This window comes from Paeniglutamicibacter antarcticus, from assembly GCF_039544305.1.
Lineage (GTDB): Bacteria > Actinomycetota > Actinomycetes > Actinomycetales > Micrococcaceae > Paeniglutamicibacter > Paeniglutamicibacter antarcticus_C.
Genome location: NZ_BAABLK010000028.1, coordinates 173015 through 230685, shown reverse-complemented (window position 1 = coordinate 230685; position 57671 = coordinate 173015). Strand labels below are relative to the sequence as shown.

The 57671-nt window shown below is 63.5% G+C and carries 47 protein-coding genes and 1 pseudogene (2 of these 48 running past the window's edge); 19 read left to right on the top strand and 29 right to left on the bottom strand.

All coding sequences use genetic code 11. The annotated features are described in order from the left end of the window. From ABEA12_RS10010 to ABEA12_RS09990, 5 genes are all read left to right on the top strand, one after another. Positions 1 to 379, top strand: the 3' portion of a protein-coding gene (locus ABEA12_RS10010; protein WP_210101116.1) for a thiolase family protein. Its footprint begins 860 nt before the window's first position; only the last 379 of its 1239 coding nucleotides appear in the window; the start codon falls outside the window, past its left edge; it ends in the stop codon at positions 377 to 379. 4 nt (positions 380 to 383) lie between these two features. Next, a complete protein-coding gene (locus tag ABEA12_RS10005; protein WP_210101117.1) occupies positions 384 to 2513 on the top strand; it encodes a 3-hydroxyacyl-CoA dehydrogenase NAD-binding domain-containing protein in 2130 nt (709 codons plus the stop codon). Positions 2514 to 2628: 115 nt separating this feature from the next. Next, on the top strand, positions 2629 to 3060 hold the full coding sequence (locus ABEA12_RS10000) for a QcrA and Rieske domain-containing protein (protein ID WP_210101118.1): 432 nt from the start codon (positions 2629 to 2631) through the stop codon (positions 3058 to 3060). A 97-nt stretch (positions 3061 to 3157) separates the two neighbouring features. Continuing rightward, on the top strand, positions 3158 to 3637 hold the full coding sequence (locus ABEA12_RS09995) for a QcrA and Rieske domain-containing protein (RefSeq protein ID WP_210101119.1): 480 nt from the start codon (positions 3158 to 3160) through the stop codon (positions 3635 to 3637). Positions 3638 to 4001: 364 nt separating this feature from the next. Then, on the top strand, positions 4002 to 4391 hold the full coding sequence (locus ABEA12_RS09990; protein WP_210101120.1) for a cysteine hydrolase family protein: 390 nt from the start codon (positions 4002 to 4004) through the stop codon (positions 4389 to 4391). 7 nt (positions 4392 to 4398) lie between these two features. Here the strand turns inward: ABEA12_RS09990 and ABEA12_RS09985 are convergent, their stop codons facing one another. Beyond that, positions 4399 to 5061, bottom strand: a complete 663-nt coding sequence (locus ABEA12_RS09985; RefSeq protein WP_210101121.1) for a hypothetical protein — start codon at positions 5059 to 5061, stop codon at positions 4399 to 4401. 139 nt (positions 5062 to 5200) lie between these two features. Beyond that, positions 5201 to 6184: an aldo/keto reductase gene (locus ABEA12_RS09980; protein ID WP_345467920.1), complete on the bottom strand. Its 984-nt coding sequence runs from the start codon at positions 6182 to 6184 to the stop codon at positions 5201 to 5203. A 183-nt stretch (positions 6185 to 6367) separates the two neighbouring features. On the opposite strand from ABEA12_RS09980, the gene argG reads away from it, so the two are divergent. The 3 genes and pseudogenes from argG to ABEA12_RS09965 all read left to right on the top strand — a co-directional run bounded on the left by argG (position 6368) and on the right by ABEA12_RS09965 (position 8960). After that, complete coding sequence (gene argG / locus ABEA12_RS09975) at positions 6368 to 7795, top strand: argininosuccinate synthase (RefSeq protein WP_210101122.1); 1428 nt, start codon at positions 6368 to 6370, stop codon at positions 7793 to 7795. A gap of 158 nt (positions 7796 to 7953) precedes the next feature. Continuing rightward, positions 7954 to 8481 (top strand): annotated as a pseudogene (locus ABEA12_RS09970) (maleylpyruvate isomerase family mycothiol-dependent enzyme); the annotation flags it as partial. Continuing rightward, positions 8478 to 8960 carry a hypothetical protein gene (locus tag ABEA12_RS09965; RefSeq protein WP_210101123.1) on the top strand — a complete coding sequence of 161 codons (483 nt, stop codon included), beginning with the start codon at positions 8478 to 8480 and terminating at the stop codon, positions 8958 to 8960. The pseudogene ABEA12_RS09970 and the gene ABEA12_RS09965, both read left to right, overlap by 4 nt. 108 nt (positions 8961 to 9068) lie before the next feature. Here ABEA12_RS09965 and ABEA12_RS09960 read toward each other — a convergent pair whose 3' ends face one another. The 7 genes from ABEA12_RS09960 to dxs form a co-directional block, all read right to left on the bottom strand. Then, the gene (locus ABEA12_RS09960; protein ID WP_345467915.1) at positions 9069 to 9260 is read right to left on the bottom strand and encodes a hypothetical protein; all 192 of its coding nucleotides are present in this window, start codon (positions 9258 to 9260) and stop codon (positions 9069 to 9071) included. Positions 9261 to 10066: 806 nt separating this feature from the next. Beyond that, on the bottom strand, positions 10067 to 10417 hold the full coding sequence (locus tag ABEA12_RS09955; RefSeq protein ID WP_345467912.1) for a hypothetical protein: 351 nt from the start codon (positions 10415 to 10417) through the stop codon (positions 10067 to 10069). A gap of 318 nt (positions 10418 to 10735) precedes the next feature. Beyond that, complete coding sequence (locus ABEA12_RS09950; RefSeq protein ID WP_345467909.1) at positions 10736 to 11176, bottom strand: GNAT family N-acetyltransferase; 441 nt, start codon at positions 11174 to 11176, stop codon at positions 10736 to 10738. A gap of 113 nt (positions 11177 to 11289) precedes the next feature. Then, positions 11290 to 12444 (bottom strand): baeRF3 domain-containing protein, encoded by a 1155-nt coding sequence (locus ABEA12_RS09945; protein ID WP_210101125.1) that lies wholly within the window; start codon positions 12442 to 12444, stop codon positions 11290 to 11292. A 200-nt stretch (positions 12445 to 12644) separates the two neighbouring features. Continuing rightward, a complete protein-coding gene (locus tag ABEA12_RS09940) occupies positions 12645 to 13217 on the bottom strand; it encodes a hypothetical protein (protein ID WP_210101126.1) in 573 nt (190 codons plus the stop codon). A gap of 13 nt (positions 13218 to 13230) precedes the next feature. Then, the gene (locus tag ABEA12_RS09935; RefSeq protein WP_345467904.1) at positions 13231 to 13830 is read right to left on the bottom strand and encodes a DUF402 domain-containing protein; all 600 of its coding nucleotides are present in this window, start codon (positions 13828 to 13830) and stop codon (positions 13231 to 13233) included. Beyond that, entirely contained in the window at positions 13827 to 15794 is a 1968-nt protein-coding gene (gene dxs, locus ABEA12_RS09930; RefSeq protein ID WP_210101127.1) for a 1-deoxy-D-xylulose-5-phosphate synthase, read from the bottom strand. The genes ABEA12_RS09935 and dxs overlap by 4 nt, the downstream gene beginning before the upstream one ends. A 163-nt stretch (positions 15795 to 15957) precedes the next feature. Between dxs and ABEA12_RS09925 the strand changes: the two genes are divergently transcribed. Further along, positions 15958 to 16431, top strand: coding sequence for an arsenate-mycothiol transferase ArsC (locus tag ABEA12_RS09925; protein WP_210101128.1), 474 nt, complete (start codon positions 15958 to 15960; stop codon positions 16429 to 16431). An 873-nt stretch (positions 16432 to 17304) separates the two neighbouring features. On the opposite strand, the gene ABEA12_RS09920 is transcribed toward ABEA12_RS09925, so the two are convergent. The 4 genes from ABEA12_RS09920 to ABEA12_RS09905 form a co-directional block, all read right to left on the bottom strand. Next, entirely contained in the window at positions 17305 to 17460 is a 156-nt protein-coding gene (locus ABEA12_RS09920) for a hypothetical protein (protein WP_210101129.1), read from the bottom strand. A 153-nt stretch (positions 17461 to 17613) separates the two neighbouring features. Next, the gene (gene acnA / locus ABEA12_RS09915) at positions 17614 to 20319 is read right to left on the bottom strand and encodes an aconitate hydratase AcnA (protein WP_210101130.1); all 2706 of its coding nucleotides are present in this window, start codon (positions 20317 to 20319) and stop codon (positions 17614 to 17616) included. Positions 20320 to 20500: 181 nt separating this feature from the next. Then, the gene (locus tag ABEA12_RS09910; protein WP_210101131.1) at positions 20501 to 21853 is read right to left on the bottom strand and encodes a class I SAM-dependent RNA methyltransferase; all 1353 of its coding nucleotides are present in this window, start codon (positions 21851 to 21853) and stop codon (positions 20501 to 20503) included. Further along, positions 21850 to 23898, bottom strand: coding sequence for an APC family permease (locus ABEA12_RS09905; RefSeq protein ID WP_345467895.1), 2049 nt, complete (start codon positions 23896 to 23898; stop codon positions 21850 to 21852). The genes ABEA12_RS09910 and ABEA12_RS09905 overlap by 4 nt, the downstream gene beginning before the upstream one ends. Positions 23899 to 24059: 161 nt before the next feature. Here ABEA12_RS09905 and ABEA12_RS09900 point away from each other — a divergent pair, with 161 nt between their 5' ends. Together ABEA12_RS09900 and ABEA12_RS09895 are read left to right on the top strand one after the other, a co-directional pair. Next, a complete protein-coding gene (locus tag ABEA12_RS09900; protein WP_210101132.1) occupies positions 24060 to 24734 on the top strand; it encodes a potassium channel family protein in 675 nt (224 codons plus the stop codon). Between the two features lie 9 nt (positions 24735 to 24743). After that, positions 24744 to 25418 carry a potassium channel family protein gene (locus tag ABEA12_RS09895; RefSeq protein WP_210101133.1) on the top strand — a complete coding sequence of 225 codons (675 nt, stop codon included), beginning with the start codon at positions 24744 to 24746 and terminating at the stop codon, positions 25416 to 25418. 16 nt (positions 25419 to 25434) lie between these two features. Here the strand turns inward: ABEA12_RS09895 and ABEA12_RS09890 are convergent, their stop codons facing one another. From ABEA12_RS09890 to dut, 4 genes are all read right to left on the bottom strand, one after another. Beyond that, positions 25435 to 26148 (bottom strand): DUF3159 domain-containing protein, encoded by a 714-nt coding sequence (locus ABEA12_RS09890; protein ID WP_210101134.1) that lies wholly within the window; start codon positions 26146 to 26148, stop codon positions 25435 to 25437. Positions 26149 to 26210: 62 nt separating this feature from the next. Beyond that, complete coding sequence (locus ABEA12_RS09885; RefSeq protein ID WP_210101135.1) at positions 26211 to 26630, bottom strand: hypothetical protein; 420 nt, start codon at positions 26628 to 26630, stop codon at positions 26211 to 26213. Positions 26631 to 26636: 6 nt separating this feature from the next. Continuing rightward, on the bottom strand, positions 26637 to 27449 hold the full coding sequence (locus tag ABEA12_RS09880) for a DUF3710 domain-containing protein (RefSeq protein WP_210101136.1): 813 nt from the start codon (positions 27447 to 27449) through the stop codon (positions 26637 to 26639). Positions 27450 to 27505: 56 nt separating this feature from the next. Beyond that, positions 27506 to 27976 carry a dUTP diphosphatase gene (gene dut / locus ABEA12_RS09875; RefSeq protein WP_210101137.1) on the bottom strand — a complete coding sequence of 157 codons (471 nt, stop codon included), beginning with the start codon at positions 27974 to 27976 and terminating at the stop codon, positions 27506 to 27508. Positions 27977 to 28112: 136 nt separating this feature from the next. Between dut and ABEA12_RS09870 the strand changes: the two genes are divergently transcribed. Continuing rightward, the gene (locus tag ABEA12_RS09870; RefSeq protein ID WP_210101138.1) at positions 28113 to 28664 is read left to right on the top strand and encodes a DUF3093 domain-containing protein; all 552 of its coding nucleotides are present in this window, start codon (positions 28113 to 28115) and stop codon (positions 28662 to 28664) included. Between the two features lie 153 nt (positions 28665 to 28817). Here ABEA12_RS09870 and ABEA12_RS09865 read toward each other — a convergent pair whose 3' ends face one another. Next, positions 28818 to 29120 (bottom strand): DUF4193 domain-containing protein, encoded by a 303-nt coding sequence (locus tag ABEA12_RS09865; protein ID WP_210101139.1) that lies wholly within the window; start codon positions 29118 to 29120, stop codon positions 28818 to 28820. Between the two features lie 332 nt (positions 29121 to 29452). On the opposite strand from ABEA12_RS09865, the gene sepH reads away from it, so the two are divergent. Further along, positions 29453 to 30538 carry a septation protein SepH gene (sepH, locus tag ABEA12_RS09860; RefSeq protein ID WP_210101140.1) on the top strand — a complete coding sequence of 362 codons (1086 nt, stop codon included), beginning with the start codon at positions 29453 to 29455 and terminating at the stop codon, positions 30536 to 30538. Positions 30539 to 30626: 88 nt separating this feature from the next. Here sepH and ABEA12_RS09855 read toward each other — a convergent pair whose 3' ends face one another. The 3 genes from ABEA12_RS09855 to ABEA12_RS09845 are packed head-to-tail and all read right to left on the bottom strand — an operon-like array spanning position 30627 to position 35247. Then, a complete protein-coding gene (locus ABEA12_RS09855) occupies positions 30627 to 31811 on the bottom strand; it encodes an alkaline phosphatase family protein (RefSeq protein WP_210101141.1) in 1185 nt (394 codons plus the stop codon). 24 nt (positions 31812 to 31835) lie between these two features. Then, positions 31836 to 32513 (bottom strand): DUF5998 family protein, encoded by a 678-nt coding sequence (locus tag ABEA12_RS09850; RefSeq protein ID WP_210101142.1) that lies wholly within the window; start codon positions 32511 to 32513, stop codon positions 31836 to 31838. Positions 32514 to 32544: 31 nt separating this feature from the next. Beyond that, positions 32545 to 35247 carry a bifunctional acetate--CoA ligase family protein/GNAT family N-acetyltransferase gene (locus ABEA12_RS09845; protein WP_210101143.1) on the bottom strand — a complete coding sequence of 901 codons (2703 nt, stop codon included), beginning with the start codon at positions 35245 to 35247 and terminating at the stop codon, positions 32545 to 32547. A gap of 126 nt (positions 35248 to 35373) precedes the next feature. Here ABEA12_RS09845 and ABEA12_RS09840 point away from each other — a divergent pair, with 126 nt between their 5' ends. Next, entirely contained in the window at positions 35374 to 38025 is a 2652-nt protein-coding gene (locus tag ABEA12_RS09840; RefSeq protein WP_210101144.1) for a DNA gyrase/topoisomerase IV subunit A, read from the top strand. 633 nt (positions 38026 to 38658) lie between these two features. On the opposite strand, the gene cydC is transcribed toward ABEA12_RS09840, so the two are convergent. Genes cydC through ABEA12_RS09825 form a run of 3 tightly spaced genes read right to left on the bottom strand, consistent with a single transcriptional unit; the run spans position 38659 to position 44704 of the window. Next, a complete protein-coding gene (cydC, locus tag ABEA12_RS09835; RefSeq protein ID WP_210101145.1) occupies positions 38659 to 42036 on the bottom strand; it encodes a thiol reductant ABC exporter subunit CydC in 3378 nt (1125 codons plus the stop codon). A 39-nt stretch (positions 42037 to 42075) separates the two neighbouring features. After that, positions 42076 to 43098, bottom strand: coding sequence for a cytochrome d ubiquinol oxidase subunit II (gene cydB, locus ABEA12_RS09830; RefSeq protein WP_210101146.1), 1023 nt, complete (start codon positions 43096 to 43098; stop codon positions 42076 to 42078). Positions 43099 to 43129: 31 nt separating this feature from the next. Beyond that, positions 43130 to 44704, bottom strand: a complete 1575-nt coding sequence (locus ABEA12_RS09825; protein WP_210101147.1) for a cytochrome ubiquinol oxidase subunit I — start codon at positions 44702 to 44704, stop codon at positions 43130 to 43132. Positions 44705 to 44908: 204 nt separating this feature from the next. Here ABEA12_RS09825 and ABEA12_RS09820 point away from each other — a divergent pair, with 204 nt between their 5' ends. Continuing rightward, the gene (locus tag ABEA12_RS09820; RefSeq protein WP_210101148.1) at positions 44909 to 45283 is read left to right on the top strand and encodes a BlaI/MecI/CopY family transcriptional regulator; all 375 of its coding nucleotides are present in this window, start codon (positions 44909 to 44911) and stop codon (positions 45281 to 45283) included. Positions 45284 to 45307: 24 nt separating this feature from the next. Then, the gene (locus tag ABEA12_RS09815) at positions 45308 to 46270 is read left to right on the top strand and encodes a M56 family metallopeptidase (protein WP_210101149.1); all 963 of its coding nucleotides are present in this window, start codon (positions 45308 to 45310) and stop codon (positions 46268 to 46270) included. Between the two features lie 84 nt (positions 46271 to 46354). Here the strand turns inward: ABEA12_RS09815 and ABEA12_RS09810 are convergent, their stop codons facing one another. Continuing rightward, a complete protein-coding gene (locus ABEA12_RS09810; protein WP_210101150.1) occupies positions 46355 to 48460 on the bottom strand; it encodes a DNA gyrase/topoisomerase IV subunit B in 2106 nt (701 codons plus the stop codon). A 199-nt stretch (positions 48461 to 48659) separates the two neighbouring features. Between ABEA12_RS09810 and ABEA12_RS09805 the strand changes: the two genes are divergently transcribed. After that, a complete protein-coding gene (locus ABEA12_RS09805; protein WP_210101151.1) occupies positions 48660 to 48884 on the top strand; it encodes a DUF7455 domain-containing protein in 225 nt (74 codons plus the stop codon). Positions 48885 to 49099: 215 nt separating this feature from the next. Here ABEA12_RS09805 and ABEA12_RS09800 read toward each other — a convergent pair whose 3' ends face one another. The 4 genes from ABEA12_RS09800 to ABEA12_RS09785 form a co-directional block, all read right to left on the bottom strand. Beyond that, a complete protein-coding gene (locus ABEA12_RS09800) occupies positions 49100 to 50332 on the bottom strand; it encodes an RNA polymerase sigma factor (RefSeq protein WP_210101152.1) in 1233 nt (410 codons plus the stop codon). Positions 50333 to 50627: 295 nt separating this feature from the next. After that, positions 50628 to 51785, bottom strand: a complete 1158-nt coding sequence (locus ABEA12_RS09795; protein WP_210101153.1) for a DUF4192 domain-containing protein — start codon at positions 51783 to 51785, stop codon at positions 50628 to 50630. 158 nt (positions 51786 to 51943) lie between these two features. Continuing rightward, on the bottom strand, positions 51944 to 53263 hold the full coding sequence (locus tag ABEA12_RS09790) for an MFS transporter (RefSeq protein ID WP_210101154.1): 1320 nt from the start codon (positions 53261 to 53263) through the stop codon (positions 51944 to 51946). Then, the gene (locus ABEA12_RS09785; protein ID WP_210101155.1) at positions 53263 to 54198 is read right to left on the bottom strand and encodes a proteasome assembly chaperone family protein; all 936 of its coding nucleotides are present in this window, start codon (positions 54196 to 54198) and stop codon (positions 53263 to 53265) included. The genes ABEA12_RS09790 and ABEA12_RS09785 overlap by 1 nt, the downstream gene beginning before the upstream one ends. Positions 54199 to 54619: 421 nt before the next feature. Between ABEA12_RS09785 and ABEA12_RS09780 the strand changes: the two genes are divergently transcribed. Together ABEA12_RS09780 and lpdA are read left to right on the top strand one after the other, a co-directional pair. Beyond that, positions 54620 to 56134 carry a leucyl aminopeptidase gene (locus ABEA12_RS09780; protein WP_210102586.1) on the top strand — a complete coding sequence of 505 codons (1515 nt, stop codon included), beginning with the start codon at positions 54620 to 54622 and terminating at the stop codon, positions 56132 to 56134. A gap of 296 nt (positions 56135 to 56430) precedes the next feature. Continuing rightward, positions 56431 to 57671 carry the 5' portion of a dihydrolipoyl dehydrogenase gene (gene lpdA, locus ABEA12_RS09775; RefSeq protein WP_210101156.1) on the top strand. It continues 139 nt past the right edge of the window, so only the first 1241 of its 1380 coding nucleotides appear in the window; it begins with the start codon at positions 56431 to 56433; the stop codon falls past the right edge of the window.

The window sequence follows — 57671 nt, the reverse complement described above, 5'->3', positions numbered from 1 at the left end:
CTTCGCCGGGGTCGACCCCTCGGTCATGGGCATCGGACCGGTCCCGGCCACCGAGAAAGCACTGGCCCAGGCCGGACTTGGCATCGAAGACGTCGGGCTGTTCGAGATCAACGAGGCATTCGCCGTCCAAGTGCTCTCCTTCCTTGACCACTACGGCATCAAGGACACCGACGAGCGGGTGAACCGCTACGGCGGCGCCATCGCCGTGGGCCACCCACTGGCGTCCTCGGGCGTACGCCTGATGACCCAGCTGGCCCGCCAGTTCGAGCAGGATCCCAGCGTCCGCTACGGCCTGACCACCATGTGCATCGGTCTGGGCATGGGCGGCACCGTCATCTGGGAAAACCCGCACCATGCAGACTTCGGAAAGGATGCCTAAGGCCATGAACCAGAGCACCATTGAACATTTCGCTTCCCTCGCAGCGTTGGTCCCCAACGAGATCATCACCCACTCGCTGATCAAGGACACCGTGTTGCCCAGCGGGAAGAAGATCGCGCTACTGACCCTTGACAACGGGTTTGACCACACCAAGCCCACCACGCTGGGCCCCAACACCCTGCTGGAACTCCACGCCGTGCTCACAGAGCAAAAGCAGCGTGCCGCCAACGGCGAGATCCAGGGCCTGGCCCTCACCGGAAAGCCGCATTTCCTGGTGGCCGGCGCTGACCTCAACGGCGTCAAGTCCCTTGCCTCGGCTGAAAACGGTGCGGCCATGGCCACCCTGGGACACGCCTGCTACGACATGCTGGCAGATCTCGGCGTACCGAGCTTTGCGTTCATCAACGGTGTTGCCCTCGGTGGCGGCCTGGAGATCGCGCTGGCGTGCACCTACCGCACCGTTTCCACCGGCGCCAACGGCATCGGCCTGCCCGAGGCCTTCATCGGGCTGGTACCCGGTTGGGGCGGGGTCTACCGGCTCCCGCGCCTGATCGGCCCCGAGGCCGCCATGACGGTGATGATCGAAAACCCACTGAACAACAACCGCTCGATCAACGGTGTCACCGCCGCAAAGCTCGGCATTGCCGACACCATCTTCGAGCCCGCAGATTTCCTCGAGCAGTCCCTGCTCTGGGCCGATCGCATCCTGGGCGGCGCCGAGGTGCCGCGGCCCAACGCCGCCGAGCCCGTGGGCAACCCGGAGGTGGCAGCACGCTGGAGCGCCGCGGCAAACAAGGCCCGCGCGTTCGTGGAAGCCAAGATCTCCAACGCCGCACCGGCACCGGCCAAGGTGCTTGAGGTCTTCGAGGCCGGAGCCTCGATCACGCAAAAGGAATCGGCGGTGCTGGAAATCGCGGCACTGACCGAACTGATGCAGACCAACGCCTTCCACAACACCGTCTACGCATTCCTGGACCTGGTGCAGAAGCGCTCCAAGCGTCCCGCCGGCGCCCCGGACAAGAAGCTGGCCCGTCCGGTCACCAAGGTCGGCGTTGTCGGTGCAGGTCTCATGGCCGGACAGCTGGCGCTGCTTTTCGCCAAGAACATCAAGGTCCCGGTGGTCATCACGGACATCGACGCCGCACGCGTGGAAAATGGGCTGGCCCACATCCACTCAGAGGTCGATAAGCAGCTGGCCAAGGGACGCATTTCCTCCGACGCCGCAAACCGAACCAAGGCGCTGGTCACCGGCTCGGTGTCCAAGGAGGCCTTCGCCGATGCCGACTTCGTCATCGAGGCGGTCTTTGAGGAACTTGCCGTCAAGAAGCAGGTCTTTGCCGAGGTGGAGGCCGTGGTCTCCACCGAGTGCATCCTTGCCACCAACACCTCCTCGCTCTCGGTCACCGAGATGGGCCGGGACCTGGCGCACCCCGAGCGCCTTGTTGGCTTCCACTTCTTCAACCCCGTGGCGCAGATGCCGTTGCTGGAGATCGCGCGGGCAGAGAAGTCCGACGACGTCACCTTGGCCACCGCTTTTGCCCTGGGCAAGGCGCTGCGCAAGACCAGCGTACTGGTCAAGGACGAGGCCGCATTCGTGGTCAACAGGATCCTGCTGCGTTTGATGGGCGAGATCGCCAACGCCTTCGACGAAGGCACAGATGCTTCGGTCGCGGACGGCGCGCTGCGGCCCATGGGTCTTCCCATGAGCCCGTTCACGCTGCTGGCCATGGTCGGCATCCCCGTGGCCAACCACGTCTCCGAGTCGCTGCACGGAGCATTCGGCGAGCGCTTCCACGTCTCGAAGAACCAGCAGGTGCTGATCGAGCACGGCATCAAGTCTTTGTGGGCACCCACCCCCGACGGCGGCCAAAAGATCCCTGCCTCCACCTTGGAGCTGCTGGAGTTCGGGAACAACCCGAGCACGGGGCAGGAACTGCTCGTGCGCACCCAAGATGCGTTGGCCCAGGAAATCGGGTTGATGCTCGCCGAGGGTGTGGTTGCGGGTCCCGAGGATATCGACCTGTGCATGATCATGGGTGCCGGCTGGCCAATGCACCTGGGCGGCATCACCCCGTACCTCGACCAGGTCGGGGCCTCCGAGAGGGTCAACGGCAAGAAGTTCCACCAGCACTGATCGCGGTTTCACCGATCCGTGAAGGCCGGGTGATGGCTTCGGTGATCACCCGGCCTTCACCTTGCCCGGCAGCCCTCCCATCGACCTTGGCAGCGAAGTGCGCGACACTGTGGATATGAGACATCACATCGAACTCTCGCCCTCGCGCAGAACGGTTCTTGAGGCCTCCTTAATGGCCGGGGTCTCAGTGACTTTGGTTTCGTGCGGATCCGGCAAGGATGGCCAGAAAGTCCCCGAGCCGACAGGCAAGGCCTTCGACGCACTGGAACTGGACAAGCTTCCGGTCAAGGGCAGCGCTTCGGTGAGCGTCAACGGCCACAATTACCTGCTTTACCGACCGGACGAGTCCACCGTGCTTGCTTACACTTCGGTGTGTACGCACCAGGGGTGCAAGGTCGGCACCGGAAGCGGGACCACGTTCAAGTGCCCCTGCCACGGATCGGAGTACTCCAAGCTTGACGGGTCGGTAACCCAGGGGCCGGCCCCGAAGTCCTTGGAGCGCTATGCAACGCAGGTCCACGGCAAGGAGATCACGCTCTTCCTCTAGGCATTCCCCGGGACGGCCGGCATCCGTGGAGCGCTGTAAGTGACGTCGCACCCACTGCTGCCGGGCGGTTGCGCCCGTGCATGGAATGATTGGTTTCATGAGTTTGCCTATCCCTGACTGCACCCGCCGCGCCTTTGTCGGAACCACCGTGGCGGCAAGTGCCACCCTGGCCTTGGCCGCCTGCGGCGACGGGTCCTCCGCCGCACCGAACAACGAGCCGTCGGCCCCGCCCGAGCCCGAAGGCGAGGCCACCATCGTTGCAACCACCAGGGAGCTGCCCGTGGGCGCACGCCTGTCGGTGGCGGCCAAGCGCACCCGGGGTGATGACACCGGCAAGGAGGCAGGTTTCCTGCTCTTTCGCCCCACCAAGGAATCGGTATTGGCGTACACCGCCATCTGCACCCACCAGGGGTGCGCAGTGACCACCAAGGCACCCAAGGGCGAAGACTTCTACTGCCCCTGCCACGGCTCTTCCTTCGAACCCTCCGACGGCAAGGCCATGGCCGGTCCGGCACGCGATGCCCTTGAACGTTTCGCGGCCGAGATCAACGGCGAGGACGTCCTGATCTACGTCTAGGGCTGCCGGCTTCCCTGCGCGTGGCTCTTCCCTTGCCGCCGGATGCGCAATAGGTACGTGGGCGGCGGGGTCACCAACGGGTCCACCCCCGCAGCCTGCCTTTAAGGAGTTGCCCACCCAGGACCAACGAGTCCACAGCGGTGGTGTTCATCGAGTTCCAGAACGATTCCACTTCCCCGGAGGATTCCTGCACGATGCAGTCAAGGGCTCCATGGCGGCAAACTCCACGATGGAGAACGCCACCAAGGTCCTGGAGGCCGCTCGCGAACACGGGGCCACGGTGATCCACTCCCCCATCAGTATCGCTCCAGGCTAGAACGAGATCTCTTCGCACCCCTATGGGATCCTTAAGGGCGTGGTGGACGTGACCGCCTTTGTGAAGGGCCAATGGGGCGCAGACTTCGATGAACGCTTCGCCCCGGAGCCCAAGGATATCGTGATCGAGGGCAAACGCGGACTGGACGCCTTTGGCAGCACCAACCTGGATTTCATCCTGCGTTCCAAGGGCATCAACAAGGTGGTGTTTGCCGGGTTCCTGACCAATCGCGGCGTTGAATCGACAATGCGCTCCGCCTACGAGCGCGGCTTCAAGGTCGTGACACTCACCGATGCCGTTGCCGCAAACTCCGTTGAGGAAGGTGAATCCTCGGTGCGCTTCAACTACCCGATGTTTTCCACCCCCGCCACGAGCGATCAGTTCATTGCAACACTCGAGTCCTCGACAACGCTGCCGGAATCCTCCCGCGGCTATTAGAAAACCCCTAGGTTTGGGTGCCAAAGCCCCGGGTCATGAACTCGACGGTCCCCTCACCCAGGCCCGAGAGCGAGAGCCAACCCGCCTCGCTGGGATCACCGGGAACGCGATAGCTGTTGAGGCTTTCGCCCCATTGGGTCCGCACCAACTCGTTGTCCTTGTTGATCCAATGGGTTGCCACCAACACCCCGTCGACCCGGGATTCGAAGCGGAGGGTCAAGATCGCGCTTCCGTTCCGGCCCGACCACTGCTCGGCTTGCCCGACCCGTTGGATCGTGGCGTTTGGTTCGGCGGGGAGCGCCTTTGCCAGCTGGTGGGTCTCGGGGGCGGACTCGTTCAGCCTCCAGTACGCCACGGTTTTTTCCGGGGACTCGACGGCCTTCATCAGCATCAATACGTCCCCGAAGCTTGGCATTGAGCTCGCCGGCAGTCCTTGGGCCTCACGGCGCATCAAGGCGGCCTGGTCCAGGCCCAGGTCCTTGTACCAGCTCACCTCCCAGGTCTCGGCCGGGGCGTCGAGGTGGACCCGGGACTCTGCCTTGTACGGTTCCACCCCGTCCTCGATGAGGATGCGGGTGAGCAAGACGTTGGATTCAAGGGAACGGTAGAGCACTCCAACGCGCTGTTCCTCCTGGACCAGCACTTCCCAACGTTCAAACTCCTTCAGCATGGTCCTCCCGTGGCTTGTTTGGCACTGTCGTCAAAGACGCCCACTGTACCGGCAGGTGGGCCCGGCCACCATGCCAGCCGGTCGCGTGGCACGCGACCCCGGGAGCATTCTTCCCGGTGGCGTCTGGGTCGGTCACGGCTCAGAACAAGGCAATCCTTGGGGTCCTGGGGAAGATGGTGTCCAGTTCCGCCAAGTCTTTGCTGCTCGGCTTCCAGGAGTTCGCTCGCGCGTTTTGCTCGATCTGCCCGGGGCGGGTCGCCCCGGCTATGACGCTTGAAACGCCGGGCTGGGCCGCGAGCCAAGAAATGGCGATTTCAAGTTCGGTGAACCCCCGCTCGGCGGCAAAGTCGGAGAAGCTGCGCAACTGGGAGAAATCCACCGTGTCCATCAGGTGCTGTCGCGCATGTGTAAGCCGGGAGCCCACGGGGGCGGTGGCCCCAGAGTACTTGCCCGTCAAGAGCCCGTTCGCGAGGGGGAAGTAGGGCAACAGACCCAACGAATACGCTTGGGCCGCCGGTACCGCTTCGAGCTCGGCCCGTCGATCGAGCAGGTTGTAGTGGTTCTGCGTGGAGATGAAGCGTTCGGTGCCCTGGATGCGGGCGGTGAACTCGGCTTCGGCGATCTGCCACCCGGAATGGTTCGAATGCCCAATGTAGCGCACCTTGCCGGCACTGACCAGGCCATCGAGGGTCGCGAGGGTCTCGGCAACCGGGGTGAGCGGGTCCGGGGTATGAAATTGGTAGAGGTCGAGGTAGTCCGTTCCCAGGCGGCGCAGGGAAGCCTCAACGGCACGGATGATGTAGCTGCGCGACCCACGGGCCCCAAAATCGTTGCCGTTGGCGCCATTCATGTCCAGGCCGAATTTCGTCCCGATCACGACCTCGTCGCGGCGGGATCCCAGCGCCTTGCCCAGCATGGTTTCGGAGAGCCCGGGTTCCTTGCCGTACATGTCTGCCACGTCAAAGAAGGTGATCCCCGATTCCAGGGCGGCGTTGATGATTGCGTCGGTTCCTGCTTGGTCCTGCGTTGCGGTCCCTGCCCTGCCCAGGTTGTTACATCCCAGTCCCACGGCGGAAACCACCAGTCCCGAGGATCCCAATCGACGGTATTCCATGGTGTCCATGCGTGTTCGTCCTTTCACCTGCTGCTTCATAGAACCCGTCCGCGCGCCCACGGCGGCGCCGACGGTCGGCGGGTTCCTGATACCCGCTACTTCCAGCATGCACCATGGCGCGCACCACAGTGTGTCGGAGCCGTTGCGGGTCCGGTTCTGCCTAAACGCCCGCGAACCCTTAAGATGGGGGGTATGTCTAAAGTCCTCACCTCCCTGCCCGTTGGTGAACGCGTAGGTATCGCGTTCTCCGGTGGCCTTGATACCTCCGTCGCCGTTGCCTGGATGCGTGAAAAGGGTGCCATCCCTTACACGTACACCGGAGACCTCGGCCAATACGATGAGCCGAACATCGATGAAGTTCCCGGCCGCGCTCTGGAATACGGTGCCGAAGCCGCCCGCCTGGTCGACTGCAAGCCGGCCCTCGTCGAAGAGGGGCTGGTGGCCCTGGCCTGCGGCGCCTTCCACATCCGTTCAGGCGGAAAGTCCTACTTCAACACCACCCCGCTGGGCCGTGCCGTGACCGGCACCCTGCTGGTGCGTGCCATGCGCGAAGACGGTGTCGATGTCTGGGGCGACGGTTCGACCTACAAGGGCAACGACATCGAGCGGTTCTACCGCTACGGGTTGCTCTCGAACCCGAAGCTTCGCATCTACAAGCCGTGGCTCGACCCGGAATTCGTGCACGAACTCGGTGGTCGTTCGGAAATGAGCGAATGGCTCACCGAACGCAACTTCCCGTACCGCGACTCCGCCGAAAAGGCCTACTCCACCGATGCCAACATCTGGGGCGCCACCCACGAGGCCAAGACCCTGGAACTGCTCAACACCTCGCTGGAATCGGTTCAGCCGATTATGGGAGTGCGCTACTGGGACGAATCCGTGGCCATCAAGACCGAAGACGTCTCGGTGACCTTCGAGGCCGGCCGCCCCGTCGCCATCAACGGTGTCGAATTCGCCGACGCCGTGGCCTTGGTCGACGAAGCCAACAAGATCGGCGGCCGTCACGGCCTGGGCATGAGCGACCAGATCGAGAACCGCATCATCGAGGCCAAGTCCCGCGGCATCTACGAGGCCCCGGCCATGGCGCTGCTGCACATCGCCTACGAGCGCCTGCTCAACGCCATCCACAACGAAGACACCGTTGCCAACTACCACGCAGAGGGCCGCCGCTTGGGCCGCCTGATGTACGAAGGCCGCTGGTTGGACCCGCAGGCACTGATGCTGCGCGAATCCCTGCAGCGCTGGGTCGGCTCCGCCGTCTCGGGCACCGTCACCGTACGCCTGCGCCGCGGCGATGACTACACGGTCATGGACACCACCGGGCCAAACCTGAGCTACCACCCGGACAAGCTCTCCATGGAACGCGTGGGCGACTCCGCTTTCGGACCGCTGGACCGCATCGGCCAACTCACCATGCGTAACCTGGACATCGCCGATTCCCGCTCACGCCTGGAGCAGTACGCCAACCAAGGCCTGTTGGGCGACAAGACCGTCAAGCTCGTCGGCGAGCTCGAGGCCGGCGGCGCCTCCGCAATCGTCGACGCCGAGGCAGTAGACCCCGATGGCTTGGCCACCGATCGCGCCTCGGAGCGCGCGGCCTTCGATTCGGGCACCGACTAAGCCTGAACCGTGCTGGGCCCTTCGGGGCCGCAGCGTCGGGCGGTGCCACCTACCGGGAGAACAGTAGGTGGCACCGCCTTTTTCATCTCTTTGCCCCGTATGCTTGCTAGACTCGCCGACAACGTGCTGCCGCAGATCGGAGGAGCCTTGTCCACCTCACCGCCGCGGCGAGCATCGGGCCGGCACGTTGGTTTGCCAGCGTGCTGGGGGCCCGTTTCGACTTCGACCTGCACAACGAGCGGCGCCTGGCCGAACACCTCGGATCCTCCCCTGCCGATACCCTCGCCCGGTTTCGCCATGTCGTGAACAGCAGCACCGCGCCGTTTGGACCGGTCCAGGCGTGGCTGGGCGAAGTGGTCGTCCATGCCCAGGATATCCGTCGTCCGCTGGGCATCGAGCACACCGTACCGATGGAAGCAGCTACATCCGTTGCCGTTTTCTATGCGGGTCGGGACTTCGCGGTGAACAGCAAGAGCACCGCCGCCGGACTCCGGTTGGTGGCCAACGACGGGCCCTTTGCCTCCGGGAACGGTCCGCTGGTCTCCGGCAGCACCTTGGCACTGGCCATGGCCATGGCCGGCCGCGGGGCCTACTGCGACGAACTCAACGGACCAGGCACCGAAACCCTGCGTACGCGATGCGGCCCCGCAGCACCTGACGATAACCAGAAAGGGCCTGGGGAATGATTAGCGACGGTCCGGCAGCCGGTTTTGCGCACGCGCTCGTGATTTCCGCTGTTCTGTTGACAGCGACGGCTTGCACTTCACTGGACGCCCTTGCGCCGCCAAGTGATGTGTCGGCCTCGGCCGATGATTCCAAGCCTCCGAGACCCGCAGTCTCATCCGGTGACGGTTCCCCCGGGCAAACCAAAGGAGAGGGCAAAACGTTCAGCGCCGAGTCCATACATGTCCTTAGCCAAAAAACCGTCACGCGCGAGACCGGAAGTTTCGTGGAAATGACGATCGAGGCCCCTGCACAGACACGGTTCCTGGTCGGTTCAGGCGATAATGCCGACACAGCGGTTCCGTGTGACGACGAACCAATGGATGGGCAGGCCGTTCTTTACCGCGTGCATTGCCCGTCGCACGGTGCCGGAGACAAGACGCTGCTCTCAATCACTTCCGATGGCGAGTTCGAATACGGGTTCAGCCAGATCCTGAAATAACCCGGCTTTCGCCAAGAGCCGCCGGCTTTCCGGAGCGCGGTGAATCTGTGATCACCAGGAAGACACGGACATCCCGGCAGCCCCGGTCACCATGGCGCTGGGACCAGTTTACAGAAAGCTGTGGGCGGGGAACGCGGTCTCCAACGTCGCTGACGGCAGCGGCTTCAAAACCATACCGCTTCCGGCGACGGCGTTTGCGTCCAACCCGATGCCGCTCGCGGACCAGCCAATGGTCCATGCCGCTGCCAGGTTCCTGACGGTCCCGCCCATTGGCGCTTCCCCGGGTGCTTTGATGTTCACCGCCACCATTGACTTGCCCCGAAACTTCCGCCCCTGCGTCTGCACGGCTGGTTTCCCAGCAGCTTCACCTCCACCGGGAGGTGGACGCGGGCGCAGTGTGGTTGCTCCGTCACCGGTTGCTGTGCCCCCCCCTTTCCATCATCAGCGCTTTGGCCGGTGCCGCCTACATGATGCCGTTTTCGATCCCCGCCGCTTTTGCCCAAGAGGAGTCATCGTGCCCATTTGGGCATCGGTGTTTGGCGGTCTCCTGGGGTCCACCACGTCAGCAGCGTCGCGGCGCAAGTCAGGATACGCGGCAACCACGCGCGGCAGCTTGGTGATTGGCTCGCTCAGCTTGTTTGCCACCTACCCTACCGTTGTTCCGCGGGTGGCCGATTTACATCCCCCCCACAAACACCATGCACGCCGTTGTCTTGAGCATGCGCGCGAGTTCCTTAAGGCAAAAACCGGTTCCGGATTCGCATCGAGGCACGCTCAAGGCCGTTCCTCGTTGTTCGGTTTGGTTCTGATAGCGCTAACGCCGCCTACACCGTCGCAAAGTATCCGACGTACGTTGGAAAAACAGCAAGGCTCCTGGAACAGCGTTATCGCAGCTGGAGCCCTATAGGAAATAGGTCTGCCCTATTTGGTTCCATTTGGCGCCGAAGGTGTCATCGTCGGCCGTCCAGGTGAAGTTGGGCCACCGCTGGGTAATCTGTTCAAGCTTGGGTCTCGAAAGTGCTTCCTCCTACGAACACATCGTGGCGATGTGGTGGATGAGCGCAACTGTCCCTTCGCTCATGATCCGAATATGGGCCCTTACACGCTTAGCTAGCTGGCAACACCAATGCGAGCCGCTGCTCTGGCGCCCACTCGTATTTGTCATCACACCGGTAACCCCTTAGCCACCTCTGTCCGTTAACGACACGGAGGTAGAATCCCTTGGGGTACTCCACGTCCTGGCTCGGCGGGTCGGAGGCGACGTGGATTGCTCCGGTCGGGGCCCGGCCTGCGGACAATACGGAGTCCGGTGCATTGGACTGCTCCGTCATCGCCAATCGCAGGTAAGGGCCGGTCACCAGCGGGCAGAGTTCAAGGCCCTGGTTCCTCGCAGTGGTGAAGACCCGTGACTGCACCGACCCGTGCTCGAAGCCAAGGTCGCGGACCGTTCGTTCCACGATCCGTAGGCTTCGAGCCTCAGGCGCATCGAACGCGGGATGAGCGAGCAGCGTCTCGCCATGGTCATTGTGCAAGATGTTCGCACGGCGCAGAAATTGGATGATCTCAACCCGGGAGTGGCCCCCGACTCGAACCACAAAACCGTCTTCCCTTAAAGTGCCTACCATGAACCGATTCTCCAGCTATTCCCGCCACACAACAAATCCCCGGGGGAAGGGCTCCCGCACACTATCCTGATACGGGCCGGCCAGCGGTGGGCGGGGGGCTACCACCACGCGTTTATCGCGCCGGGACGCCGGTTCTGGCCCTGCACGTTCCTAGCGGAACCGGGCAAACACGCGCACGGGTCCGGAGTCGAAATCTGATCCCTCACGCAGCCCCATTGCTTCATAGAAGGCTCGCTGTTGCGGTTCGTCATCGGTGATGAGCACCATATGGCGCACATGCCCGTACCGCTGCTTCACTTCGTCGAACAAGGCGCGTCCCACCCCGGTGCCTTGGGCCTCCGGGTGGACCAAGATGTCCTGCAGGTAGCAGATCGTCGCATCGTCGGAAACGGTCCGGGCCAAACCAATCAGCATTCCATCCTGGTTCCGTGCCGCAACAACGAATGCCGAGCACCGTAGCGCCTGAAAGAGCAGGTCCGGATCGTTGGTGTAGGCAACCCAGCCAACTGACCCATAGAGCGCGACGACTTCGGCGTCGGTTGCCGTGCGATTGTTGATATCGTGAAAGAGCCCATGGGGCCAGTGTTGCACGCCATCTCATCCGTTGTGTGCACTGGCTGCCCCGCCACCGGTTTTCCCGAACTGCGGGCCGCGGGTTGCCGCACCAAGCGACTACCCGGGGCCCGCATTGGCACGCGGATTTCCTAGTACCGCAGGATTGCCGCGACTTCGCTGCCGGGGGCCACGGTCTCGGAGGTAGCGAAGACCCTGCCGCTGGTGTTCAGAGTTGCCACGGCTGCCGCGTCAACGAGCTCGCAATCGGCGAACCGTTCGTCGGCGCCGAGCTGGACAACTGGTGCGTCCTCATCGGCGACACGCTCCCAGCACCACGGATCCGCCTTGACAAACAGGGTTTCCACGCGGCCCTCGGCCGCTGCCTGGACAATCGTCGCCAGGTCGCTGGAGACGCGGCCGGTTCCGTTCAGTTCCTTGAACCGATCGATGACCTTCGCGCGGTCCGCGCGAAGCCGGCTTTCGATCAGCGGCCAAGCCAACTTGTGCAGTTCCTCGGCGGAGAGCTGATCCGGGTTGCGATCAACCGACCCGTCAATGACGTTCGGGTAGTTGTTGACCTCGCGGTACGCCGAGACGAGATGGTCAAGGCCAACCAAGACCATCGGCACGGTCTGTCCGGACAGGACTTCCTTAAGCCCGTTAGACACATTGCGCAGGAATTGCTCCACCTCAAGGGACTTCAGGTGCTGGTCACCGGCGCCATGTCCGTAGAAGACGGCTGCACCTGCGCCGCGGCCCGCCTTCGCCGCTGGCCTGCTCATGGTGTCCGAGCGGGCTTCCTTGGGGGTGATGGAATCCTTCAGGCTGGTGGGAACATCGGTGAGTTGCACGTCCTCCACCGTGTTTCGACTGCCTTCCATCAAGCGGATCTCGCGCTGGCTCAGAGCCAGAACGAGGAAGTTTCCGTCACCGGAAAGCAGGCGCAGCATCGGGCCAAGGACGGGTTTGTCACCGACGGTGGCAAGCGTGGGCATCGGCGCAGCCACCCGGAAAGTGCGGTGCGAATCCTTGCCCAACAGCATCGCCAGGCCATCGCTCATGTACTGCCATTCCATGGCATCATCGCGAAGCTCACGTGCCGGAGCGAGCAGTGCGTCGATCTCCGGCCGCTTCATCGTCTTTTCAAGGGTCGCTTCGACACCGGAGACCAGATTCTTGAATCGAACCTGGTCCACCTCCACTCCCCGTCCAAATCTATGTGTCGGCATGAACAGGCAGACATGGGTCTGATCCTGCCCGGGCTCCGCCAAGGCTGCAATATCGTTGCTTGTCAACAGTTCCACGAGACCTCCTACTTTCGAATTAGGTATCCCCTCCACCATACCCCGCAGGGTTTTTTGCCTGCTTGGAGCCATATGCCCGTGGACCCGGGAACCGCATACGGACGCGACCTCCGATGCTTTCCTGGTTAGCGACCATCTCTAAGCGGAAGGGACCCGAGGGCGGTGAAAGATGTTTTACCGCCCTCGACCGGAAGCGTTGGCTAGCCCAGGGTGAAGGGGGTCTTTGCCGGCAGGGGGTAGGCCTGACGGAGCTTCTCGACATCCTCGAAAGGTGCCATGGCGATTGACAGTTTGGTGAAATCCAGCTTGGCTTCGCGCAGGCAGGTCTTGATGGCCGAGACGGCTTTTTTGGGCTCCGGGGAGAGCACACGGATGTTCAGTTTGCGCGGGCCGTAGTCCGAGGACTCCACGGTGCCCAGTCCACGCCAGGCGAGGTGGCCGACAAGGGCTTCCTTGGCGGTGCTTTCCAGATACTTGTCCCGATCGGTTCCCTCCAGGGTCTTCAGCGCGTATTGCACGATGACCCAGCCCTGGTCGGCCTCGGTGATCGTTGCGAAGCCGTCGGCCTCGCATTGTTCGGTGAACGCGGCCAGCAGGCCCTGGGCGGTTTCCTCGTTGACGTCTTTGGCCGTCTCGGTCGTGGACAGGTGCCCGACCGTTCCATGGTTCACCACGAATTGGCCAAGCGCTTCGCCTTCATAGGTGGAGAACCAGGCCTCGCGGAACTTCATGGTTCCGTCTTCGTCGCGGCGGTAGGTGCGGACTATTGACATGCGGTGGTGCTCCTTAGCGAGATGCGTTGCGTGAAAACTTTGTTCGTCCCCGGATCAGCCAGTCCGTGGCGGTGCCGTCAAAGGGCTCCGCACCCTGTCGCACAGCACCGAGCAGTTCTTGGGCTTCGGCAGCGATGCAGTCCACCAGCGCCGGGGGGTACCCCATGGCAGCGGCGTGTTCGGCGAATTCGTCCTCGTCATCGAGGAAGATCCCGCGAGAGCTCGAATCAATGACATCGAGGTCCATGTCCACCGAGTTTGCTTCCCAGCCACCGCGGGCCAGCTCGCGCCAACCGATGTTCGTGGACAAATCCAGGTAGATACGGAAGTCCTCGTCCGTGTGGTCGTAGAAGGTGCCGATCCAGTGTCCCGAGGCAGGGACCAGGCATACGGCGTCGGTTTCCGCCCAGTGCCCGTGGCCGGGCCTGGCGACAAGGGATCCTGCAGGCTGGTAGATCCAGTGGCCATGGCCGTCGTTGCCCAGGTATCGTCCGGGCACCACCCAGTGCGGCTGGCCATCGTACTTCCACGCCCGGGCCACCACCATGTCCCCCAAAACGGCTCCGGCGGGTTCGCGCGGCAGGTCCGCGGGAATGATCGGCGCAGCACTCACAGCTGGGGAATCTGTCCGGTGGGAAGTTGGGCGCCTGGCAACGGACGGGCAAAGGGTACCTTGGTGCCCAGCACCTGGGCAAGGGTGTCGTTGGCGATCCTGTCGGCACTGAGGCCGACACGGTCCATGACTTCGGTGCGGCTTCCGTGGGCCAGGAACTCGGTGGGCAGACCAACCTCGTTCAAGGCGGTGTCCACTCCGGCTGCGCGCATTTCCTGTCGGATACGTGAGCCTACGCCTCCTGCGCGGACCCCGTCCTCGACGCAGACCACGATGCGGTGCCGGGCCGCAAGACCGATGATCGAACGCGGAACAGGCAGCACCCAGCGCGGGTCGACCACCGTGACGGTGATGCCCTGCGCGTTCAGCCGGGAAGCTACGTCAAGACATATCTCGCTCATGGCGCCGACCGAGACGATCAGCACGTCGCGTTCCTCCCCGGGACCGAGCTTGACCAGGACGTCCACCCCGTCGTGCAGGCGTTGGACGGCCACGATCTCGGCACCCACGCTGCCCTTGGAGAAACGGACGACGGAGGGCGCGTCACTGATGGCCACCGCCTCGCGCAGCTCCTCGCGCAGCCGCACCGCATCGCGCGGAGCCGCAAGATGGAGGTTGGGAACGATCTGCATCAGTGCCATGTCCCACATGCCGTGATGGCTGGGTCCGTCGGGTCCGGTGACCCCTGCCCGATCCAGCACCACCGTGACCCCCGCCTTGTGCAGTGCCACGTCCATAAGCAACTGGTCGAACGCGCGGTTCAGGAAGGTGGCGTAGATGCACACCACGGGGTGCAGTCCGCCAAAGGCAAGCCCGGCTGCCGATGTCATCGCGTGCTGCTCGGCGATTCCCACGTCCAGCACGCGTGTCGGGTGCCGTTCGGCCATCGCCTTGAGGCCCACCGGCTGCAGCATGGCACCGGTGATCGCCACGATGTCGTTGCGTTCATCGGCGATTGCGGCGATTTCCTCGCCAAAGACGCTGGTCCAGGAACGTGCGGAGGCCTTGGAAATCGGTTTGCCGGTCTGCGGGTCGATCACTCCGACGGCGTGGAACTGGTCGGCTTCATCGGCGCGGGCCGGGGCAAAACCGCGGCCTTTCTCGGTCATGGCATGCACGATGACCGGTCCGGCAAAGTTCCGCGCCTGCAACAACGCCTCATCGACCGCGGCTTGGTTGTGTCCGTCGATGGGACCAATGTATTTCATGCCCAGGTCCTCGAAGAGGCCTTGGGGGGCCCACCAGTCCTTGACGCCCTTCTTGGTGGCATGCAGCGACTTGTAGGCGAACTGGCCCACCGCGCCTGAATCCTTCAGCCTCACCTTGAGGCGGTCAATGGTGTTCTCGTAGGCCGGGTGGGTGCGGAACTGGTCAAGCCGTTGGCGCAGTCCGGCGAGTTGGTCGGCCAGACCTCCCACGGTCGGAGCGTAGGAGCGTCCGTTGTCGTTGACCACGATGACCACCCGACGGTCCTTGTCCGCGGCGATGTTGTTAATCGCTTCCCACGCCATGCCGCCGGTCAACGCGCCGTCGCCGACCAACGCAACCACGTAGCGATCGGCCTCTCCGGTCAGCTTGCGGGCGCGAGAGATACCGTCGGCCCAGGACAGCGAGGAGGAGGCATGCGATGACTCCACGATATCGTGCACGGATTCGACGCGTTCGGGATATCCCGAGAGCCCGCCCTGCTGGCGCAACGTGGAAAAGTCTTGCCGACCGGTCAACAGCTTGTGGACGTAGGACTGGTGGCCGGTGTCAAAGATGATCGAGTCACGCGGTGAATCGAAGAGCTTGTGGATTCCGAGGGTTAATTCCACGACGCCGAGGTTGGGTCCAAGGTGGCCACCGGTGCGCGCCACATTGCCGATCAGGAACGTCCGGATCTCTTCGGCCAGCTGGTGCATTTCGACCATGTTCAAACCTCGGAGATCCCGGGGTCCTTTAATGGTCCGAAGCAATGACACGGTGGCAGTCCTTTCGCAGTGGCAAATACCAATTCAATCCTACCGCCCCGTATTTGTCCCCGCGGCACCATTTGCATCCGGATCCCTCCGGCCTTTCGGCGTTCCATGTAATCATGGGCGCCTAAACATTCTTCTTTCCTGCGTGCCTACGAGCACGACCCCCATGAATACCCCCGGTGATTTTCCGCGCCCGCACGTCCTTTTCGTTTGCAATACCAACGGCGGCAAACCGCAAATGGCCGCGGCGCTCTTTCGCCAGGGGGCTGGCGAAGCCGTTCACGTGCAATCGGCGGGGCCGGTACCGGCCCACCACGGCAATGGGCTCGCCGCAGAGGTGATGGCCGCAAATCGTGTCGACATGCAGTTCGAGTTGCCCTCCGAATTGGCCGGGGAGCGGCTGAGCGCGGCCGATCGGGTCATCATCATGGGCCAGACACGGGTCCAGGAGCTTGAAGGCGTCACCATGGAATGCTGGGTTCCGCGCAAAGCGCCGACTTCGCTGGCCAATGATCGCGAGCGCATGGAATTTATGCGCTCCGATCTTGAAGCCAGGGTGGCGCAGCTGGACCGCGACATCGTGCAGGCCAAAGCCCGGGACACTCCCCCGGTGGTTGGGACCAACGTCGCTCGGGAATAGCCCACAGGTACTCCTCGACGTCCTCCCCCACCGCGAAAGCCTCTACGCGATCGGTTTCAAGCAACTCAGTAACCAGTTCCTGGCTACCGGCAATGATTGTCGAGTCGTAGTCCACTTCCGTGACCATGACCCATGCACGGTCATCGGGCCATACGAGGCTCGGTGACTGGGATATCCAGTCATGAAGAATCCACGGAGCCTGCAACGGCCACCCGCGATCGGAGAATGCTGATATACCTGCAGCGTAAAATTGGTGGGTCCTGCCCGGCAACTCCAGGCACGCAGGTTTCGGTTGCTTCGCCGGCGTGCTCCTGGCGGCCCGCAGGCCACCGAGCAACCTGCCGAGCCGGTGGGCTCTCACCTGCACCTCCGAGGAGAAGTACGGCATAGAAACCCCGGAGCCCCAGCCCTCCCAGATGGCCGCGACACCCGATTCCGGGGTTCCGGTGTGGCGTGAGAGCACAGCTGCGAGTCGCTCCAAGGTATCCAGATCAAGGTTCCCTTCTTCGCTTTGGCCATAGCGCCAGCCATCGGCAGTGAACCATTCCTCATGCACGTTGGTCCGGGCAGGGAGTATGTCTGCGCTTTGTGTGTAGGGACCCCGCCGCCTGGAGGTGGCTGCGGCAAGTTCCGCCCAGGAACCGGGTTCCCTTTCGATATCCAGGCACATGGAGGCATCCACGGTGTCTTAGGTATCCGGTGCCCTAGGCCGGTCACGGTCGATGGGATGCAGGATCCGTGCGCAGGCAGTAAATCCACGGGGCACCACGGTGTTTGGCCCGCCGAACTCATCGGACAACAGGTTCCGCAGCCATGAACAGGGCTCGACGGTGGGCAGCGGTGCGAACGGTGCCGAAGCACCCTCCGCATTACTCATCTCCGACCCCGGGTGCGATCCACCGGGGGACGTTTTCGGCGTTCCCGGCGCTTGCGGGCGCCCCGGAAATACCAGTACATCAGGAACACAACCGCCGCAATGATGACCACGTTCGCCACGATCACCAGGTGCCAGCCCTGCAATCCATCCATCGCCCTGCCTCCGTTTCGCTGGTGCTACCAAGGTTGGACCCCTCGTGGCCACGATGCTAACAGGGCTGTTTCGTTAAATGCCGCAAGGGGCGGACCAGGCCCGGTTTCCCCGGCTTGTCCCACCCCTTGCTCAAGTGGATCTATGCCAACTGGTTAGCTGGCGGAGATCTGGCGCAGGACGTACTGCAAGATGCCGCCGTTGCGGTAGTAATCGGCTTCGCCGGGGGTATCGATGCGCAGGTCGGCGTCGAAGGAGACCTTCTTGCCGTCTTCGCCCACGGCCGTGACCTTCAGGGTCTTGGGTGTGGTGCCGTTGTTGAGTTCGGTCACTCCCTCGACAGAGAAGGTCTCGGTGCCGGTCAGGCCCAGGGTGTCGGCGGATTCGCCGGCCGGGAACTGCAACGGAAGAACGCCCATGCCGATGAGGTTCGAGCGGTGGATACGCTCAAAGGACTCGGTGATGACGGCCTTGACACCCAGCAACGCGGTGCCCTTGGCTGCCCAGTCACGGCTGGATCCCGAACCGTATTCCTTGCCGCCCAGGACCACCAGCGGGGTGCCGGCAGCCTTGTAGTTCTGCGCAGCATCGTAGACGAAGGACTGCGGAGCGCCGTCTTGGGTGAAGTCGCGGGTGAAGCCACCTTCGACTCCGTCCAGGATCTGGTTGCGGATACGGATGTTCGCGAACGTGCCGCGGATCATGACCTCGTGGTTGCCACGGCGCGAGCCGTAGGAGTTGAAGTCCTTGCGATCCACGCCGTTGGCCAGCAGGTACTGCCCTGCCGGGGAGTCCGACTTGAAGGAACCGGCCGGGGAGATGTGGTCGGTGGTGACCGAATCACCCAGCTTGAGCAACACGCGGGCGCCGGAGATATCCTGCACCGGCTCCGGGGTTGCCTTCATGCCATCGAAGTACGGGGGCTTGCGAACGTAGGTCGAATCCTCGGCCCACTCGAAGGTGTTCCCTGCCGGGGTGTCAAGCGCCTTCCAGCGATCGTCCCCGTCAAAGACACCCTCGTAGCCGCGGGCAAACATGTCCGCATCGATCGAGGCGTCCATGGTTTCCTGCACCTCGGTCGGTGAAGGCCAGATGTCCTTGAGGAACACCTCGTTGCCCGCATCGTCTGAGCCCAGGGAATCGTTCTCGAAGTCGAAGTCCATGGTGCCGGCCAGTGCGTAGGCGATGACCAATGGCGGAGAGGCCAGGTAGTTCATCTTCACGTCCGGGTTGATGCGGCCCTCGAAGTTACGGTTGCCCGAGAGCACTGCGGTCGCGGCAAGATCGTTGACCTGGATGGCCTCAGAGATCTCCGCATCCAGCGGACCGGAGTTGCCGATGCAGGTCGCGCAGCCATAGCCCACGATGAAGAAGCCCAGCTTCTCCAGGTACGGCATGAGGCCGGATTTCTCGTAGTACTCGGTGACGACCTTCGAGCCCGGGGCGACCGAGGTCTTGACCCATGGCTTGGACACCAGGCCCTTTTCCACTGCCTTGCGTGCCAGCAGAGCTGCGGCAAGCATGACCGAGGGGTTCGAGGTGTTGGTGCACGAGGTGATCGAAGCGATCGAGACCAGGCCGTGGTCGATGGAGAACGTGGTGCCGTCTTCCTTGGCGATCTCAACGGAGGTCGAGGGGCGACCGATGTTCAGCTCGTCGGCGGCGCCTGCGGCGTAGTTGTGGATGTCCTTGCGGAACTGCTCCTTGGCGCTGGAGAGCTCGATGCGATCCTGCGGACGCTTCGGGCCGGCGATGGAGGGAACCACCGTGGAGAGATCCAGTTCCAGGTACTCAGAGAAACGGATCTCCCGGCTCGGGTCGTGCCACAGGCCCTGCTCCTTGGCGTAGGCCTCCACGAGGTCGACGTTCTCGGCCGGACGGCCGGTCAGGCGCAGGTAATCCAGGGTGACATCGTCAATCGGGAACATCGCGGCGGTCGACCCGAACTCCGGGGACATGTTGCCGATGGTCGCACGGTTGGCCAGCGGGACCTGAGCCACGCCTTCTCCGTAGAACTCCACGAACTTGCCCACGACACCGTGCTTACGCAGGATCTCGGTGATGGTCAGCACCACGTCGGTCGCGGTCGCGCCGGCGGCGATCGCACCCTTGAGCTTGAAGCCGACAACGCGCGGGATAAGCATGGAGACCGGCTGGCCGAGCATTGCTGCCTCGGCCTCGATACCGCCAACGCCCCAGCCCAGCACTCCCATGCCGTTGACCATGGTGGTGTGGGAGTCGGTGCCCACGCAAGTGTCGGGGTAGGCGCGCAGCTTGCCATCGACCTCGCGTGTCATCACGGTGCGTGCCAGGAACTCGATGTTGACCTGGTGCACGATTCCGGTTCCCGGGGGGACGACCTTGAAGTCGTCAAATGCCGTCTGGCCCCAGCGCAGGAACTGGTAGCGTTCCCCGTTGCGCTGGTACTCGATCTCCATGTTGCGCTCGAGTGCACCGGCATTGCCGAACACATCGATCTGCACGGAGTGGTCAATGACCATCTCGGCAGGAGCCAAGGGGTTCACGCGGGTTGGATCCCCGCCCAGGTCCTTGACTGCCTCGCGCATCGTTGCCAAGTCCACGATGCACGGAACACCGGTGAAGTCCTGCATCAAGACGCGTGCCGGGGTGAATTGGATCTCGGTGTTGGGTTCCGCGGACGGATCCCACTGGCCCACGGCCTTGACGTGGTCCTCGGTTATGTTCGCACCGTCTTCGGTGCGAAGCAGGTTCTCCAAGAGAACCTTGAGGCTGTACGGAAGGCTTTGGGCGCCTTCGACGGCGTTCAGCCGGTAAATCTCATATTCTTTGCCCTTGACGTCCAGTACGCCCTTGGCACCATAGCTGTCCACATTGCTCATTGGGACTCCTCTCGCCGGATTTTTCATCTTCGTTGCACGCTCACAAGGAAATCCAGTTAGGCAGTCCTAACTGAGTTCGACTTGTGTTTATTGCGGCAGAGCTAGAAACAGTCTATCCCCACGCCGCGCTTCGTGCCCCGCCAGCCCGACATTTGCAGGCCGAACGGGGTCACATCCTCGCTCAGTGGCGAACGAACAGCCCCACGGTCTCCATGTGGTGCGTGTGCGGATAAAGGTCAAGGACCTCGACCGCATCCAGCCGGTACCCGGCCCGCAACAGATCGGCGCTGTCGCGAGCAAATGATGCCGGATCGCAGGAGACATAGGAAATCTTCTTGGCCCCGGACTTCCCCATGGCGGAAACGACTTGCTTCCCGGCACCGGTGCGTGGGGGGTCAAGGACGATGGCATCAAGGGTGGTGTTGCGTTCGCGCAGCTGCGCGCCGAGCACCTTTTCCACCCTGCCCTGGACGATAACGGCCTGCTTGTGTTCACGCAGGTTCTTCAGCGCGTCCTTGCTGGTGCCAGGTGCACCCTCGATGGAAAGCACCATCCCGTCATCGCCCACGGCCGCGGCCAGCGGCGCGCTGAAGAGCCCGGCACCGGCGTAAAGGTCGGCAATCCGTGCCCCGTAGCCCGGCTCCAGCTGTGCCATCACCCGGGCCACCAGTGCCTCGGGTGCCAGGCGGTGGATCTGCCAGAAACCCTCACCGGTGACGCGGTAGTCCATCCCGGCCACCGATTCCGCCAGCCAGGTCCGCCCGCGCAGCCGGGTCAGGGCGCCGCGCCCGTCGGTGAGAGAACCGGGGACCTGGGTCAGTGCTGCGGCGCTGGTGCCCTCGGGCAGCCGCTTGGCCGCTCGTCCGGCGGCACCGGCGATGGTTCCGTCCTCGATGAAGAGCACCAGTGCCCCGGGGTTTTCCCCCGAGCCGGCGGCGACCTCGATGCGGCTGATGCCGGCCAACGGGAGTTCCCAGAGCTTGAGCTCGTTGATCTGTGGGTGCGCCAGGGGCATCTCTTGGACGGGGATGAGCTCGTTTGAACGAAACGGGCTCATGGCCAGCCGGCCTTTGGAGTCCACGGCGAAGGCGGTGCGCGTGCGCCACCCCAGAGCGTCCTCGGACTCACCGGCCGGTGCCCGGACACCGGTGAAGCCGAGCTCGGCGGCGTCCAGGCCGCTCAGTCGCTGCATCTGCTCGATGAAGATCTGCGACTTGATCTCGCGCTGCGCTTCCAGGGCAATATGTCCGAATTCAGCGCCTCCGACAGGCAGCACGCCCCGGGCAGCGGCGGCCAGGGCATCGGCCTGGGGCCAGAAGTGCGTCACACGGCTTTCGGCCGGTTCGTGGACTTCCACCACGTCGCCGCGCCAGAAGCGGGCCTTTTCCCCGTCATCACGAACGGCGACGGACACCAGTTCCCCGGGGATTCCGTGGCGCACGAAGACCACCCTTCCCTCGTGGCGCCCCACACAGTGTCCGCCGTGGGCAGGCGCGTCCAGGCGCACCTTCAGGATGTTTTCTTGCGTGCTCATGAAATGTCTTTCGGCTTGGGGATCGCGGGTGTTGCTGAGGTGTTGAGGGGCCTTGTCCCGGCCGAGCCCTGCTCGGTGGGTCCCAGGAAGGTCGTGACGTCCGAGGAGTCCAGGCGCCACGGCACCGAGGCCACCACCACACCGGGCTCGTAGTGCAGGCGGTTCTTGATTCGCATGGCGGTCTGGTTATGCACCAGTTGTTCCCACCAGCGTCCTACCACGTACTCGGGGATGTAAACGACAATCAAATCGCGCGGGGAATCGCGTTTGATCGAGCGGATGTACTCGATGATCGGAGGCGAAATCTCCCGGTAGGGAGAGGCCAGCACGGTGATCGGCACGGGGATGCCCAATGCCTCCCATTGTGCAAGGGTCGCTGCAGTGCGCTCGGAATCCGAATCCACCACGATCGCATCGATCTTCGAGGGCCGCGCCGCACGGGCGAAGGCCACCGCCCGCAACACCGGCTTGCGCAGCGTGGAGACCAGCACCAGCGCGTGGACGCGTGCGGGCAGTGCGGTGGCCGATTCGTCATCCGCGATGGCCAGTTCGCGATCAACCTTCACATAGTGCCGGTGCAGTGCGTCCATCATGAAGAACAGCACCGCGATGCCCAGTACGGCCAGCCAAGCCCCGTGCACCAGCCGGGTGCCCAGCACGATCACCAGCACCGCGGCGGTGAGGCCGAAGCCCACGATGTTCAGCAACCGGGAGCGGTGAATCTTGGCCCGTACCCGGGTTTCCGGGGCCTGGGCCAGCTCGCGGCCCCAGTGCTTGATCATGCCCAGCTGGCTCAGCGTGAAGGACACGAAGACGCCCACCACATAGAGCTGGATCAGGGTCGGGACGTGGGCGTTGAATACCCAGATTAGGACGATGGCGGCTATCGCCAGGGCCAGAATGCCGTTGGAGAACCCCAGCCGGTCACCCCTGGTGCGCAGCTGGCGGGGCAGGTAGCCGTCGGTGGCCAGATGCGAGGCCAGGTTGGGGAAGGAATTGAAGGAGGTGTGCGAGGCCATCAGCAGCACCGCCACGGTCAGTGCCAGCACCAGCAAGAACCCGATCGAGCTTCCACCGAAGATCGCCTCGGCCAACTGGCTCAACACGGGGTTCTGGATGTAGTCGGCAGGGATCGGGCCGCCGTTGAGCAGAAGCCCGGTGGCCGGGTCCTCCACCACGTGGACGTCAACCGCACGCGCCAGGTACATGGTCCCCAGGGTCAAGGCGCCGGCGATCAATCCCAGCAGCAGCAACACGGTCGCCGCGTTGCGCGCCTTGGGGGCGGCCATCTTGTGGACGTTGGAGATCGGAACTTCCACCCCGGTCAGCGCCGCCGAACCCGTGGAGAAGGCACGCAGCACCAGCAACACCCCGGCCAGCCCGGTGAGGCCGTGCGGGTAGTTGGGGTTAGGAACGACCTCGAAGCCCGCACTCGGGGCCATGCCCAGGTTCCCCGTGGCGGCAAAGATCCCGCCCATGGCCAACATCACCAGCACCACGCCCACAAAGAGGTAGACCGGTAAGGCATTGCCCAGCCGGGAGCGTCCCAGGCCGCGCAGGTTCAGCAGCGTGAGGATCACCACCCCGCCGGTGGCCATCCAGGGTTGGCTGCCATCCAGGGCGGGGAAGGCGGCAACAACGTAGTGCGAGGCAGAGGAAATCGACACGGCAACGGTGAGCACGAAGTCCACCAGCAGGGCCGCCGCCACCGTGGTCCCTGCGCGGTGGCCGAGGTTCACCGAGGCGATCTCGTAGTCGCCTCCGCCGGAGGGATAGGCCTTCACCGATTGCCGGTAGGAGGCGATGATGACCAGCATCACGACCATGATCGCCAGGCCGACCGACGGGGAGAACGCCATGGCACCCAGTCCTGCCAAGGCAAGGGTGAGGATCACCTCATCCGGAGCGTAGGCAATGGAGGAGAACGCGGAGGCAGAGAAAAAGGGCAGGGCAAGACGCTTGCGAAGCGGCGCCTGCTTTAGTTTTTCGGTCCTAAAGGGGCGCCCCACCAGAATCCGCTTCAACGCGGCGAGAAATGAAAGCACGCTCCAAAACTAGCCCGGTTTGCCCCGCCCTGTCATACACCACACCGTCGGGCACCGGGTGAAGAATCACGCATCGAGGCCGGGAACCGTGAAAGACTGGCGGATGAAGCGTGCAGGTAAAGCAAAACCCTGGCACCCCGGCTGGAATCAAAGGATGGATTATGGCGCACTTCGTCATCATGGGTTGCGGTCGGGTGGGTGTGACCCTGGCCCACACGCTCGACGACGCCGGCCACTCGGTCGCGATCATCGACCAGGACGACCGGGCCTTCCGCCGGTTGCGCCGCAACTTCTCCGGCCTCAAGGTCTCCGGCGTCGGGTTCGACCGCGACACCTTGGAACGAGCCAAGATCAGTGAGGCCTACGCCTTTGCCGCAGTTTCCAGCGGCGACAACTCGAACATCCTGGCCACCAGGGTGGCCCGCGAAACCTACCATGTCCCGCACGTCGTGGCCCGGATCTACGATCCCGGTCGAGCGGAGATCTACCAGCGGCTGGGCATCCCTACGGTCGCCGCAGTGCGCTGGAGCTCGGACCAGGTGTTGCGCAGGATCCTGCCGGAGCATTCGCTCCACGGCGACTTTCGCGAGGCCTCGGGCCGGCTGATCCTTGGCGAAGTCAACGTCCACGAGGACTGGTACGGTTGCGCACTTGAAGAGCTCGAGGCCGCCGCACCGATCCGCATCGCCTATCTCTCGCGCTTTGGCGAAGGCATGCTCCCGGTTCCCGGGATGCGGCTGCAGCAGGGCGACATCGTCCATGCGATGATGCCGGTCAATGCCGACAAGGACATCGAGAAGGCCCTGTCCTCTGCGCCCAAGCCAACCACGGAATAGAGTGTAGTAATGAAGGTCATGATTGCCGGAGCGGGATCCGTGGGAAGTTCCATTGCCAAGGAGCTGATCATCAACGGGCACGAGGTGCTGCTCATCGATGAAAAGCCCGAGGTCGTTGCCCGTGCCGGGGTCCAAGGCGCACGCTGGCTCTTCGGGGACGCCTGCGAACTCTCGGTGCTCAAGGAAGCCAAGCTCTCCGAGGTCGATGTGGTGGTCTCCGCCACCGGGGACGACAAAGTCAACCTGGTGGTGTCCTTGCTGGCCAAGAGCGAGTTTGGCGTCGGGCGCACCGTAGGCCGGGTCAACAACCCGAAGAACGACTGGATGTTCGATGACGCCTGGGGCGTGGACGTCGCGGTGAGCACGCCGCGCCTGATGACCGCGCTGGTCGAAGAAGCAGTGGAGATCGGTGACCTGGTGCGCCTGATGACCCTGCAATCAGGGGTTGTCTCGATGGTGGAATTCACGGTGCCCCATGATTCAAAGCTGATCGGGCGCACCATCGGATCGGTTCCGTGGCCCGCCGATGCCACCGTGGTGGCGATCCTACGCGATGACATCCCGCTGACACCAAGCCTCGATGACGTCATCGAGGGTGGGGACGAGTTGTTCTTCGTGACAACGATCGTGGCCGAGGACCAGTTGCGGTCCGTGTTACGCAACTCCGAACCCGAGAACCAGTAGCCAACGACCGTTGGGGTTAGAGCCCCTCGCTGGTCTTTGGCGCGGCGAGCGGGCGGGAAACCATCCAGGCGACCCACAGCCCCGCGGCGTAGAGCGGCACGCCCATCGCCAGGCGTGCCGCGCCAAGCGCCGGAACATTGTCGGCAAAATAGAGCGGGACCTGGACGGCCAAGCGGCCGACGAAGACCGCCACCACGATCCAAGTGGCCCAGGCGTACTGCTTGGTGCGCGTCTTGCTGGAACGCCATTCGGTGTTTTCCTGGCGAATGAACCCGAAGATCACGCCCATCAGGGGCCAGCGAACCAGGATGGAGATCACCAACGCCGCGCTATAGGCAAGGTTGGTGTAAAAACCGGGAACGTAGTAGTCCTTGGCTTCCCCGGTGACCCGGGAGAAAATCGCGCAAATCGCGACCCCGACCAGGCCGGTGAGCGCCTGGGTGAGGGTTCCTCGGCGTACCAGGCGCGCAATGGTGAACACGACGGCCACCGCCACCGAGGCGACCAACGCCACGTTCAGTTCCTGCCACACGGTGAAGATGACCAGGAACACCAGGCCGGGCAACAGCGACTCGATGAGTCCACGCCCCCCGCCGACGGTCTTCAGGACATCGATCTGTCCGTCCCCGCGGCGCTCGATCCCCGCATTGGCGCCGATCCTCCGTGCCACGTCTTGGGCGTCGGGACCGGTGTCCTCTGGGTTGGGTGTTTCTTCGCTGTGCTCGCTCATGGCTGATTCTTTGTCCTTGGAGGCGTTTGCTGTGGGTGGGAAGCCCCGGCTGGTGGCCGGTGCTACTTTTCCGCCGCGCGTTCGGGCAGGATCTCGTAGCGCGGGTTGAAGATCGTGGGCACCGAGTCGATCGTTGCGACCATGCCTTCGTAGTGCAGTCGGGATCCGGCCACCACTCCCGGGACCCTGCGTTGGCCCACGAAGATCAGATGCAGGTGCGGCACGGCGCTGCGCCTTCCCCCCGGAGGTGCCGGACGGTCAACGATCGTCACGATGAACGCCGGGGCCTGCTGCGGCGGAAGGATCGTCATGGATTCGACGTAGCCGCGGTGGGCGATGCGCCCACGCACCGGGAGCTCGGCCAGCGAGGAGATCCGCAGCAGACCACTGGGGTCCGAGGTCTCCGGTACGCCCTGGAGGGCCCAGACCGGCTGCTGTTGCTGCTGGCCGCGCTTGGTCTTCAGCGGCTTGTCCTTGGGCACCTTGGGTTAACCGATCGAGGTGATTTCCGGGCCGCGTTCGGGACGCTCGGTGTCTTCGCCTTGCTTGTCCGCCTCGGGTTCAGGCTCCGTACGGGCCAATGCCCCGGATGGCACCGTCAGGGCCAGCAGTTCGGTCGGGGGCATCGGGGTGTCGCCACGAACCACGACCACTTGGGCCAGCGCGTCTTCCATGGCCTTAGATTCGACCGCGTCGGTCAACGCAGCACCGCCGATCACGGCCCGCAGGAACCAGCGCGGCCCATCGACGCCCAGGAAGCGCAGGACCACATAGCCCTTGCGGCCATCGGGTGCCTCTTGGGGCACACGGGCCAACAGTTCGTTGCCGAAGCGCCCAGGAACCGTCTCTGTTTCCCCTCCCTGGTCGGCAATCCCGGTGGCGATCTGGGTGGAGATCCCCGGCCACAGGTTATCGGTCTTGGGAGCCGCGAAAACCTGCAGCTGCATCCGCGAGCCACCGATTTCCAGTGCCACCGCAATGACCCGCTGGGTGGATTCCTCCACTTCCAGGCGAAGCTGGAGACCGGGTACCGGCTTGATCAGCAGTGCCCCCAAATCCAGGTAGCCGTCGTGGTCCTCGAAGTCGTCACCGTCAAAGGGTCCCTCCGAGGTGTCGCGCAGAGCCTGGTCGGTTGCGGGTACCTCCGCGGCAACGTCCTTGGCTTCGGCCTCGGTGGCCGGCTGGGCCTTGGCTGCCGCCTGCGTTGCCGTTGCCTCGGTGGAGGCCGTCGCGTTGAGCCCGGCGATCGTCTGGTCGGCCTGAGGCTCTTCGGCGGCCTTCTTCTTACGCTTGAAAATCATCTAAGTTGCTTTCTTGCTGTGTCGGTGCGCGAAACGCGGGGTGCGGACCGATGCGGCTAGTGGCTGGTGGGCACGGCTTCGAATCCGCCGGTCGAACCAAATCCGCCGGCGCCGCGGGAAGTGTCGCCAAGTTCCTGGACCTGGATGAAACGGGCCCGTTCGACCTTCTGGATCACCAGCTGGGCGATGCGGTCCCCGCGCTTCAGGACGATCGGGGTGGTTGCATCCGTGTTCAACAACGTGACTTTCAACTCACCACGGTACCCGGCATCGACCGTTCCCGGGGCATTGACCACGGTCAAGCCGTGCTTGGTGGCAAGGCCGGAGCGGGGGTGGACCAGCCCGACGAATCCGTTGGGCAGCGCTAGGGCGACGCCGGTGGGAACCAGCGCACGCTCCCCGGGCGCCAAGGTGAGGTCCTCGCGGGCGCACAGGTCGGCTCCAGCATCCCCCTCATGGGCGTAACTCGGAACAGGAAGTTCCGGGTCAAGCATTTTCAGGGCGACATCGACACTGGATTCGGACATGTGTTTTCCACTCCCGGGGGTTGAGGTTTGTTCCGCGGGCCGCTCTGCGGACCTTGGGGCTTCTACACCGATTCTAGTCCCTCGCATCCCTGGCCGATGGCAGGCAAGGCACACGCCACCGCCTATGCTTGAAGACATGGCCGAGAACTCTTCACCCCCGCATTCCTCCCCCACCACTTACCGCGAGAAGCTCTGGCCCGCATGGTGGATCTGGGTCGTCACGCTGGGGCTGGGCGGCACCGCCGCCGTGGCCTTCATGCCGATCGGTATCCGCTGGGGTATCGTCGCCGGCGTGATTGCTCTTGGCCTGATCGCCTTCGCCCTGATCATGAGCACCCCCACCATCGAAATCGACGAACACAACGTGCGCGTGGGACGGGCGAGCATCGAACGGGAGTTCGTTGGCGAAGTCACCGGCTACCGCGGCGCCGCAGCCTACCACCAGCGCGGCCCGGGCCTTAACGGCATTGCCTTCATGTGCCTGCGTGGCTGGATCGATCCCGTGGTGCGCATCGAGATCACCGATGAGCGCGATGCCACCCCCTACTGGATCACTTCAACCCGGCGCCCCGAGGAGCTTACCGCGGCACTGGGCGGCCTGATGGTCCAATACCGCGAGGTGCCGCAGTCCGACGAAGCTGACACCCCCGCCTCCCCAGATAACAGTGCAGAGACCGAATCGGCCTAGCAGTTCCCCGGCCAGGATCGCAAAAAGCGCCCGCCAACTTCAAGAACCCGCTATGAAACGGGAATTGAAGGTTGGCGGGCGCTTTTTGGTTGGCGCCACGGTCCCCTGCGGGAATTTATCCGCAGAAAGGGCAATGCCTCATTCGCTGGTTGGCTAGCCTTCGCAGTCGGTGCAGTAAAGCACCCCGTTCTTTTCCAGGGCGATTTGCGAACGGTGCCGCACCAGGAAGCACGAGGCACAGGTGAACTCGTCGGCCTGGGCCGAATGCACCATTACCTGGAGTTCCTCGCCGGAGAGATCCGCACCGGGCAGCTCGTAGCTATCCGCCAGTGCCCCCTCGTCCTCGTCGATCAGGTTCGAGGCGTTGGTGTTTCGTTGCGCCTTCAGTTCCGGAGCGGGCTCGGGTTGCCCCTCTTTTCCGGCATGCCTTCGAGGTGCATCGTAATCGGTTGCCATAGTTGCTTCTTCACACTCCGCTTGGTTCAAGCTCTTGTTCGTATTGGGTCCCCATGGGAACCGGTCTTGGCCACATGGCCAATCCACGCGTTTGGATGCGCCTATGATTCAACGTGGAAACGGTCATTTTTGTGCCCGGCGGTCCACGGCCTGCTTATCATTGCATCTTCGGGCCCGATCCCGGGTTACCTGACCAGCATTTTACCGGCTTTGCGCCCGGCAGTGGGAAATATCATGAAGCCCGGCCGCGCCACACCTAGGCACCTCTTAGGTAATTGGCGGTGCAGGTGGCAGAGTTTTACCCATAATACGACGGTTTGTGGAGGATAGTCATGCGTCAACTCCGACTGGTGGGCATCCACGAGAACGGTGAGAGCCTGCAGCTGAGCAGCAAGGATGGCAACAGCTTTGAGCTGCCCATCGATGAAGCGCTTCGCAGTGCATTGACCCGAGCTGCCCGGGCCGATCGTTCAGAGACCCCGGTAGCCCCGCTGTCGCCCCGCGAGATCCAGACCAGGATCCGCTCCGGCGCCACCGCAGACGAGGTCGCGGCGGAGTCCGGCATGCCGCTGGAACGCATCATGCGTTACGAGGGCCCGGTTTTGGCCGAGCGAGAGTACATTGCTTCGCAGGCCCGAAACGTCGAGGTCTCGGCCCCGCAGACCCATGACGGATACCGCAGCATCTTTGGCGAGGAACCGGCGAACCTAGGCGAAATGGTTGCCTACAGGATCCATAGCCTCGGCATCGAGAGCGAGTCTGTTACCTGGGATGCATGGCGTGCATCCGATGGCTCGTGGGAGGTCGTTGCCCGCTTCGAGCTTCCCGAATCCGACACGAGCATCTCCCTGGATCCTGGCAACGAGGACTCCGTGGCCAAATGGTCGTTCCACCCAAACCGCAAGTCTTTGCAGAACGCCAACCGGTGGGCCCAGGTGCTCAGCGAGCTTGAACCGCTCGATGCCCCTGTCGGTGCCCGTCGCCTGACCGCCGTGGCGGACCACCCCTTTGATGTCGAGGCCGACGCCGACGACGTGGATTACGAGTCCGCCGTTGCCGACTCCGAACAACTGCTGGACGTGCTCAGCGCACGCCGTGGACAGCGTCTGGGCATCGACGAGGAAAGCGACGACGCGCTGGCCTCGATGCTTTCGCGTTCGCCGCACCCCGAGGACGACCCGCGGTTAGCGGGCCCAGAACCTTTGGACGATGGCCTGCCCCGGCTCTATGACGGCGTCAGCACGCGCACCACGTCCATCTCACTGGTTCCTTCACCCCAGCCGGCAGCCCCCGAGGCAGCAGCCGGAGGCGAGGATTCCTCCGGTGAGGAGGAAACCGGCGGCAAGAAAAAGGCCAGGCGCTCGTCGGTTCCCAGCTGGGACGAAATCGTCTTCGGGCGCCGCAACAACAACGACTGAACCATCGGGCCCATCGGCCCACAGGAAACGAAAGGCCCGGTCGAGGGCGGAATTCCTTCCCATCCTTGACCGGGCCTTTGCTATGTGGTTATTTCGCGTTTGCCGGACGTGCCAGGGTCAACAAGGGAACCTCGCACTCGACCCGGGTCAATGACCCGTGCTGGCCGACCATCAAGAACGCCGAGGGGTTCACCCGGCGCCCGTCAAGGAAGGCAATGTCCTCGGCCGCGAGGACCAACAGGTCCCCGATGCGCTCGCGCACCGATGCATCGACCTCGCCAAAGAGTCCGTGGGCAATGGCTTCCTCGCGGCCAAGCACCCAAGCCTTGGCGCCAAAGCGGTCCCGCCAGGCCTGTGCGACCTCCTCGCGCTTGGCTGCGGTGCACCCGGGGCGGAAGTGCAGCTGGACGGCGCGCGGCTCCCCCGCGGTCAGCTCGACCTCGTCCACCAGCTCCGGGAACTCGGAGTAGTCGATCCGCCACTTTTCATCGATATCGACCATCCCGTGGTCGGCGGTCAGCAACAGCAATGTTCCGGCAGGGACGCGGGAGGCCAGGGTTCGCATTGCCGAGTCCAGGTCCTCCAACGCGTTTCCCCACTGGACCGAGCCCTTGCCGTGCCGGTGGCCGGCCTTGTCCAATTCGTTGAAGTAGCAGTAGACCAATGCCCGGCGGTGTTCGGCCAGGGTCTCGCACGTGGTGCGCACCCGGGCGTGGGCGGATTCGGCGGGGATGAATTCGGTGCCGCGCAATGCGGCGCTTGTCAGAGCCGAGTCCTTGAAATGGCCCAGGCTGACGGTGGCGGTGTGAACCCCGTGTGCCGCGGCCCGTTCAAAGACCGTGGCGTGGGGTTGCCAGGCCACGGGGTCAAGATCCTTGGGCCACCCGCCAAGCTGGTTGACCACGCGGCGCCGTGCCGGATCCACTGCGTCGTACCCCACCAGCCCGTGTTGTCCCGGGGGAAGCCCGGTGCCAAAAGAAGCCAGCGAGGCGGCGGTGGTTGACGGGAACGCGGCCATCAGGGTCTGCGAGTTCTCCATGAGCTTGCGCAGGAACGGGGCGTGGCCTCCGCGTGCCCGCAGCAAAGCCTTGCCCAGTCCGTCGACCATCACCACGCAGATGCGGTTGGCAGCCGGCAGCGAGAGCGGGTTATCGAACCCGGGCACACCCAAGGCCGCGGCTGCACTGGGCAGCAGTTCGGCGATGGTCTTGCGCCCGTAGGGTGGTGCCGCCGGCAAGGCGGTGGACGGGATGTTTTTGCTGTTGGTTGCCACGACGCGCGGTGATCCCTTGCTGCCCTAGCCCTGGTGGGTGTTGCGGCCGAAGCGGGAGCTGACGCGGCCGCGGACCTCGGTCGCGGACGCCTGGGAGGCAGGGCTCCGGGTCTCGGTGCCCCGGGGCGCCGAGGCACGTCGCATGGCGGTGGCAAAGCCCCGCGCAGCAGTGACTGCGTTGACCCCGTCCGCCTCGGCGCTGACGCGCAGCACGAGGTCTTCCTGCTGGGCGGTGCCGGTGTAGCCGTGGTCGGCGTCGCAGGCGGCGTCAGCGCAGCCTGCCGGGGCAAGGTCGATCCGCTGGGCGCCGGCCCAGGCGATGCCCACTGTCAATTCCTTGACCGGATCACCGGTGCTGTAGTTCTGTGGCTGGTGGTAGACATAGCTGGTGGCCACCGTCGTGACCTTGGAAAGCTGGACCAGTTCGGTGGAGATCTGGGCCATGATTTCCTTGCCCTTTTCATCCAGCTGCTGGTCATCGACGTGGGTGACCACCAGGATGTCCTCGGCCAGCACCAAAACAGTGATGTGCCGGTGTACCTCGTGCTGGTCGAAGTGGGTCTCCAGATGGACCAGGTGAGCCCCGGGTTTGCGTCCGTCGAGTGCTTCGTCAATGATGTCCTCAACGATTTTGGGGTAGAACCCGGCACGGATGAGGTCGGTTTGCAGGTCAGGGCTCGCAGCCGAAGAAAGGGGGGTCATGCCCCCTAGTCTACCCAAGCGCGCCGACTGCTCAGTGGCTCATGGCCCGCCGGGCCGAATCGGTGCGCTGCTCGGCGTTGCCCAGACAGATTTCCACCGCCAGCACGGTAGTGCCGGAGGTGGCTACCATCACCGGGTTGATTTCCACCAAGGACACCTCCGGATGGTTGTCCTTCAGCGTCGCCACACGGTTCAGCAGGTCTTCCAACGCGGCCAGGTCCACCCCGGGCAGTCCCTGGTATCCGCGCAGCCTGGCCGCGGCCCGCGGGGCATGTACCAGGTCCGAGAGATCGGTGTCGGTCAGCGGCGGGGTTCCGTGAGCCCAGTCGTCGAGCAGGTTCACCGCATCCCCGGCCAGCCCGAAGGAGACAACCGGCCCCAGCAGCGGGTCCTCGACCGCGCGGATCACGCACCCCTGCCCCGCCGGTGCCATCGACTGGACCTCCAGTTCGGTGGCCGCATAGGGGCTCATCGCCTCGGCCATGTGCTCGAGGTTCGAACGCAGCGAAACCTCGTCGATGATGTTCAGCCGCACACCGCCCAAGTCCAGACGGTGGCGAAGGTGCTCGTCGCGTGCCTTGATGGCCACGGGCCAGCCGAGCCGGTGCGCGGCGGCGACAGCCTCCTCGGTGTCATCGAAGCCCACCGATTCCAGCACCTGGATCCCGTAGTGGCCCAGCAGCGTGGCTGCCTGCGCCTTGGACAGGCGCAACAGCTCCACCCCGTGGACCGTTCCCAGCGCATCCTCGATGAACTGCGCTGCCGCTGGAACATCGATACCAAAGGGTTCGATGATTTCGCCTTGTTCGCGGGCAACCCAGCGGGCATAGCGCACGATCGCGGCCAGTGCGTTCACCGCGATGCCCGGCGAGGAGTAGCAGGGCAGCCCGTACCCGCTACCGTCTTGCCTCGTCCCGTCATCCAGAAGCCCGTCGGCGGTGGCCGCGGGGTCAATGATCCCGGGGAAGACCGCGATGACCGGCTTGCCCCACACCGCCGCGGCTTTCCGGATGGCCTTGGCCAGCACGATGGTCGAGAGTCCGGCCTCCGGCAATAGCGTCACGATCCCGCAGTGCACCAGGGGGTTTTCCAACGCCCGTTCCAGGGCTGCGGCCAAGCGCGGCAGCGCCCGCGAGGCCCCATCGTCCAACGAGATGTCGGAATCCGAGACGATGACCTCAAGCTGGTTTTGTTCGGCCGCGTCGGAAACCACGGAGGCCAGGGCCACGGAGTTGGCAAGCACCGCAAGCCCGCTTCCGCCGGGAAGCGGTTGGGCTGCGACGATCTGTGCGACCTCCATCAGTTCCTCGTTGGTGCGCACCCGTATCACCCCTGATTGGCGCAGCATCGCATCCACCGCGGCGGTCGGGGCCTGTGTGGTGCGCACGGCATGTCCCGGGGGCAGGCGCAGGCCCATCACATCGGACTTGGCCACGATCACCGGCTTGGAGTGCGAGAGCCTGCGGGCGATACGTGAGAACTTGCGCGGGTTGCCGAAGGATTCCAGGTACAGACCCACCACGCTGGTTGCCGGATCGTCCTCCCAGAACTGCATGGCGTCGTTGCCCGAGACATCCGCCCTGTTCCCTGCCGAAACGATCGAGGAGATCCCGACGTCCCGGCGGACCGAGGCCGCGTAGAGCAGCACCCCGATGGCGGCAGATTGGCTAAAGAGTCCCAGGGCGCCGCGCTTGGGCATCCCCGGCGCCACCGAGGCATTCATGGAGGTGGCTGAATCCGTATTCACCAGTCCAAGGGAGGCCGGACCGATCACGCGCATGCCGTTGGCCCGCGCCAGGCGCACCAGTTCGCGTTGCCGGACCAGGCCGGCCTCGCCTTCCTTGGCGAATCCGCCGGTGGCGATCAGCAGCCCCTTGACCCCGGCGCGTGCGCATTCCTCAATGACATCGTGGATGCCGTCCTTGGGCACCGCGATCACCGCCAGGTCCACGGGACCGGGGATCTCGGCCACGGACCCGTAGCTTCGCATCCCGCCAAGCTCGAATGCCTGCGGATTCACCCCGTAGACCGCCCCGGTGTATCCGCCCTCGATGATGTTGTGCAGCAAGGTGTACCCCAGGGTGCCCCACTCCCGGCTGGCCCCGACCACGGCGATCGATTCCGGGGCAAGAAGCCCGGCCAGCGACTTGGCTTCGGCGCGGTGTTCGCGCGATTCCATCACCGCCCTGGACTTTTCCGTGGGGTCGATGGAAAACTCGAGCATCACCACGCCCTCGTCAAAGTGGCGTTTGACCGCGTAGCCGGCCTCGGCGAAGACCGTGAGCATCTTGCGGTTCTCCGGCAGCACCTCGGCGGAGAACCGCGTGATGTCGTTTTCGCGGGCCGCCGCGGCCAGGTGTTCAAGCAGGATGGAACCCACCCCCATGCCCTGGTAGGCATCGGAAATGTTGAAGGCGACCTCGGCCTCGGTCGGGTCATCCAGGCGGTCATAACGCCCGACCCCGATGATGTCATCGCCGCGCAGCACCACGAATGCGGTGCGGTCCACGTGGTTGACCTGGGTAAAGCGTTTGAGCTCTTTGGGCGTCAGCGCTGACTTGTACGTAAAATAACGCATGTAGACGGAGGATTCCGACTGGTTGCGGTGCATCTTTTGCAAACTGTCGGCGTCGCTGGGTTGAATCGGGCGTAGATGTGCCGTGGAACCGTTGCGCAAGACAACATCTGCTTCCCAATGGGACGGATATTCACCGGGTTTACGACCATCCACCATAGGCTTAGCCTAGCGGTCGTCGCGAGACGAGCACATGGATCGACGCGCCGGTGACCGCTGGCTTTGCAGGAATCGGCGCTTGACCAAGGGCCGGCATCAGTTTCGAATCGAGGATTCACACCCATTATGGCGCGCAAAAAGCCTGAACCACTGCCCGCGGACTTCGTTGAGCACATCGTAGACATCGATGTGACCAAGGAAATGGAGGGCTCCTTTTTGGAGTACGCCTACTCCGTGATCTACTCCCGCGCCCTGCCCGATGCCCGCGACGGGCTCAAGCCGGTGCAGCGGCGCATCCTGTACATGATGTCCGAGATGGGACTGCGCCCCGACAAGGGCCACGTCAAGAGCGCCCGCGTGGTCGGCGAGGTCATGGGCAAGCTGCACCCGCACGGTGACACCGCCATCTACGACGCCATGGTGCGCATGAGCCAGGGCTTCGCGTTGCGCCTGCCGCTGATCGACGGGCACGGAAACTTCGGTTCCCTCGATGACGGTCCGGCGGCACCGCGCTACACCGAGGCACGCCTGGATGCCTCGGCGGTGGCGATGACGGCAAACCTGGACGAAGACGTTGTCGACTTCGTGCCGAACTACGACAACCAGTTCATGCAGCCCTCGGTGCTGCCCGCGGCTTTTCCCAACCTCTTGGTCAACGGCACCACCGGCATTGCCGTGGGCATGGCCACCAACATGGCCCCGCACAACCTCGGGGAGGTCGTTGCCGCGGCCCGGCACCTGATCGCCAATCCCGAGGCCGACCTCGCGGCCATCATGAAGTTCATCCCCGGACCCGACATGCCCACCGGCGGCAAGGTCGTGGGACTGGAGGGCATCCGCGATGCCTACCGCACCGGGCGGGGAACCTTCCGCACCCGGGCCAAGGTGGAGCTCGAGCAGATCACCGCGCGCCGCGCCGGCCTGGTGGTCACCGAGCTGCCCTACATGGTGGGCCCGGAAAAGGTCATCGAGAAGATCAAGGACGCGGTCAACGCCAAGAAGCTCACCGGCATCGCCGACGTGGTGGACTTGACCGACCGCAGCCACGGGCTGCGCCTGGTCATCGAGCTGAAGAACGGGTTCAACCCCAACGCCGTGCTGGCCCAGCTCTACAAGTACACCCCGCTCGAGGATTCCTTCGGCATCAACAACGTCGCCCTGGTCCAGGGCCAGCCCAGCACCCTGGGGCTGCTTGAGCTGCTCACCGTCTACGTCGATCACCGGATCTCGGTGGTGCGCCGGCGCACCGAATTCCGGCTGCAAAAGAAGCTTGACAGGTTGCACCTGGTCGAAGGCCTGCTGATCGCGATCGTTGACATCGACGAAGTCATCGCCGTCATCCGCTCCTCGGACGAGACGGCCCAGGCACGCGAACGCCTGATGACCATCTATGACCTCTCCGAGCTGCAGGCCAACCACATCCTGGAACTGCGCCTGCGCCAATTGACCAAGTTCTCCAGGCTGGAACTGGAGAAGGAGGCTGAGGAACTGCGCTCGGGCATCGAGGAGCTCAAGGCGATCCTGGAATCCGATTCGATCCTGCGCGACCTGGTTTCCGGGGAACTGGCACAGATGAGCGAGCAGTTTGCCACCCCGCGCCGCACGGTGCTGCTGGAGTCCGAATCCGGAACACCGCTGAAGGGCACGGCAATGCCCGCCGCACCGGTGACAGGCAAAGCGGCCCCGCTGAGCCTGGAGATCGCGGACGACGCGTGCCGGGTACTGCTCTCGGCCACCGGCCAGGTGGCCCGCACCTCCTCGGCCGACCCGTTGGACGGTTCCGTGGCGCGGGTGAAGCACGACGTTCTTTCCTCGGCACTGGAGACCACAGCCCGGGGAGAAATCGGCGGAATCACCTCGATGGGGCGAATGCTGCGACTGCAGGTCGTTGACCTGCCGTTGCTTCCCCCCGCCCATGGTTTCCCACAGCTGACATCCGGGGTGAAGATCGATGAATTCGCGCAACTGGCCAAGGGCGAGAAGATGGTCGCCCTGGTTCCGTTGAACCAGGCCATCGCCCTGGGCACGGCCAACGGCGTGGTCAAGCGGCTGAGCCCTGACTACCCGTTGAACAGGGATGAGTGGGAAGCGATCACGATCAAGGGCCAGGACACCGTGGTGGGTGCCGCCGTGGGACCTGAGGAGGCCGATCTGGTCTTCGTCACCCGTGCAGCGCAGCTGCTGCGCCTGGCTTCCTCCACCGTGCGCGCCCAGGGCCGCACCGCCGGCGGCATGGCCGGCATCAAGCTCGGCGCCGGCGACTCCGTGATCTTCTTCGGCGTCGTCGAGGCCAATGCCCCGTCACCGGTCCTCGTCTCGATCGCCACCGGCTCGAACACGCTGCCGGGAACGGCCACGCACTCGGTCAAGGTCACCGATTTCGCCGAATACCCGCTCAAGGGGCGGGCAACCGCCGGGGTGAGGGCACACCGCTTCCTGAAGGGCGAGGACCACCTGGAACTGGCCTATGCCGGTGCCGGCCCCGCCCGGGCTTCCTCCGCGGCCGGGGTGGTGCGGGCGCTGCCCACCGAATATTCCAGGCGTGACGGTTCGGGGGTGCCACTGGCCCAGGGCATCGACTTGCTTGGCGGGATGCCGGTGGTGGAACCCGTTGCCGATGAAACGACGGGCACCGTGGAGCTCCCGGCACCGGGCACCTCGACGCGGGCGCCGCTGAAGGCCCCGGAGGCGGACAGCGAGCCGTTTGCCGACTCGGGTGCGGTCGAGGTCGAACCCGCGCGCAGGGTAGCAATCCAGGACTCGCTGCTGGACGAGTAGGGGTACGCGCCGCTTGCCCGGCACGCTGCACCTCGTGGTGCACCGTACATGGCGATCGCCACGCAATGACAACCGGGGACCATCCATTGCCCCTGAGCAGCGAGCGACTTGAAATGAACACAGGAGATCGGGTCGAAGCGGACGCCGGGGCCTTTGCCCTGGGTCTCACCTAGCTGCTCGGACGGTGCTCCGTGCACCGGCCCAATAGGGTCAAGCGGCTCGGCGGAGTGATCGGCTGGGTGATCGCCTCGGTATTACTTCTGGCTGGTGCGATGTTCATCCCGCTCTCGTTTTCCGACTGGTTGGATCCCGGTGACAACTGGCCCATGCGGATCTGCGGAATCGTGTCGTTCCTGGCCGGACTCGTCCTGGTGGCCATCTACATCACTTGGCGGGTCCCCATCAACGACGAGAAGATCGTTCTGCGCACCCTCTTTCGCAAGGTGATGTCCATTCGCTTCGCGGACATCGAAAGACACGTGCCCTGTCGCAACTGCTTCCTCCCTATACTCAAGCTGTGGGGCACCGACGGCACGGTGATCCAGTTGAATTCGGGGGCGTTGGACACCAAGCCAGTCCGGGACGCCATCAAGCAGCGCCCCTCCAATGGTGACGGGCCGGATTGTGCGACGTTCAGGAACCGGCCGGAACCAGCTCCGCAAGCGCGGCCAGGTCCACCAGTGAATCACCCAACCCCGCGACCGCGGCGTCATGGGTGACCAGCAGCACCGCTTTGCCGGCCAAGGCCCCACGCAGGTCGCTGACCAGCGCCACCGCCTCGTCCGCCCCCAAGTGGGCCGTTGGTTCATCGAGCAACAGCACCTGGGCACGGGCTACCAGTGCACGGGCAACGGCCAGTCGCTGGCGCTGTCCCCCGGAGAGATGGTGTCCGCCGGAGCCGATGCGTTCTGCCAGTCCCCCGGGCAGCGTTCCCAGCCAGTGGCCGAGCCCCACCTTGGCCAGCACCCCGTGCAGCTCCGTGTCGGTGGGTTGGTCATCGGATTCGCGGCCAAGGCAAAGGTTTGAGCGCACCGAGGAATCAAAGAGGTGCGCTTCTTGCGGGCACCAGGCAACCTGGGCCAGATCAGCCGCGCCGGCCGGCATCCAGTGGCCCTCGCCGCGCTTGGTTTCCAGCGAACCGACCAGCGGCGCCAGGGCACCGAGCATGCAGGCCAGCAGCGTCGACTTCCCCGAACCCGACGGCCCGGTCACGGCCACCCATTGCCCGGGGGCCACTGCCACTGTCAGGTCCTTGAGCACCGGCTCACCGGCTGCCCAGCCGATGTCCGCGTCCTTGAGCCGCAGCGAGAGCCTCTGCCCTTCATGGCTCCCGGCGCCCGGGGCTTCCGCGTCCACGGCGGCACCCGCCAAGGACGGGGTTTCCGTGTTGGCCTCGGTGTGCTCCCCGATGTTCACCCAGACGCTGCGCAGCGCCGTGTCGAGCTGCGGCAGCGCCTGGATGGACAGGGCGGTGTTGGCGATTGGTTCGCCCAGGGCCAGCAGCAGTAGTCCGGCGATCGCCGCGGCTTCCCCGGTGGGGCCCGCCATGGCAACTGCCAGCACCGCCGCCACCGATGAGACCAGTATTGCCCCGCCCTGGGCCAGGCCGGCCCCGCGGGCAGCTGCCCGCAGGGACTCGGTGGCCCGGGCATCGGCAGCGGTGAATTCCGCCAGCGCCCGGTGCTGGGCCCGGTTTGCTCGCAGATCCCCGGCTGCACGCAGCAGCGTCGGCACCCTGGAGCCAAGCCACACACGATGTTCGGCAACTTCGGTGGTGCTTCGCCTTTCCACAGCGAGCACGCCAAGTGGAAGCACGACAAAGGCGGCTAGGCCAAGCCCAAGCGCCAGCGGGAGGGCGCCGGGGGCCCAGAACCCGATTCCCGTGCTTACCGCGCCCCAAGTTGCCAGTGAAGCCACCGGAGGCACCAGGACCCGCGGCACCGCATCGCGCACCTCGTCGACCTCGGCCACCAGATGTCCCAGGGCCGCACCCGAGCGCGTGAGCCGGCCCCAGCTGGCCGGTTGGGCCACCAGCGCGTCCCAGAGGCGCTGGCGCAACCTGGAAGCGAAGCCAAAGACGGCGTCGTGCACGCGGAGCTGTTCCACGTAGCGCAGCACAGAGCGCCCGATGCCAAAGGTGCGCACCCCGACGATGGCCACCATCAGGTGCAGCATCGGGGGTTGGTGGCTGGCGGTGACGATGAGCCAACCCGAGATCCCGGTCAGGCCCACCCCGAAGATGGCGGCGGCGGCGGCCAGCGCCAGTCCCGGGACCAAGCCGTGGCGGAACCACGGCATGGAGCGCAGAAGCTTCCAGTGCGCCAGCGGCGATCCCTGCCCGGCGGGACGGGGAATGCGGTGGGTTTCCGGGGCCGCGGGGGGCGCGGGTTCGACGGCACCCTGGGCCGGTTGGAACGGAAGCCCGGCGGCGGATTGGCTCGGCGCTGCCTGTCCCCTGAGCATTGCCGCCAAGGTGCGGTCGTGGGTGGCCACCAGCACTGCGCAGCGTTCGAGCAGCGCGACCATGGCACCCCTGACGAGGTGCGCGGAGGCTTCATCCAGGTGGGCCGTGGGCTCATCGGCCAGCACTAGGTTGATCCCCGGGTCGGTTTCCACCTTGGCCAGCGTCCGTGCCACTGCCACCCGGCGTAGCTCGCCTGGGCTGCAGTCAACAAGCTTCCGGCTCCGGAGGTGGCCGATGTTCGCGGCGTCCAGGGCCCGTCGAAGCCCTACGGTTCCGAGGTTGCCCCCTGAGTGCAGGTCGATCTCCTCGGCCACAGTGTTTTCGGTGAACCGGGGGTGTTGGGAGATGAAGGCCGCCCGGGTGAGATCGACTCGGATCTCTCCGGTGCATTGGGCGCCCGGCTCAAGCTGGCCCAGCACCGCGTGCAGCAACGTGGTTTTCCCGGCTCCGCTGGCGGCATCCAGGACGTGCACCGAGCCGACGGACAATTGGAGCGTCACGTTTTCGAGTGCTGGTTCGCTCCGGCGGGAGTGTCGGATGTCTAGTGCCTCGATGGCCAACACCACGGATTCGTTAGCGAGCATCGATGTCGGGGGCTCCTCGGTGCCGGGTTTGCCGGTACCAATGAATTCCTCGCTGCGCTGAAGCGCCTCGACGCCGTCCTCGGAGGCGTGGAAGGCTGCCCCCAGAGTGCGCAGCGGAAGGTAGCATTCGGGGGCCAGGATCAATGCCAGCAACCCGGCCTCCAGCCCCATGTTTCCATAGACTAGCCGCACGCCGATGAACACGGCGACCACCGCGACCGAGATGGTCGCAATGAGTTCCAGTGCGAGCCCCGAAAGGAACGCGGTCCGCAGGGTCTTCATGCTGCTTTGCCGGTAGTCGTCCGACACCTTGGCCAAGGCACGTGCCTTGCTTTGGGCCCGGCGCAGGCCTATCAGTGCAGGCAGGCCCTGGGCCAGTTCCAAAAGCTGGTTCGAGAGCCTGTCCAACCCGGCGGCAGCCGCCTTCACTCTGTCCTGGGTGTGCAGGCCGATCAGGATCATGAATACCGGTACCAGCGGGATGGTCAAGCCCACGATCAGGGCAGAGACCCAGTCGGCGACCAGGATCCGCACCCCGACCAAGCCGGGGATGACCATGGCCGAGACCAGTGCCGGAAGGTACTTGGTGTAGTAGTTGTCCAACCCGTCCAGTCCGCGGCTGGCCAGTGCAGCCAACGCCCCTGGCCCCGGCCCGCCGGCGGTTCCGGGACCGCGCAGCCCGGCGTCCATGAGCCGGGAACGGAGCTTTTCCTTGGCACCGAGTCCTGCCCGGTGCGCGGCAAACTCGGTGGCCCAGACGGCGCCGGCGCGCAGGACCGTTCCGCCCAGGCCCAGCACCAGCAATCGCGTCGTGTCCAGCTCGTTCCCCGCGGCCAGCTGGCTGATGGAGGTGGCCAGGGCATCGGCGACCAGCACGATCCCCACCACCTTCAGGGCGGCAAGCCCCGCCAAAAGGGCCAGTACCTTCCGGGAGCCTGTTCCTGCGGGGAGAACTGGTTTCACGATGCTGGTCCTCGTTTCTTGGCTGGTTGGAAGGTCGGCTTAGACGATCGAAGTCACTACGCGGGCATCGGGGATGTGGGATTCGGAGATGCGCTTGCGGAACACCCAGTATGTCCATCCCTGGTAGACCAGCACCAACGGGAGCCCGAACGCCGCGACGATGCTCATGAGCTTGAGTGTGTACGGGGTCGAGGAAGCGTTGTACACGGTCAGGTTGTAGGCCGCGTCAATGCTCGAAGGCAGGACGTTGGGGAAGGCAGCGACAAAGATCGCCGCGACCCCGGCCAACAAGAAGACGGCCATTCCAAGGAACACCAGGCCCTCGTTGTATTTGCGGGCTTGGATGAAGGCGAAGACCAACGCCACCACGGCAAGTGCCAGCGGTGCCAACGCCGCCACGCTGAGGTTCAGCAGGACCACGGCAACGGCCCAGGCAGCAAGCGGCAACAGCGCCACCGGCAACCAGCGGGCGACCAGCTTGGCCGCACGTCTGCGGATGTCCCCGTCGGTTTTCAAGCCCAGGAAGGCCAGCGCGTGGACCAGGCAGAAAGCCACGACTCCGATCCCGCCGAGGACCGCGTACATGTTGAACCATGCGAAGGGCCCGCCGACGCGGTCCCCGTTGGCATCCAAGGGAAGTCCCGTGGTGCTCAGCGCGAGCATTGCACCGACGCCAAAGGCAGCAAAGAAGGAGCCAAGGCTGATGGCCCAGTCCCAGGCGTTGCGGACCGCGTCGGTGTGCGCCTTGCCCCGATACTCGAATGCAACCGCACGGAAGATCAGTGCCACGAGCACCAGGGTCAGCGGGATGTAGAGGGCAGAGAAGAGCGAGGCGTACCAGTCCGGGAATGCGGCGAAGGTTGCCGCCCCTGCGGTGATGAGCCAGACCTCGTTGCCGTCCCAGACCGGGCCGATGGTGTTGAGCAGCACGCGGCGCTGCTTCTCGTTTTTCGCGAAGGTCTTCATGAGCATGCCTACGCCCAGGTCGAAGCCTTCGAGGAAGAGATAGCCGCCCCAGAGCACTGCTATCAGGATGAACCACAAGGTGGGCAGGAAATCCACGACAAAGAGTCCTTTCTCTTGAACGGGCGGGTCAGTAGGCGAAGGACAGCACGTCGGTGTCCTCGCTGTCGTCATCTGGGTGGTCGTGGAGCTCAGGCATCGCTGAACCGATGCCGCCGCGGATGTAGCGGGTGAGCAGGACGACTTCGACGACCAGCAAGAACGCGTAGACCAGCGTCAAGGTGATCAGTGAGAAGAGCATCTCCCCGCCGCTGACTCCCGGGGAGACTGCGGCGGCCGTGTACATGAACACCTGGTCGATGCCTTCGAAGCTTGGATTCGGGGCAACGACGAAGGGCTGTCGACCCATCTCGGTGAAGATCCATCCCGCGGAGTTTGCCCCGAAGGGTGCCAGCATGCCAAACAGTGCGAGGCGCGAAAGCCATTTGCTCTGCGGGACTGTTCCCTTACGGGTCAGCCAGAGAGCCACACCGGCTGCCACGGCGGAGAGCCCGCCCAAGGTGATCATCAGTCGGAAGCCCCAGTAGGTCACCTCCATGATCGGGAGGTAGTTGATTTCGCTTCCGGCCCGTTCGCCGTAGATCGGGTCGTCGGGAAGGTGGGTTCCGTATTTTTCCTGGTACTCGGGCAGCAACGTGTTGACACCCTTGATCTCGGTGTCGAAATCATTGTGTGCCAGGAAGGAAAGCAGCCCCGGGAGCTCCCAGACCGCGACCATGTCGTCACAGGTGGTTGCGCCCTCGGAACGGAGGTTGCCGATGGAGAGAATCGAGAAGCCGGTGCCGTCGTGGCAGGCGGCCTCGGCGGCAGCCATTTTCATGGGCTGCTGTTCAAACATCAGCTGCGCCTGTGCGTGTCCGGAGAAGGCGACGCCCAGGAAGGAAACCAGCGCGATTGCCGCTCCGATGCGCAGGGACTTGATCCAGACCTTGTAGTCCACCTTGTCGCGGTTTCTTCCGAGTGTCACGGACTCCCCCACGATCAGGTTGCCGGAGGCGTTGACGACATCGACGCCGCTGCTGCGACGCTTGTGGAGGTGGTACCAGGAGATGCCCAAGAGGAATCCGCCCGCCACGGCGAAGCCGCCGAAGATGGTGTGCGGGAAGGTGACAAGGGCGGTGTTGTTGGTGAAGACAGCCCACGCATCAACCATCGTGGCCCGACCGTCAATCATTTCGGTACCAACCGGGTGCTGCATCCACGAGTTGGCGACGAGAATGAAGTAAGCAGACAGGATACTGGCCACGGAAACGATCCAGATCGTAGCAAGGTGGATGCGTTTGGGTAACCGTCCCCAGCCGAAGATCCACAGGCCAAGAAAAGTGGACTCAATGAAGAACGCGAGGAGTGCCTCCATCGCCAGAGGTGCGCCGAATACGTCCCCGACAAAGCGGCTGTACTCGCTCCACGCCATGCCGAACTGGAATTCCTGGACGATGCCCGTGGCAACTCCCATGATGAAGTTGATAAGGAAGAGCTTTCCCCAGAACTTCGTCATTCGCAGGTATTCTTCCTTGCCCGTCCGGTGCCACACGGTCTGCATGACCGCGACCACCAGGCCGAGTCCGATGGTCAGCGGCACCATGAGGAAGTGATAAACGGTGGTGATGCCAAATTGCCATCTGGCAATTTCCAGTGCGTCCATGCCTTGCCCTTCACTGAGAAATCCTTTGGCCAACATCAAGAGCGCCGCCATGATTTCTACGAGTCGTAGAAGTCGTTTCTACTGAGTGTAGAACATTTGGGCCGCACGCGGTAAACTGATGACAGCGGGTGTTGCCCACGGCGACCCCTGTCGGTCCAGCAGCCACAGCTGCATGGGGCCTGGATACTCTGTTAGGAATGAAGATTGGCCACTCTTGGCGACCTTGAACGCGCAGTAATGGATCTCCTTTGGGACGCCGAATCCCCGCTGACCGCCAACGAACTTCGCGACCAGCTTGCAGCACCCGGCGGCGTGGACGGCAAGGAACTTGCTGTCACCACGGTCCTGACCGTGCTGGCACGACTGGAAAAGAAGGGCTTGGTTGCACGCGAACGCGACATCCGCCCGCACCGCTACACCGCGGTAACCAACCGCGAGGAACACACCGTGGCGTTGATGAACGAAGCGCTGGGAACCGTGCTGGATCGTGAGGCCGTTTTGGCACGCTTCATCGGTGGCATCTCCGCCGAAGAAGCGCAGTCGTTGCGCCAGCTGCTCGATACACCACGTAACGCCTAGCGACGATCGGCACCGCCACCTAACGTGCTGCTGACTTCCTACCTCTTGGCGGGGCTGGCCGTGCTCCTTGCATGGCCTATACCCGTTGCCCTTTCGCGTGCCCGATGGACAGCAAGATCCCCGTTTGCGGCAATGGTCCTCTGGCAAGCCATTGCCTTGGCCGGTGGGCTTTCGATGATTGGCGCCCTGCTCTTTTGGGGACTCGAACCGTTGGGCAGTACCCTACTCGACGCCGCGGATGGCAGCATCAAGCTCCTACGGGGCGACGCTGGCGCGAAAACCCCCGGTCCCATACATATCTTTGCCTTGAGCACCGCAGCGCTATTGGGATTCCACTTGGTCCTCACCTTGATCCGGGCCGCATGGCGCATCACCCGTCAACGTGCCCGGCATAGACACATCCTGAAGTTGCTGACAGAGGAATCCAGCGCGAACCCCGGCACGCTTGTCCTGGACCACGAAATCCCGATCGCCTATTGCCTGCCAAGCTTCACCGGCTCGGTCACAGTGCTCTCGCGCGGCTTGGTCCAGCAGCTGAACGCCGATGAACTCCGGGCCGTCCTCGCCCATGAAAGGGCCCACCTCGAGCAACGCCACGACCTGCTCCTATTGGCCTTTACTTCGTGGAACGATGCACTTCCTTGGCTACCGACCTCCAAGCTGTCGTTGGCAGCAGTCCAGGAGCTGGTGGAAATGCTTGCCGACGATGTTGCATTGCGTGAGGTCACGGCGCCGGTCCTGCTGCGTGCGTTGCTCACCGTTGCAACTGGAGCACTGGGTGATCCTTCCGGCCAAGATTCCTCATCCCTGCCGTCTGCGGGGACCGGCGGGGCACCTACCGAAGAGCTCTCCTCGCATCGCTTGCGACGACTCCTTACCCCCAAGCCTGCGTTGCCCCGGGCTACGCAAACCCTGGCCATCTCGGCAGCGGTGCTTCTCATCGCGTTGCCAACAACGATGCTGATCGCCCCGGAACTCTTCAGCTAGCAATTCCAGGGCGCCCTGAACCGGTCCGAAAACAGGTTCGGTGGGCATCCCCAAAGAGATACCCACCGAACTACGATAAGCCTACTAAGCGTCGATGCGATCGCGTTCCAGGCGCTCCGCCCCGGAAATAATGAACTGTTTGCGCGGCGCCACATCCGAGCCCATCAGCAGATCGAATACCCGCTCAGCGGATTCAGCATGTTCCAGCCCCACCCGGCGCAACGTCCGGTGGCGCGGATCCATTGTGGTTTCCGCAAGTTGGTCCGCATCCATCTCACCCAGGCCCTTGTAGCGTTGGATCGGCTCCTTGTATCGCTTGCCACTCTTCTCCAGCGCCGCCAGGACTTCGTGCAGTTCGTTTTCCGAGTAGGTGTAAACCATCTCGTTCTCCTTGGAACCGTGATTCACGATCTCCACCCGGTGCAAGGGAGGCACCGCTGCATAGACCCTGCCGGCTTCAACCATGGGACGCATGTAGCGGAAGAAAAGGGTGAGCAGCAACGTGCGGATATGCGCGCCGTCGACATCGGCATCGGTCATCAGCACGATCTTGCCGTAGCGTGCCGAATCGATGTCAAAGCTTCGCCCCGAGCCCGCACCGACGACCTGAATCAACGCCGCGCACTCGGTGTTCGAGAGCATGTCGGCAACGGAGGCCTTCTGCACGTTGAGGATCTTGCCACGAATGGGGAGCAGTGCCTGGAAGTCCGAAGACCTCGCCAACCGGGCTGTTCCCAATGCACTGTCGCCCTCCACAATGAACAGCTCACTACGCTCGGTGTCCGTGCTGCGGCAGTCCGCCAGCTTGGTCGGAAGGGAAGAAGTCTCCAGGGCCGTCTTGCGCCTCTGGGTCTCCTTGTGAACCCGCGCCGAGATGCGCGACTTCATCTCGCTGACCACCTTTTCCAGCAGCATGGAAGCTTGGGTCTTCTCCCCCTTGGCGGAGGAATTCAGCTTGGCGGTCAGGTCCTTTTCCACGACCTTGGAGACGATCTGGCGCACAGCCGAGGTACCAAGGATTTCCTTGGTCTGCCCCTCGAACTGTGGCTCGGCCAACCGGACGGTCAACACTGCGGTCAGCCCCGCACTGACATCGTCCTTTTCGATCTTGTCGTTGCCCGCCTTGAGCTTTCGGGCGTTGGCCTCAATGACCTTGCGAAAGGTCTTCAACAGGGCCTGCTCGAATCCGGTCTGGTGGGTGCCTCCCTTGGGCGTGGCAATGATGTTCACGAAGGAGCGCAGGCTGGTCTCGTACCCGATGCCCCAGCGCAATGCGATATCGACCTCACACGTGCGTTCGACCGCCGTGATTCGGCTATGCCCGGAGGAGTCGATCACGGGCACGGATTCCTTGAAAGTCCCCGAACCGTGAAAACGCCAGATATCGGTGACCGCAGGATCATTGGCCAGGTACTCCACGAACTCTGAAATGCCCCCGTCATGCTGGAAGACCTCTTCATAGGGACCATCCGCACCCAAGGTGTCGGGCAGACCGCGATCGTCACGCAGGGTGATCTTCAGTCCCGGCACCAGAAACGAGGTCTGGCGGGCACGAGCCTGCAATTCAGTGTAGGAGAACTTGGCGTCGGGAGTAAATATTTGCCGGTCGGCCCAGTAGCGCACGCGCGTACCGGTGACTCCGCGCTTGGCCTTTCCCACTACATCGAGCACCGACGCTGTGGAGAAGGGTTCAAAACCGGCGTCGGGCTTGGGCTTGCCCGAATCGGTGAAGCGACCCGGTTCGCCACGGCGGAATTGCATCCCATACGTCTTGCCGCCACGGTCCACAAATACATCAAGGCGCGACGAGAGCGCATTCACCACGGAGGCGCCCACACCGTGCAGGCCGCCAGAGGCGGTATACGATCCGCCGCCGAACTTTCCTCCAGCGTGCAGCTTCGTGAAGACGACTTCAACGCCAGAGAGTCCGGTCTTCGGCTCGATGTCCACGGGGATGCCGCGGCCGTCGTCGTGGATCTCCACGGAACCATCCGCATGGAGAAGGACCTTGATGGACTGGCCGTAGCCGGCAAGTGTCTCATCAACGGAGTTGTCGATGATCTCCCACAGGCAGTGCATGAGTCCACGCGAGTCGGTCGAGCCGACGTACATGCCCGGACGTTTGCGCACAGCTTCGAGACCTTCCAGGACGGAAAGGTGTCTGGCGTTGTAGTCAGTGCTTTTGGCCACGGTTATTAGAACTCCTCAAAAACCTCGGAACGACGCTCTCAACAATAGTCTGTGGCCATGTCATTTCGCTGTAACCCCCGCATTAGAGCTTCGCCTCTGCTCCCTCCGGGCTACGCGGTGAGCGAAAGGACAAACATTCAAGAAGAAAAATGGAGGTTTGCTGGTTGTATTAGATACACATCGACTGAAGGAGGTCATCATGATGACGACGACGGTAACCCGAGAACTAAATGCCCTTGATCGTTGCGACCGGTGCGGCGCACAGGCATATGTGCGCGCAGTATTGGAGACCTCCGGTGGCGAGCTCTTCTTCTGCGGACACCACGCACGGTCAGTGGAAGAAAAACTGCGCCCCATGACCACGGAGTGGCAAGACGAAACAGCACGCCTCCACGAGAAGCCTGTTTTCGACGACGAAGATTAATCGTCTCATCCCGGCCAAGCGCCGGAATAGGTTTGGAAGTGGGACCCCGGCATTGCGCTGGGGTCCCACTGTCGTTAAGGATTGGTTTCCGCCGGTTTCTGCCGGCCGAAGGGCCCGATGGCCTTCTAATGCAGGACGAGAAAAGCGGCTCTCGGAAACAGGGTTTCCGGGAGCCGTTGGACTCGCGTGGGATATAGGCCCACGCGTTGGCTTTTTTAGTCCAGGTAGTCGCGCAGAACCTGCGACCGCGACGGGTGGCGCAGCTTGGACATCGTCTTTGACTCGATCTGGCGGATGCGTTCGCGGGTCACGCCGTAGACCTTGCCAATTTCGTCAAGCGTCTTCGGCTGGCCATCAGTAAGGCCAAAGCGCATGGCCACGACTCCGGCTTCACGCTCCGAAAGCGTATCGAGCACCGAGTGCAGCTGTTCCTGCAGAAGGGTGAACGACACAGCATCGGCGGGAACCACTGCCTCGGAGTCCTCAATGAGGTCACCGAACTCGGAGTCTCCGTCTTCGCCAAGGGGAGTGTGCAAGGAGATCGGCTCGCGCCCGTACTTCTGGACCTCGACGACCTTCTCTGGGGTCATGTCCAGTTCCTTGGCCAATTCCTCCGGGGTCGGTTCGCGACCAAGATCCTGAAGCATCTGGCGCTGCACGCGTGCCAGCTTGTTGATGACTTCAACCATGTGTACCGGAATACGAATGGTGCGGGCCTGGTCTGCCATGGCACGGGTGATGGCCTGCCGGATCCACCAAGTGGCGTAGGTCGAGAACTTGAAGCCCTTGGTGTAGTCGAACTTCTCAACCGCACGGATCAAGCCGAGGTTACCTTCCTGGATCAGGTCCAGGAAGAGCATGCCGCGACCGGTGTAGCGCTTGGCCAGCGACACTACGAGACGTAGGTTGGCCTCGAGCAGGTGGTTCTTGGCGATCTTGCCGTCATGCACGATCTGCTCGTAGTCCCAGCGCAGCCGCTTTTCGATCTTGGCGCCGTTCTCAGCCTTGAGTTTCTCAGTGGCGTAAAGTCCTGCCTCGATGCGCAGCGCAAGATCGACTTCCTGCTCGGCGTTCAGCAGGGCAACCTTGCCGATCTGCTTCAGGTAGTCCTTGACAGGGTCAGCGGTGGCGCCAGCAGCCATGACCTGTTGCTGCGGGGCGTCATCTTCGTCGGCAGTGAGGATGAAACCCTTGGAGTTCTCGTCGACGGCGGGCGTCTTCGGGGTCTCCTCGGCGTCTTCGTCCGTCTCAACCTCTTCGGTCTCGACTTCCTCGGGTGCCTTTGCGGCCTTGGCACGGGACTTTGCAGGAGCACGCTTTGCAGCAGGCTTCTTCGCGGTGGCGGCCTTCGCAGCAGCCGTCTTTACAGCTGCCTTTCCCACAGTTGCTTCCTGCAGATCGGCGGCAGAATCTGCTGCCTTGCCATTGGTGGTCGTCTCAGAAGACACGAAATACCTTTCTCACGGTTCGTCCGCGATGCCACCTACCGGTAACACCACTATGACCCTGTCAAGTCCGCGTCCCGCCAAATAGAGGCGAGTCGGGATTCAGGGTCCAATAAATGGAACGCCTGATTCCCGCCATTTGTTCCCGTCGAGTATTCGACGGTGCTGGCTTGAAAGCCATGGAGCACGAACCCAACCGGGTCTGTTGCTTAATAGTGTCTCACGTTTCAGGCCGCCGATGATTCATTTCAGTCACGGGAGCGAGGCATGTTCGGCCACGGACATCGTCGGCTGGACCTCAGGCACTTAGCCTGCCTTCCAGACGCAACCGCCAGGCGCGTCGTGGATCCGCGACCCAGGAAGGCATCTCCCCGGATTCCAACAACGTGCCCATGAGCTGGGCCAGCCGATAGTCCGGATCTTTTTCCAGCGCGGTGGAAAAGAGCCCCAGGGCGGAGCTCCCCTTGCCCTTGGCCCAATTCACCCATCCCAACAAACACAACAGGGCTGTCTCTTCAGTGCCGTGGGCCGCCCCGAGCAGATCCCGGCAGTAGAACCACAGGCGATCGATCCGATCCCAGTCAGGGGTACAGGAGGAAGTTCCCAGGAGAAACTCGGAGAAGTCCTGTGACGCGGGGCCGAATCCAGCTTCACGGCTGACTTCCTTGAACGCCTCGAGGGCGCGCGTTGTGCCCCGTCCGGCCAAGTACGGCAGGATGTCGCGGACCGTCCGGTCGCTGAGCGAGACCAACAGCGAGGCGCAAAACGATTCGTCGCCCCGCAGTCGGCGCTCGGCGAGAACCGGATGCGCTTCCAGGAGATCGGCCCAGTCCCGGATCATGGATTCCCGGTTGTCCGTCCCGACGTATTCGTGGGCCAGGATTTCCGCATACTCTCGGATAGTTGTTTTGTTGGTCCAATCTGCGACTCCGCTGCCGTCCCAGATATGTTCTTCGGGAGCCGAACCGGCAACGACCATCCGCAGGTGGGTCTCCGTCAGCGCCAGGTCAGGCAGTTCGAAGCCCTCGGTCGGGCAGCAGTTCTCGCTCTTGCAGAAATAGCTGTGCCACCTTTGGGCGCCTACGTACCAGCTATCGCGAACATGGATTCCGGAGTGCACCATGGCCGCGGCCAGCTGCTCCAGCAGTTCGTGCTTGGGCAGCGAGCCGTGATCCTTCCCCGGTGTTTGCCCTGTGTAGATGGCAGCGAAAACCGAGGTTGCATCCGGAACCTTGTGCACCAGCCTCACTAGCTGCTTCGTCCATTGAAGGCACTGCTCCTCACCGTTTCCCGTTAGCGGCAAATCAACTCGGAGGGTCGCCGCCAAACCCGTTCCCTGCATTATCAACAGGACCACGGCGTTGCGAGGGTAGAACCCCAACGCGTGGGGAATGTACGCCAGGACCTCTTCGGGGCTGGCCAGGGAAAAACTGGAGGCTGAAGGTTGAGTAGTCATGGGCCCTATGCTGCCCACCACCGGAACCTTGGGGCAGTGGTTAACGGGAACGTGTGGACATGCCCGGATCCCCGTTGCACCGTTGGCCCATATCTGTGCGGAACTGTGCCGGGCGAGAAGTGGCGCTCCGGTGGATCCAACCTCGCCGATCGGTACAGCTAATCGTTCAGGGAACCCCTGTCCAGGCGCCGGCTGCCAGCCGGAGGATACTCGCCGCGCAACGCCATGGCTCGTCGGGCCTTGTTTCTGGTGACTAGCATGCCGATGGTGCCGCAGAACATCACGATGAACTGGAAGGAAAGTGCCCATCGGAACGCATCGAGGTTGTATAGCTCGGCACCGCCGACGCCGGCCTTCTGCTGGATGTCCAGCAGCCACCCAACCACGTACACGGTAATCAATGCGGCAAGGAACCCACCGACGTTGACGATTCCCGTTCCCGTTCCAATGACACGCTGAGTGTTGAAGGTCCGGGCGAAATCGAATCCGATCATCGATGCCGGTCCTCCCAGCGCGACGCAAACGATCAAGACGACGAGCATCCATAAGGGTGCGGGCCCCGGCCACAAGATGACCACCAGCCATGCGGTTGCGATCAACCCAATGACGTTGAAGGCGATGGCCGAGCGGCGGTGTGGGTACCGTGCCACGGCTGCCCCCAGCAACGGGCCGGCAACCATGGCGACCAGCACGAATATCGAGAGCAGCCCGGATGCCGTTGCGGGGCTTACTCCCTGGCCGGAGACCAGGAACGGGTACCCCCAGGTCAGCAAGAAGACGTTGGTGGTGAATTGGGTCGTGAAGTGGGTCCAGAACCCCAAACGGGTACCGGGTTCGCGCCACGCTTCGGACAACAGGGTCTTGGCCTTGATCGGTTCCGGTCTGGATTCGGTGGTAGGAGGGCCGTTGCTGACCACGACCAATGCCAGGACCAATCCCACCACCGACAAAGCGGCCAGGGAAAGGAATGCGGGCGTCCAGCTCCAGAGATGCAGCAGTGCCACGAACGGGATCAACGAAAGCAATTGGCCAAGTTGGCCGACCATACCGGTGACCTGGGTCAGCATGGGGATTCGGTAGCCGGAGAACCAGACCGGCAGCAAACGGATCACCGAGACGAAGGTCATCGCGTCCCCGGCGCCGACGAAGAACCGGCCCACCAAGCCAGCTCCGACGGAATCAGCCATGGCCAGCAGCAACTGACCGACCATCATCAGTGCCGCTCCCCCGGTGATCATGGCCCGCGGACCCCAACGGTCCACCAGGATGCCAACGGGAATCTGCAAGCCGGCATAAACCACCAGCTGCACGACGGAGAAGGTAGCCAGGATCGAAGCTGAAGCGTTGAACCGGTCGGTCGCTTCCAGACCGGCCACGCCAAAGCTGGTGCGCTGCGTAACAGCGATCAGATAAGCGCCGAGACTAGCCGCCCACACCCCCCAGGAACGGGCGGAGTCAAGATATCCTGCCTTGGTCACTAGGATTCCTTGGCTGAAGTGCCACCCGTTTGGGGGTATCCCGAGAGGAACGCCTCGGCGGCCAGGGCAAGCTCCTCGCCATCGGGGACTTCGGCATCTGCGGTCACCAGCAGGGAGCGTCGCTCGGTCTCCGGGACATGCTCGTCAAAGCGTTCCTCGAAGTTCTCCACCATCCGGGCCACTTCGGGAGTTGCGGCAACCTGCTCGGCGATCTGCGCTCCGAGATCGCGTCCGGCCTCCCGCAGCTGGTCGGTGGGCAAACCCAGCTTCAGGGCTGCGCCCACGTATTCAAGGACACCGACGGCAACTTGGGGGTACTCGGCTTCTGAAAGATAATGCGGCACGTGAAGGGAGTAGCCGACCGCATCCCGACCCGCTTCGATCAACCTGACTTCGATGAGGCTGGACAGGCTCGCCGGCAGCTCCGCCGTCGGCGACCAAGTCGAGATCCCCTCGATCAGGTCTTTGCGGTTGCCGTGGGCGGTGACTCCCAGGGGCCGAGTGTGTGGAACAGGCATCGGAACCGCGTCGAAGGAAACAGTCAGCCCCACGTTGAAGGCGTCGACCAACCCAAGGATCGCTGACGTGACCCGTTCCCAGGCCAGGTCGGGTTCCGGTCCCGTGAGGAACAGGAAGTCCTGTTCGAGTCCGTCGGTCAAGCGGTGGAGTTCCAGCCGCGGCTGTTGATATGCCGCAAAGGAGTCGCCGAGAAAGGAAATCTGCGGACGCCGTTCACGGTAGTTGATGAGCTGGTCCGCATCGAAGGATGCGATGAGCCGCGGATTGAGGGATTCCAGCAGTTCGCTGCGCACCTGCGAAAGCGCATGACCGGCATCGGCGTGTCCTAGAAGGCCGATGAGCAGGTCAAGTCCCTGAAGCTCAAGTGCGTCCAAATTGTGGTCTTCGAACCTGATCAGGGATTGGGGGTCAAGCATTGCCGCTGCTCCTTTCAGGTTGTTTCCATGGGTTCCATCGACCACACCTCCACCTTGAAAAACGTGCTCCAAGAAGTTTCCCTCGTGTTCATCCCGAGATTGGCCGAGAACTGGCTCGGTGCGTCGCAATCCAAGGAAATCCAAAGGTGGGTGAGGGCCGAAAGAACCCAAAAAGTGATTCGTACGGTTGCCTACAGGAGGGGTCAACCGCTCTTGAAGCTGTTTTCTTCCCGTGGTCCATCCCCAATTCTAAGCCGTTTATCCTTCGGATGTGCTGTGTGCTCCGTCTCAGCGATACGATCGGTAAAGGCCAATCGTCTTTCGCGTACCCGTAACCAGGGTCATACGTTGACGTTTTGGCTCCTTCGAAGCATGTGCATTTGACGCTCATGTACAGAATCTAATGAACAGGAATCGTTCTGTGATCAACTCCATCGATCTCAAGCTGACCGCCGTTTCCACCGACATCAAGCGCATCGGCGCCGGCGCGCTGGTTCTCGGTGTCGTCAAGGGCACCGATGGCCCCGTACTGGTGGCTTCCCCTTTCAGCGCCAAGGTGACCGACACCCTGCAGGACTCCTTGGCCGCCCTGAACATCACCGGCGCCGCCGATGAATTGGTCCGTTTGCCGGCCGTCGCCGAGACCAAGGCCCAGCTGTTGGCCTTCGCGGGCTTGGGTTCCTTTGAGGAATCCACCTTGACCGAAGAGGCACTGCGCCGTGCCGCCGGTTCGGCCACCCGCCAGCTCAAGGGCGTCTCCACTGTGCTCTTTGCACTGCCGGCAGCCACCTTGGAACAGGCTTCCGCAGTCGCCGAGGGCATTGCCCTGGGCGCCTACAGCTTCAATAGCCACCGCTCCACCCCTGAGACCAAGTCTCCGCTGGGCGAAGCGATCATCGCCACCGCCGCATCGGCAGACAAGGGCCTTACCGCAGCACTGAAGCGTGCGGCAATCTTGGGTCGCGCAGTGCGCGCCACCCGCGACCTGGTCAACGTTGCACCCAACGTGCTGTACCCGGAGACCTTTGCCCAGGAGGTCAAGGACTCCGTGAAGAACCAGCCCTTGAAGGTCACGGTCTTCGACGAGAAGAAGCTGGACAAGGACGGCTACGGCGGTTTGATGGGCGTTGGTGGCGGCTCCGTGCGCAAGCCACGCATGGTGAAGATCGAGTACACCCCGGCCAAGGCGACCAAGCACCTGGCCCTGGTGGGCAAGGGCATCACCTTTGACACCGGCGGCATTTCCATCAAGCCTGCAGCGAACATGCACGCAATGAAATGCGACATGGCCGGCGCCGCCACAGTCTTCCAGTCGATTGTTGCGATGGCTGAGCTGGCCCTTCCGATCAAGGTCACCGGCTGGCTGTGCCTGGCCGAGAACATGCCCGGCGGTGGAGCGACGCGCCCCGGCGATGTCATTTCCATCTTCGGAGGAAAAACCGTTGAGGTTCTCAACACCGACGCCGAGGGCCGCCTGGTCATGGCCGACGGCTTGGTTGCAGCCAGCGCCGAGAAGCCAGATGCGCTGATCGACGTTGCCACCCTCACCGGCGCCCAGATGGTTGCCCTTGGCCTGCGCACCGCCGGCGTCATGGGAGATTCGGTTCTTCGCGACGCAGTGGTTACCGCAGCCAACAAGGCAGGGGAAGCCGCATGGGGCATGCCGCTGCCGGAGGAACTGCGCCCGAGCATCGATTCCCAGGTAGCCGACCTAGCCAACATCGGTGAGCGCATGGGCGGAATGATGACCGCCGCGGTGTTCCTCAACGAATTCGTGGGCGAAGTCAACGGAACCAAGATCCCGTGGGCACACGTGGATATTGCCGGCCCCGCATTCAACGAGCAGGCACCCTACGGGTACACCCATAAGAACGGAACCGGTTCCTCGGTCCGCACCCTTGTGGCCTTGGCCGAGGAAATGTCCTCAGCCAGGTAGCCCCTGGGCGGAGCCCGCCCTCCGGTGATTTCTATGCTTTGTAGAAGAAACCGCATGTCAGTGGAACGGCGGCCCTTCGGCCATTTCGAGGGGTCGCCGCCACTGTGCAACACGTCACATGCACACGCAATCTGCCTCACCGTATGTGGCCGAGCGCGTTTCGGGGGGCTAAGGTAAACCTGATAGATCACTAGCACCACCGCAGTTCTGCTGGCCCTCACGGGCCGGCACATACACCCAACAGACACCAGGTCGACCGCTTCGTCGGCCACAACTCTTAACGAGGGAGCGTTCACGTGGCCGAATCGGCAGCAACGCAAGAATTCGACATCCTCATTCTCGGCGGCGGTTCCGCTGGCTACTCGGCAGCCCTGCGCGCCGTGCAGCTGGGTTTCACCGTCGGCTTGATTGAAAAGGCCAAGCTCGGTGGCACGTGCCTGCACACCGGTTGCATCCCCACCAAGGCGTACCTGCACTCCGCCGAATTGGCCGAGAACGCTCGCGAAGGCGCAAAGTACGGAATCAACACCACGCTGGACTCCATCGACCTCGGCGCCGTGCGCAGCTACAAGGACGGGATTGTAGCCGGAAAGTTCAAGGGACTCACCGGTTTGCTGAAGATGAAGAAGGTGACCGTTATCGAAGGTAACGGCCGCTTGGTCTCCAAGGACACCATTGACGTTGACGGCGTGGCCTACAAAGGCAAGAACCTCATCCTGGCCACCGGTTCGATGTCCAAGACCTTCGGTCTGGAAATCGGCGGACGCGTGCTCACCAGCACCGAAGCACTGAACATGGAGGACCTGCCCAAGAGCGCCATCGTGCTCGGCGGCGGCGTCATCGGCGTCGAGTTTGCCTCCGTGTGGAAATCCTTCGGTGTCGATGTGACCATCGTCGAAGGCCTTCCCTCACTGGTGCCCAACGAGGATCCGGCGATCATCAAGTCCCTGGAACGTGCCTTCAAGAAGCGTGGCATCAAGTTCAACACCGGCGTCTTCTTCGAAAAGGTCGAGCAGGACGCCAACGGCGTCAAGGTCTCCCTGGCAGACGGCAAGATTCTTGAAGCCGATATCGTCCTGGTTGCCGTGGGTCGTGGCCCGGTCACCGAGGGCCTGGGCTACGAAGAACAGGGCATCCCGATGGATCGTGGCTTCGTGCTCGCCAACGAGCGCTGCCACACCGGCGTGGGCAATATCTACGCCATCGGCGACATTGTCCCGGGCCTTCAGCTCGCACACCGCGGCTACCAGCATGGCATCTTCGTCGCCGAGGAAATCGGCGGCCTGAACCCGGTGATCGTCGAAGACATCAACATCCCCAAGGTCACCTACTGCGAACCGGAAATCGCTTCGGTCGGCTACTCCGAACCGGCTGCCAAGGCCAAGTTCGGCGACGACCAAATCGAGACCGTCGAGTACAATCTGGCCGGCAACGGCAAGTCCTCGATCCTGGGCACCTCCGGCATGATCAAGATGATCCGCGTCAAGAACGGACCCATCGTGGGCGTCCACGGCATCGGCGGACGCATCGGCGAGCA

Excerpts from the sequence above, each read along its gene's own strand:
- ABEA12_RS09845 (WP_210101143.1), bottom strand. The coding sequence starts at position 35,247 with ATGGTGGATGGTCGTAAACCCGGTGAATATCCGTCCCATTGGGAAGCA.
- ABEA12_RS09840 (WP_210101144.1), top strand. The coding sequence starts at position 35,374 with ATGGCGCGCAAAAAGCCTGAACCACTGCCCGCGGACTTCGTTGAGCAC.
- ABEA12_RS09825 (WP_210101147.1), bottom strand. The coding sequence starts at position 44,704 with ATGGACGCACTGGAAATTGCCAGATGGCAATTTGGCATCACCACCGTT.
- ABEA12_RS09980 (WP_345467920.1), bottom strand. The coding sequence starts at position 6,184 with ATGGACACCATGGAATACCGTCGATTGGGATCCTCGGGACTGGTGGTT.
- ABEA12_RS09920 (WP_210101129.1), bottom strand. The coding sequence starts at position 17,460 with ATGGATGGATTGCAGGGCTGGCACCTGGTGATCGTGGCGAACGTGGTC.
- argG (WP_210101122.1), top strand. The coding sequence starts at position 6,368 with ATGTCTAAAGTCCTCACCTCCCTGCCCGTTGGTGAACGCGTAGGTATC.
- ABEA12_RS09895 (WP_210101133.1), top strand. The coding sequence starts at position 24,744 with ATGAAGGTCATGATTGCCGGAGCGGGATCCGTGGGAAGTTCCATTGCC.
- ABEA12_RS09925 (WP_210101128.1), top strand. The coding sequence starts at position 15,958 with ATGAATACCCCCGGTGATTTTCCGCGCCCGCACGTCCTTTTCGTTTGC.
- ABEA12_RS09795 (WP_210101153.1), bottom strand. The coding sequence starts at position 51,785 with ATGACTACTCAACCTTCAGCCTCCAGTTTTTCCCTGGCCAGCCCCGAA.
- ABEA12_RS09890 (WP_210101134.1), bottom strand. The coding sequence starts at position 26,148 with ATGAGCGAGCACAGCGAAGAAACACCCAACCCAGAGGACACCGGTCCC.
- sepH (WP_210101140.1), top strand. The coding sequence starts at position 29,453 with ATGCGTCAACTCCGACTGGTGGGCATCCACGAGAACGGTGAGAGCCTG.
- ABEA12_RS09805 (WP_210101151.1), top strand. The coding sequence starts at position 48,660 with ATGATGACGACGACGGTAACCCGAGAACTAAATGCCCTTGATCGTTGC.
- ABEA12_RS09940 (WP_210101126.1), bottom strand. The coding sequence starts at position 13,217 with ATGTCAATAGTCCGCACCTACCGCCGCGACGAAGACGGAACCATGAAG.
- ABEA12_RS10000 (WP_210101118.1), top strand. The coding sequence starts at position 2,629 with ATGAGACATCACATCGAACTCTCGCCCTCGCGCAGAACGGTTCTTGAG.
- ABEA12_RS09870 (WP_210101138.1), top strand. The coding sequence starts at position 28,113 with ATGGCCGAGAACTCTTCACCCCCGCATTCCTCCCCCACCACTTACCGC.
- ABEA12_RS09910 (WP_210101131.1), bottom strand. The coding sequence starts at position 21,853 with ATGAGCACGCAAGAAAACATCCTGAAGGTGCGCCTGGACGCGCCTGCC.
- acnA (WP_210101130.1), bottom strand. The coding sequence starts at position 20,319 with ATGAGCAATGTGGACAGCTATGGTGCCAAGGGCGTACTGGACGTCAAG.
- ABEA12_RS09880 (WP_210101136.1), bottom strand. The coding sequence starts at position 27,449 with ATGATTTTCAAGCGTAAGAAGAAGGCCGCCGAAGAGCCTCAGGCCGAC.
- dut (WP_210101137.1), bottom strand. The coding sequence starts at position 27,976 with ATGTCCGAATCCAGTGTCGATGTCGCCCTGAAAATGCTTGACCCGGAA.
- ABEA12_RS09900 (WP_210101132.1), top strand. The coding sequence starts at position 24,060 with ATGGCGCACTTCGTCATCATGGGTTGCGGTCGGGTGGGTGTGACCCTG.
- ABEA12_RS09785 (WP_210101155.1), bottom strand. The coding sequence starts at position 54,198 with ATGCTTGACCCCCAATCCCTGATCAGGTTCGAAGACCACAATTTGGAC.
- ABEA12_RS09965 (WP_210101123.1), top strand. The coding sequence starts at position 8,478 with ATGATTAGCGACGGTCCGGCAGCCGGTTTTGCGCACGCGCTCGTGATT.
- ABEA12_RS09985 (WP_210101121.1), bottom strand. The coding sequence starts at position 5,061 with ATGCTGAAGGAGTTTGAACGTTGGGAAGTGCTGGTCCAGGAGGAACAG.
- ABEA12_RS09865 (WP_210101139.1), bottom strand. The coding sequence starts at position 29,120 with ATGGCAACCGATTACGATGCACCTCGAAGGCATGCCGGAAAAGAGGGG.
- ABEA12_RS09995 (WP_210101119.1), top strand. The coding sequence starts at position 3,158 with ATGAGTTTGCCTATCCCTGACTGCACCCGCCGCGCCTTTGTCGGAACC.
- ABEA12_RS10005 (WP_210101117.1), top strand. The coding sequence starts at position 384 with ATGAACCAGAGCACCATTGAACATTTCGCTTCCCTCGCAGCGTTGGTC.
- ABEA12_RS09850 (WP_210101142.1), bottom strand. The coding sequence starts at position 32,513 with ATGACCCCCCTTTCTTCGGCTGCGAGCCCTGACCTGCAAACCGACCTC.